This window comes from Catenulispora subtropica, assembly GCF_039531675.1.
Classification (GTDB): Bacteria; Actinomycetota; Actinomycetes; order Streptomycetales; family Catenulisporaceae; genus Catenulispora; species Catenulispora subtropica.
Map to the genome: position 1 here is coordinate 57672 of NZ_BAAAQM010000011.1, position 55642 is coordinate 113313.

The following is a 55642-nucleotide window of genomic DNA, read 5'->3' on the forward strand; positions in this document are numbered from 1 at the left end:
CAGACGGTGGCCTTCCTCGCCAGCGACGCCGCGGCGTTCGTCAGCGGCGCGGTGATCGCCGTGGACGGCGCCGGAACGGCGTGAACGGAAACCGGCGTCGGGGCCGGAAACCGGCGCGCGGTGCGGAACAATGTGGCGGACGGGTGGAGCAGGAGAGGTGACTTCGGGATGGCGATCGAGCGGCGTCCGCTACGTGAGCAGATCAAGGACGTGCTATTGGATCGCCTGGGCCGGGGCGAGTTCGACCCGGACCAGCCGATCAACGAGGTCCACCTGGCCGCCGACCTCGGCGTCAGCCGCACCCCGCTCCGCGAGGCCCTGATCGGCCTGGAGCGCGAGGGCATCATCATCAGCGAACGCGGCAAGGGCTTCCGCTTCGCCCCGATGAGCCCCCAGGAGTTCCGCGACCTGACCACCATCGTGGCCACCCTGGAATCCCTGGCCCTGGAGCTGTCCTCCCCGGAGCACCTCAAGCGGATCGCCCCCCGCCTGCTGGAGGAGGCCCACGCCTTCTCCGCGCCCCAGGCCGAACTCGGCGTCATCGAACGCTACGACGACGAGTGGCACGACCAGCTCCTGTCCGGCTGCCGCAACGACCGCCTCATGGACCTCATCACCACCCTGAAGCTGACGATGCACCGCTACGAGCGCGTCGTCGTCGGCGACCGCCAGGTGATGGAGCGCTCGGCGGCCGAGCACGAGCGGATCGCCGAGTGCCTGCTGGCCGAGGACGTGGCGGGCGCGATCAACGCGCTGAAGGCCAACTGGGAGAGCGGGATGCACCGGATCCTGGAGAAACTGGGGACGTGAGCGACGCTCCCAGCCCCCTGGACCCGGACGCCGGCGCGGACCGGGAGCCGTCCCTCCTGGCCGCCGCCCGCGCCGGCGACCCGGCGGCGTTCGACCAGCTCATGGCCCCGTACCGCCCTGAGCTCACCGCGCACTGCTACCGCATGCTCGGCTCGCCGTTCGACGCCGAGGACGCGGTGCAGGAGTCGTTGCTCAGCGCGTGGCGGGGGCTGGGGGCCTTCGAGGGGCGCAGCTCGGTGCGGACCTGGCTGTACCGGATCACCACCAACGCGTGCATCCGGCTGGGTTCGCAGCGGTCGCGCCGGCTGCTGTCGCCCGACTTCGGCCCCTCCCGCACGGTCGGCGACGACCTCGGCGAGCCGGTCACCGAGCCGGTGTGGCTGGAGCCCTGGCCGGATCCCGCCGAGTCGTACCTCCGGCGTGAGGGGGTGGAGCTGGCCTTCGTCGCGGCGCTCCAGCACCTGCCCGCGACCCAGCGGGCCGTGCTGATCCTGCGCGAGGTGCTCGAGTTCTCCGCCGCCGACGTCGCCGAACTGCTCGACACCACCACCGCCTCCGTCAACAGCGCCCTGCAGCGTGCGCGGCAGACCATGGCCGCACAGCCCGACGCCGCGCCGGCCCGGCAGCGGTCCGAGCTGGCCGAGCTCGGCCCGGACGGTGTCCGCGCCCTGGTCGACGGCTTCGTGAAGGCGTGGGAGGACGCCGACGTCGACGCCCTCGTCGACCTCCTCACCGCCGACGTGCGCTTCACCATGCCGCCGCTGCCGGCCTGGTTCGACGGACGGGACGACGTGGCCGGCTTCTTCGCCGGGGGCGTCTTCGCCACGCCGTGGAAGCTGCGCCCGATCCCGGTCAACGGCCAGCTCGGCTTCGCCTGCTACCAGCAGCGGACGCCGGGCGGGCCGTTCCGCCTCGGCGCGATCAACCTGCTCACCCTGCGGGACGGCCGGATCGCGCAGGTCAGCGCCTTCCTGGACCCGGAGCTGCCGCGCCGGTTCGGGATCCCCGAAATATTCTCGGAGAATCTCGCCCCAGACCGATGAGTCCGCGGGGTCCGGTGTCTCTACCCCGGTGAAGCGTGCGAGAGGCGCACGCCACACCTCACGGGAGGCACCCCATGCGCAAGCTCATCGTCATCGCGATCATGTCCCTCGACGGCTACGTCGCAGGCCCCGGCGAGGACGTCATGGTCCTGCCGATGGACCACGCCTTCGACGAGTACAACCTGGAGCGCATGCGCACCGCCGGCACCACTCTGCTCGGCCGCCGCTCCTACGAGGGCTTCAAGGGCTTCTGGCCCATGGTCGACGGCAACGACGCGTTCGGCCCGGTGCAGCAGGAATTCTCGCGCCTGGACGACGCCGTCGCCAAGGTCGTCGTCTCCGACACCCTCACCATGGACCAGACCGCGCCGTGGACCGACACCACCACCATCGTCCGGCGCGCGGAGGCGCACGCCGTCGTCGCCGGGCTGAAGCGGGGGGACGAGACCGAGGGCGACATCGTGATGTGGGGCAGCCACACGCTGTGGGCCGATCTGCTGGCCGCCGGCCTGGTCGACGAGCTGCACCTGATGGTCGGCCCGGTGGTGCTCGGCGACGGGATCGCGGCGTTCGAGGGCGGCAAGGCCCCGGCGCTGAAGCTGGTCGGCACCCGCACCTGGGAGGGCTCGGACAACGTCCTGCTGCGCTACAGCGTGGAGCGCAGCTGACGCCGCAGCACCTCGGCGGCCTCCTGCAACGACGGCCCGTACCAGGTCAGGTGCCGCCCGGAGACGAGCGCCGACGGCAGGCCCGGGAACGCCTCGGGCCCGTCGGCGGCGGTGAAGGCGTACGGCTCGTCCGGCAGCACGACCAGCTCGGCGCCGCTCGCGCGCAGCTCCTCCACCGGCACCTTCGGATAGCGCTCGGCGTGGCCGGCGTAGACGTTGCGCACGCCGAGCCGGGCCAGGACGTCCCCGGCGAACGTGTCCCGGCCCAGCACCATCCACGGACGGCGCCAGATCGGGACGACCGCCGGGACCGGAGTCCCGGGTGCCGGGAGGGCGGCCCACGCGGCTTCGGCCCGGTCCAGCCAGTCCGGCCGGTCCAGGCCGCACGCCTCGGTCAGCATCCTGTCGAGCGAGACGAAGGCCTCGTCGAGGGTCCTGATCTGCGTGACCCACACGGTGATCCCGGCGCCCCGGAGAGCGTCGAGATCGACAGCGCGGTTCTCCTCCTCGTTGGCCACGACCAGATCAGGCCGCAGCCCGACGATCCGCGGGACGTCAGGGTTCTTCGTCCCGCGGATCCGCTCGACCGCCAGGTCCGCCGGATGCGTGCACCAGTCGGTCGCACCGACCAGCAGCTCCGGCGCCGTCGCCGCGATCGCCTCGGTCAGCGACGGCACCAGCGACACCACGCGCCGTACCGGCATCCCCGGGCCTTCCTTCTAGAAGTCGTCGTCGAACGAGACGCTACCGGCGACCGCGACCTGGTACGCCGAGACCCGCCGCTCGAAGAAGTTCGACAGCTCCTGCACGTCCTGCAGCTCCATGAACGCCAGCGGGTTCGCCGCGCCGTACAGCGGCTCCAGCCCCAGCTGCACCAGCCGCCGGTCGGCGACGTGCTCCAGATACCCGCGCATGTCCGCCACCGGCAGCCCCGGCACTCCGCTCCTGCCCCCGAGCCCACCCCCGAGCAGGTCCTCGGCGAACTGCGTCTCGCACTCCACCGCCTCGGCGAGCATCTGCCGCACTTGCCGCGCCATCTCCTCGTCGAACAGGTCCGGCTCCTCGGCGCGCACCGTCTCCACGACGTCGAACGCGAACGCCATGTGCATCGACTCGTCTCGGAACACCCAGTTGGTCCCGGACGCGAGCCCGTGCAGCAACCCGCGCGAACGCAGGAAGTACACGTAGGCGAAGGCGCCGTAGAAGAACAGCCCTTCGATGCACGCCGCGAAGCAGATCAGGTTCAGCAGGAACGCCCGCCGGTCCTCCCGCGTCTCCAGCCGCTGCAGAGCACCCAGCGAGTCGATCCAGCGGAAGCAGAACTCCGCCTTGCGCCGGATGGACGGGATGTTCTCCACCGCCGCGAACGCCGCCGCCCGCTCGTCCTCGTCGGGCACATAGGTGTCGAGCAGGTTCAGGTAGAACTGCACATGAACGGCCTCCTCGAACAGCTGCCGCGACAGGTACAACCGCCCCTCGGGGCTGTTCACGTGCTGATACAGGTTCAGCACGAGGTTGTTCGCGACGATCGTGTCGCCGGTGGCGAAGAAGGCGACCAGCCGCGACACCAGGTGCCGCTCGGCCGCCGAGAGCCGGTCCAGGTCGGCGAGGTCGCTGTGCAGGTCCACCTCCTCCACGGTCCACGTGTTCTTGATCGCGTCACGGAAGCGGTCGAAGAAACGCGGGTAGCGCATCGGGCGCAAGGTCAGGTCCAGACCGGGGTCGAGCAGCATCAAAGGCTTCCTTTACTGGCAGGCTTCGCAGGCTTCGGGGTTCTCCAGCGAGCAGGCGACGGCCTCTTCCGAGGCGACGGTCACCGTCGCCTGCTGGATCCGCGTCGCCGGCCGCGACCGGAGGTAGTACGTGGACTTCAGCCCGGCCTTCCACGCGTACATGTACATCGACGACAGCTTCCCGATCGTCGGCGCCGCCAGGAACAGGTTCAGCGACTGCGACTGGTCCACGAACGGCCCCCGCGCCGCAGCCAGGTCGATCAGCGCCCGCTGCGGCAGCTCCCACGCCGTCCGGTACAGCGTCCGCAGCTCCGCCGGCAGCGCCTCGATGTCCTGCACGGACCCCTCGGCCCGCTTGATCGCGTCCCGCACCGCCGGCGTCCACAGCCCCAGCGCCTTCAGCTCGCTCACCAGCGCGCTGTTGATCTGCAGGAACTCCCCGGACAGCGTCTCGCGCTTGAACAGGTTCGACACCTGCGGCTCGATGCACTCGTAGCAGCCCGCGATCGAGGCGATCGTGGCGGTCGGCGCGATCGCCACCAGCAGCGAGTTGCGCAGGCCGGTCGCGGCCACGCGGGAACGCAGAGCGCTCCACCGGGCGGCCAGCGCCGGGGACGTCGCCGAGCCCCACAGGTCCGGCTGCAGCGCGCCCCCGGCGGCCCGGGTCCGGTCGAACGCCGGGTGCGCGCCGAACCGCTCGGCCAGCCCGGCCGACGTCTCCAGCGCCGTCAGGTAGATCTCCTCGGCGATCCGCGTCGAAAGCTTGCGCGCCCGCGGGTCGTCGAACGGCAGCCGCAGCGCGAAGAACACGTCCTGCAGCCCCATCAGCCCCAGCCCGACCGGCCGCCACCGCGGGTTCGACGCCGCGGTCTGCTCGCTCGGGTAGTAGTTGATGTCGATGACGCGGTCCAGGAACACCACCGCCGTGCGGACCGTGTCCCGCAGCCGGTCCCAGTCCACGGCCGACCGGTCCGCGGTCAGGTGCGCCGCCAGGTTGACCGACCCCAGGTTGCACACCGCGGTCTCGGCGTCCGAGGACACCTCGATGATCTCCGTGCACAGATTCGACAGGTGCACCGTGTTCCGGCTCTCGCCGGGGCCCGGCTCCGCGGTCTGGTTGCAGAGCCGGTTCGAGGCGTCCTTGAACGTCATCCACCCGTTGCCGGTCTGCGCCAGCGTCCGCATCATCCTGCCGTAGAGCTCGCGCGCCGGGAGCTGCCGGACGTAACGGCCCTCGGCCTCGGCCCGGCGGTACGCGGCGTCGAACGCCTCGCCCCACAGGTCCGGCAGCTCCGGCACCTGGTCCGGGTCCATCAGCGACCACAGCGCGTCCGCCTCGACCCGGCGCATGAACTCGTCCGGGATCCAGTTCGCCAGGTTCAGGTTGTGGGTGCGGCGCGCGTCCTCGCCGGTGTTGTCCCGCAGCTGCAGGAACTCCTCGATGTCCGGGTGCCACGGCTCCAGGTAGACGCACGCCGCGCCCTTGCGGCGTCCGCCCTGGTTGACCGCGGCGACCGAGGAGTCCAGCGTGCGCAGGAACGGCACGATCCCGTTCGAGCGGCCGTTGGTGCTGCGGATCAGCGCGCCGCGCCCCCGCACGCGCGAGAAGGCGATGCCGATCCCGCCGGCGAACTTCGACAGCCGTGCCACCTGGTGGTAGCGCGCGTAGATGGAGTCGAGCTCGTCGCGCGGGGAGTCGACCAGATAGCAGGACGACATCTGGGTGTGCCGCGTGCCCGAGTTGAACAGCGTGGGGGAGCTGGGCAGGTAGGCCAGCGAGGACATCAGCCGGTAGAAGCCGATCGCCTCCTCGGCCTGCTCCGACAGCCCGGCGGCCACCCGCAGCAGGAAGTGCTGCGGCGTCTCGATGACCCGGCGGGTGACCGGGTGCCGCAGCAGGTAGCGGTCGTAGACGGTACGCAGCCCGAAGTACTCGAAGCGGAGATCGCCGTCCCCGTCGATGGCGGCGTCGAACCGCTCGGCCTCCGCGGCGACGAAGGCGGCGGTGAGATCGCCGATCAGGCCCTCCCGATGCCCGACGGCGATCGCCGCGCTGAACGCCACCGCGCCCTGCCCCGCGGCCTCGTCCGCGATCACCGCCGCCAGCAGCCGCGCCGCCAGCTTCGAGTACTGCGGCTCCTCGCCGATCAGCTCGGCCGCGCACTGCACGGCCAGCTCGGCGGCCTGGGCCGGGCCGGCGCCGGCGGGCAGGCCGGCGAAGGTCTTGCGGGCGACGCGGCCCGGGTCGACGTCGGGGAGGCCGGCGGCCCAGCGCGTGACGGCCGCTTCCAGGGACCGCTCGGAGACCGTCGCCGTCCCCGCCGGAGGCGGCGTCGCCGGCTCCGCCCCGCCCGACCCCGTGCCGGCATCGACATCGATCCCGACCTGCGTGACCGTCACAACCCTCTCCTCGCCAGTCGTAGGTCCCGATCCGGACCGTGCGCGAGGAGACGAGAAGGCGCGCGGCAGCGCGGCGCCCTTCGCCGTCAGCCGTCCCGCGCGGCCTCGGACCGGCCGCACCCCATGTCCGGGCGCGGCACCGCTGGCAGGTCTTCGGACTCGCGGGCGTCCGGGGACCGGAGACTCCCGGACCCGGAACCTACTGGCCGTCACTTCCCAGGCCGGCGCCGGCGCCCGAAGGCGCCGCCGGCCCAGTGTGCACGACGGCGGTCGTTCCCACTCACCGCTGCGGGGCAGTCCCGGACTCGCACCGGGTTCCCTCTTGCCTCGGCCGCCGCCCGTGCTGCGAGCGGACGGCCGAACCAGCTGCGTCGGACACCATATCTTGTGGCGGGCTCTAATTCACAATCAACATGCTGTATGTCAGAGGGCTACCGGGGCGTGCTGAGAGCTGCTACTGGAACGTCGCGTGCGTCGGCCGCAGGTAGATCCGCACCCGGTACGGAGCGTCGCCCACGGGGCCGTCCATCGGCAGCGAGTAACGGTCCGCCAGCACCGCGAAGAAGGCACCCTCGGTGTCCGGTTCGATCCGTTCCACGGTGCCGCGCAACTCCAGGTACCGGTACGGCGCGTCCGGGTCGTTGATCGACACCGCGGCGTTCGGGCGCTCGCTGAGCTCCTTGTACTTCGCACGCTTGGTCGAGGTGGTGAACGACAGGAACTCGCCGTCCCACAGGAACCACATCGGGTTCACGTGCGGGTTCCCGTCCGCGCGGATGGTCGCCAGGTGACAGAAGACGGGGCGCTCGAGCAGGTCGGCGTGCGACTCGGGGATCACAGACATGGCTCCACTCCATCCGGCCCGGTGCGACCCCGCAAGTCGCGATCCGACACGCAGCGATCACGATCCCTGATCGTGCGAGGTCCGCCCATCCACGACCCGGTTCCGGTTCTCCCGTGGACGGGCGGGCCTCGGAGCGGCTCAGGAACCCCGGACGGCGACGACGGTCTTGCCCGGGCTGCGGTTCTCGGCCTGCGCGATGTGCGCGTCGATCGCCTCGTCCCACGCGACCACCCGCGGCGCCGGGAGCTCCCATCCCGAGCCCGCCTCGGCGAGCGCGAACACCGCCGCGATGAGCGCCCCGACGGCGCGCGCGTCGGCGCGGGCCCGGTTGATGATGCTGAAGCCGGCGGTGGTCCAGTTGTTGCGCCGCAGGTCCGCCGGCGCCGGGGCGGCCGGGTCGGGCTGACCGGCCGCGGCGCCGTAGCTGACGTAGCGGCCCCCCGGCGCGAGCAGCCCGAGCGAGGCCGACGCCACGTCGCCGCCGATGGACTCCAGCACGACGTCGAAGAGTTCGTCGTCGTTGGCCTTGCGGGCCGCCGCGCCGAACTCCGCGTCCCGCACCGCCGGACGGTAGACCGCCGCCAGCCTGCCCGCGGAGTTCGCGCTCGTGCCGCCGACGACGCAACGCGGAGTGCGCAGGCTCAGCACGGCCGCCAGCGCGTCGCCGACCCCGCCCCCGGCGCCGGTGACCAGGACCCGGTCCTTCGAGGACACATGAGCGGCGTCGGCGAGCCCGACGGCCGTGGCCCACGTGAGCGGCACGATGGTGGCCCGCTCCAGGGCCAGCCCGTCCGGCACCCGCGCGGCCAGGCCGGCCTCGGCCACCACGGTCTCGGCCAGACCACCGCCGTCGACCGTGAACGCCACCACCGCGTCACCGACCGCGAACCCGTCGACGCCCTCGCCGACCGCCGCCACCTCGCCGCCGACTTCCATGCCCGGCACATACGGCCAGCCGGTCGCGTAGCCGGGCACACCGCGGCGGGCGAGGACGTCCACGAAGTTCAGGCCCGCGTAGCGGACCGCGATCGCGATCTGCCCCGGCGCGGGCTCCGGCGTCGGAACATCGACCTCTGCGATGTGCTCGGTACCGCCGGGCTCGCTGAACTGGACGGCCTTCATGACGGGTGCCCCTCCCTTGATCCGATTGCTGCCCGAACGAAAATACCGGCATGATCGGATGCCCATACCCGCAGCACTCCGGAAGGCGGCCCGCGTGTTGTTCAAGGACGGTCAGCACATCCTGCTCATCGGCGACAGCATCACGGACTGCGGGCGCCGGGAGGAGAACGCCCCCTACGGGAACGGCTATGTCAGCCTGCTGCGGGCGTTCACGACGGCCCGGCATCCGGAAGTCCGGCTGACCTGGACCAACCGCGGCAACAGCGGGAACACCGTGCGCCACCTCGCCCAGCGGTGGGACACCGACGCGTTGGCGCCGCGTCCGGACTGGCTGTCGGTGATGATCGGGATCAACGACGTCTGGCGCGCGTTCGACGGCCACCCGCAGAACGCCGTCCCGCTCGACGAGTTCGTCGAGACGCTGCGCGGACTGCTGCGCCGTGCCGTCGAGGAGACCGGCTGCCGCCTGATCCTCGCCGACCCGTACGTGATCGAGCCGGACCGCGAGGAGCCACAGCGCGCGACCAGCGATCGTTACGCGGCCGCAGTCGCGGGTCTGGCTGAGGAGTTCGACGCGGTGCACATAGCGACGCAGCGGGTCTTCGATCACGCGATGCGGTGCACGCGGTCTGAGGACTGGTCGCATGACCGGATCCATCCGAACCTCGCGGGGCACGCGCTGATTGCTGACGTGTTTCTGTCGGCTATCGAACTCTGAAATGTGGGTGCGGGTACCGCCCACACCCACATCAGCGGCTGACCGAGAAACCGCCCCCGCTCCACATCTGGGCTCTACTTCGGCAGCTCGACCCCGGCCGCCTTCGCGATGTCACCCAGCATCTGCTCCGCGGCCTGCACCCCGATCCCGGACATCCACGTCTCGTCCGGCACGGTGAACACCCGGTTCTCCTTCACCGCCGGCAGGTCCTTCCACACCGCGGTCCCCTGCACCTCGGTCTCCTTGGTCTTCGAGGGGTCGTCGGAGGTGGTGACGAACACGATGTCGGCGTCCGCCTTGCCGATCTGCTCGGGGCTGACCTCCAGCATCAGCTGGTCCACGTCCTCGGCCGCCGGCCGCGGCAGGCCCACGTCCCGCAGGACGACACCGCTGAACGAAGACTTCTGATACAGCCGGGTCGGTCCCGCGACGAACCGCACCACCGACACCGTCGGCAGCTTGCCGCCGTTCTTCGCCTTGATCGCTTCGCCGAGCTTCGCGGCCCGGGCCTCGTACCGCGTCACGGCGGCCTTGGCCTCGCTCTCCTTGCCGAGGGCCTGTGCGTAGAGCTCCAGGTTCGCCTTCCATGGGAAGCCGGTGGTCTCGGCCATCACCGTCGGGGCGATGGCGTTGAGCTTGGAGTAGATCTTCTCGTGCCGGACCTTGGAGGTCAGGATCAGATCCGGCTTCAGGGAGGTGATGAGCTCCAGGTTCGGCTCGGTCATCGGGCCGACGTCGACGGTGCCGCCGATCTCGCTCTTCAGGTAGGCCGGGAAGCCGCCTTCGCTCTTCAGGTGCGGGGAGACGGCGCCGACCGGCGTGATGCCGAGCAGGGTGACGTCGTCGAGTTCCCCGCTGTCCAGCACCACGACCCGTTTGGGCTGGGACTTGATCTCGGCGGTGCCCATCGCGTGCTTGACGCTGCGGGGGAACGCGGCGGCCGGGGCGTCGGAGGCGGGGGAGGCGGAAGACGTGTCGGAGCCGGCGTTCTGCGTCGTGCCGGAACTGCTGCTGCCGCACCCGGCGACGAGCGCGGTGCTCAGGGACGCGGCGATCAGAAGGGCGGACAGGCGGTGCTTGATCATGGGTTCCTCGGTCGGTCGGGTGCTGGCAGGGATACAGAGGTCTGACGCGCCAGGGGCACGACCAGCGGTGTGCCGGTCTCCGGATCCGGGACCACACGGCACGGCACGCCGAACACGCGCTCGACGAGGTCCGCGGTGAGCACCTCGGCCGGAGGCCCGGCGGCGGCCAGCGCACCGTCGTGGAGCACCACGAGGTGGTCGGCGTAGCGGGCGGCCTGGCCCAGGTCGTGCACCACCATGACGACGGTGCGGCCGGCGTCGGCGCGCAGGTCGGCCACCAGGTCCAGCACGTCGAGCTGATGCCGCAGGTCCAGGAACGTGGTCGGCTCGTCGAGCAGCAGCAGCTCGGTGTCCTGGGCCAGCGCCAGTGCGATCCAGGCGCGTTGCCGCTGCCCGCCGGACAGCTGGTCGACCGGCCGGTCGCGCAGCGCGCCGACCCCGGTCCGCTCCAGTGCCCGCTCGACAGCCTCCTGATCCGCTCTTGACCACGGACTGAACACCCGTTGGTGCGGATGCCGCCCGAGTCGTACCAGCGCCTCGACGGTGATCGCCTCCGGTGTGACCGGCTGTTGCGGCAGCAGGCCGAGCGACCGGGCCAGCGTTCTGGCGGGAACCCGGTGGATGTCGGCGCCGTCGAGCGTCACGCTCCCGGCGGCCGGAGCCAGCAGACGGGCCAGACCGCGCAGCAGCGTCGACTTGCCGCAGGCGTTGGGCCCCACGATCGCCGTGACGGCGTCGGCCGGGATCTCCAGATCCAGGTCGCGCACGACCAGGCGGTCGGCATAGCGCAGGGCGAGGCCGTGGGCGGCGAGGCGGGCGGTCATGTCAGCTTCCTTCGTTCCGAATGCCCGGGCCCTTACGCGACCTCGGTCCGAAGGCCCGGCGTAGCCGAGCCGGGACCGGGGGCCGGTGGGGCAGGGACAGCCACAGCAGCCAAGGGGCGCCGAGCGTCGCGGTGACCGCTCCGGCCGGCAGACCGTGGATCGGCAGCAGGTTCAGGGCGATGTAGTCCGCGCCGAGCAGCAGCGCCGCTCCGGTCAGCGCGGTGAGGGCGAGGGTGGCGGGCGTCGGCGGCCCGGCGAGGCGGCGCACCAGGTGCGGCACGAGCAGCGCCACGAAGCCGATCGGCCCGCTCAGCGCCGCCGCCAGCGACGCCAGCACCACCGCGAGCAGCAGCAGTCCGAGCCGCGTCCGCCGCGGGTCGAGCCCGAGGCCGCCGGCCGACTCGTCGCCGAGGTCGAGCACCGCCACCCGGCGGTTCATCAGCACGCTGACGGATCCCACCGCGGCGATCGCCCCGCCCGCGACCCATACTTCGGTCCAGGTGCGTCCGTAGAGCGACCCGGACGTCCACTGCAGCGCCTGGCTCGCCAGCTCCTGCGGGAAGCGGACGATCATCAGGTTCACGACGGCGGCCAGGCCCTGCTGGATCGCCACGCCGACCAGCACCAGCCGCGTCACGGCCGCCCGCGAGCGCCAGGCCGACGCGCCGAGCAGCGCCGCCACGGCCAGTCCGCCGGCCGCCGCGGCGGCCGGCGTCAGCGCGGCCGGCACATCGCCGGCCGCCAGCACCAGGACCGCCCCGCAGGAGGCGCCGCCGGTGACGCCGATGACGTCCGGCGAGGCGAGCGGGTTCCGCAGCAGGCGCTGCGTCATCGAGCCCGCGACCGCCAGCGCGGCGCCGGCCAGCAGGGCGGCGAACACCCGCGGCGCGCGGAACTGCTGGACGACCAGCACGGTCCCGGGATCGCCGAAGCCGAACAGGGCACGGAGCGCGTCCAGGAACGGTATGGGCATCCGGCCCGTGCTCAGCGCGATGCCGACGAGCGTCACCAGCAGGGCGGCGCAGCCTCCGCACAGGGCCAGCGTCCGCCGCCGGGCCGCGACCAGAGCGCTCGTCACCGGGCGCTCCTGCGGGCCAGCACCGCCAGCAGCGGGGCGCCGAGGAACGCCGTCACGATCCCCGTCTCCAGTTCCGAGGGCCGGGCTATCAGGCGTCCCAGTACGTCGGCGGCCAGGAGCAGCGTCGCGCCGACGATCAGGCACGCGGGGATGAGCCGTCGGTGATCGGTGCCCACCGCCGGCCGGACCAGGTGCGGTGCGGCGAGCCCGATGAACGGCACGGGCCCGGCCACCGCCACCGACCCCGCGGCCAGCAGTACCACGGACGCCCCGCCGAGCTGCCGGATCCGGGCGACCGGTACACCCAGCGCGTGGGCCGCCTCGTCGCCCAACGCCAACGCGTTCAGCGACGGCGCGACCACCGCGGCCAGCACCATGCCGGTCACGATGAAGGGGAGGACGCGTTCCAGCACGGCGACGTCCCGGCCGCCGATCGATCCGGCGAGCCAGAACCGCGCTTCGTCGAGCGTCCGCTGGCTGGCGAGCATCAGCGCGGTGGTCCACGAGGCCAGCACCGCCGTCAGCACGGTGCCGCCCAGGGCGAGCCTCACCGGGTCGACGTCTCCGGGCCGCTGCGCCAGCACGTGCACCAGGAGCGCGGCCGCGGCCGCGCCGGCCAGGGCGAACCACACGTACTCCGCCGGCCGTGCCAGGTGGAACACGAAGATCGACGTCACCACCGCGAACCCGGCGCCGGCGTTCACGCCCAACGTCGCCGGTGAGGCCAGCGGGTTCCGCGTCACGCCCTGCGCCACGGCCCCGGCCACGCCGAGCGCGCCGCCGACGGACATCCCGATGAGGGTTCGCGGGACCCGCAGGCCGGTCACGACGTCGGCGTCGGGTCCGTGGCCGGCCCCCGACAAAGCGCTGAGAACAGTGGGCAACGGGATCGACCGGGCGCCGAGCGCCAGGCTGAGCGCGGCGCAGACGGCCAGTGCGACCACTCCGCCACTCACCGCGACGGCGAACGGCACAGGGCGGCGCGGTGCCGGAACGGGGGTCGGCGCGGGCATCGCCGGCCGGGCGGGGGAGAGCATGGTTGGAGAGTTTAGGTGAGGCTAGCCTAACTTCGTCAACCCGGGGACTGATCCCGGCTCATCCGGCGGATACGGTATGGCCCTGATTCGTCAGTCTGGGAAGGGCCGGAGGACCAGTGGTCGATCGCATCCGGGCACGCCGCGTGGCGGAGGCTTACGACGCGTTCTTCGCGGCCGATCGGGCGGCGGAGGCGCCGGAGCAAGCGGCCCTGGAACTGTTCCGCCGGACGGCGGCCACCGTCCCGGCGTATCAGCGGTTCCTCGCGACGCACGGCATCGATCCCCACGGCATCGGGTCGATCGAGGACTTCCGGCGCCTGCCGATGATGGACAAAGAGTCCTACCACCGCGCGTATCCGCTTCCCGAGCGCTGCCGCGACGGCCGGCTCGAAGAGTGCGACCTGGTGTCGGTGTCGTCGGGGTCCAGCGGCACGCCGACCATCTGGCCCCGATCGATCGAAGACGAACTCACCGTCGCGCGGCGCTTCGAGCACGTCTTCCGCGACGGCTTCGGGGCCGAGGGTCGCAGGACTCTGGCAGTCGTCTGCTTTCCGCTCGGCACCTGGGTCGGCGGACTCTTCACGACGGCCTGTGTGCGGCACTTGGCTTCCAAGGGCTACCCGGTCACCACCGTGGCGCCGGGCAACAACAAGGCCGAGATCCTTCGCGTTCTGCCAGAGCTCGCCCCGCACTTCCAGCAGGTGGTTCTGCTCGGTTATCCGCCGTTCCTCAAAACGGTGATCGACGCCGGAGCGGCCCAGGGCATCCCGTGGGCCGACTACGACATCAAGCTGGTCTTCGCCGGCGAGGTCTTCAGCGAACGCTGGCGTGACATCGTCGCCGAGCGCGTCGGGATGGCCGACGTCACCCACGGCACGGCTTCGCTTTACGGCACGGCCGACGCCGGTGTGCTCGGCACCGAGACGCCGCTGTCGATCACGATCCGCCGCTTCTTCGCCGGCCGCCCCGAGCTCGCGCGTGAGGTCTTCGGCGACGCGCGCCTTCCGACGCTCGTCCAGTACGACCCCGGCAGCCGGTACTTCGAGACCCACGAAGGCACGCTGCTGTTCACGGCCGACGGCGGCGTCCCGCTGATCCGCTACCACATCGGCGACGAGGGCGGCGTCATCGGCCGTCGCGAGATGCTCGATCTGTGCGCCCGGCACGGATTCGACCCGGCCGCCGCGGACACGGGTCCTGAGTCGCCGTTCGTCTACGTCTTCGGCCGCTCGCTGTTCACCGTCTCCTTCTTCGGTGCGAACATCTTCCCCGAGCACATCGCGGTCGGTTTCGAGCAGCCGGAGGTCAGCGACTGGCTCACCGGCAAGTTCGTCATCGAAGTGCTCGAAGACGCCGCCGGTGAACACCGCTTGCGGATCACGGCCGAACTGGGGCCGGACCGTGACGGTGACGCGGCGGCTCTCGCCGCGGCGGTGCGCACCGGTCTGCTCCGGCTCAACAGCGAATTCGCCCATTACGTCCCGGTCGACCGGCAACTGCCCGAGATCCGGCTGCGGCCGTTCGAGGACCCCGAGTGCTTCCCTCCGGGCGTCAAACACCGCTACACGACGTCCTGAATCAACGCTCTCCCCACGTTCTCCGAAGCCGTGACCAGGCTGTGAACGTTCACAGAAAAAACGTTTCCCGAGAGGCATGGATCCAACTTAGAACCCTTGCTAACGTTACCGAGGTCACCTTCGAACCCGATCAAGAGCCTTGATTTCTCGTGGGAGGGACGGTGCCCATGGCGCGCCGGGTAAGAGTCCGACGAAGGATCGTGCAGGCGGCCGGAGCCGCCGTTCTGACAAGCGCAATGAGTGTGACCGCCGCGATGTCCGCACCCGCCGTCGCGGCAGCCGACACCGCCGCGACCGGAGCGGTCACCGCGGTCGCGAACCCCGCCTCGGCCGTCAACCCCCTGCTGGGGACCGGCGACGGCGGCGCGGGCGGGGCGGTGAACACCTTCCCCGGTCCCGACGTCCCCTTCGGCATGATCCAGTGGGGACCGGACACCTCGCCGAACCGCCAGGCCGGCGGCGGCTACTACTACAACGACTCGGCACTGTCCGGCTTCAGCCTGACCCACCTGAGCGGGCCCGGCTGCGGCGCTTTCGGGGACCTGCCGATCCTGCCGACGGTCGGCACGCTGCCGGCCGACCCGTCGCACGCGACCGTGCCGTTCAGCCACGGTGCCGAGTCCGCTTCCGCCGACTACTACTCGGTCTCCACCGGCACCGGCACCTCGGCGGTCAAGACCGAGCTGACCGAGACGGCGCGCTCGGCGATCGGCCGCTTCACGTTCCCATCCGGCACCCAGTCGAACCTGCTGTTCAAGCTCACCGGATCGCAGGACGGCACCAACGGCGTCACCGCGGAGATCGTCGGCGACCGTGAGCTCAAAGGCTCGGTCACCAGCGGCTACTTCTGCGGTGCGAGCGACGAGTACACGCTGAACTTCGACATCGTCTTCGACCAGCCCTTCACGGCGCACGGGACGTGGACCGGAACGACGGTCACGCCGGGTGCGGCGACGGCGACCAAGGCTCCGGACCAGACCCAGGGCCAGACCCAGGGCCAGACCTCGAACCAGGCCGCGCCGACGCAGGCCCCGACCGGTGCCGCGCCGAGCAGCAAGCCCGGCGCCGCCCCGAGCGCCGCGCCGAGCCCGGCCGCGCCGAGCACGTCTCCGAGTCCGGCGGGCGGGTCGCAGGACTCGTCGACGAAGGCGAAGACCCCGGCGCTCCCCGCGCCGACCCTGCACGGCCAGGCCCCGCGGGAGAGCGCTGCGAAGCACGCCGCCGCGGCCGTGGCCGGAACCGCCGCGGCCACCGGCCCCGACGGCGTCTACCTGACCTTCGACACCTCGGCCGCCCAGACCGTCCAGGCCAAGGTCGGCATCTCCTACGTCTCCACGGCCAACGCACAGGCCAACCTCCAGGCCGAGCAGCCCGGGTGGGACTTCGACGGGGTCCACGCCGCCGGCGTCGCCGCATGGAACAAGGAGCTGTCCCGCATCCAGATCGGCGGCGGCACCGCCGCCCGCCAGCAGGTCTTCTACACGAACCTGTATCACGCCCTGCTGCACCCCAACACGTTCTCCGACGCCGACGGCCAGTACCTCGGCTTCGACAACCAGGTGCACACGGTCCAGCCCGGCCACGTCCAGGTGGCCAACTTCTCCGGCTGGGACATCTACCGCACCCAGGTCCAGCTCGAGGCGATCATCGACCCGGCGATGGCGAGCAACGCCGCGCAGTCCATCGTCAACGACGCGGCGCAGAACAACGGCATGATGCCGAAGTGGTCGCTGAACAACGGCGAGACCTACGTCATGGTCGGTGACCCGGCCGACGAGGAGCTGGCGGCGTACTACGCCTTCGGCGCCCGCGACTTCGACACCGCCTCGGCGTTGAAGTACGCGCTGGCCGAGGCGAACACGCCGAACAACATCCGGCCGGACCTGGCGGCCTTCGAACGGCTCGGCTACGTCCCGACCGACGGCGCCAACACCTGCTGCAACTTCTACGGGCCGGTGTCCACCACCATGGAGTACGGATCCGCGGACGCCGCACTGGCGCTGTTCGCGAACGCCCTCGGCGACAAGGCGGACGCCCAGAAGCTGATGACCCGGGCGCAGGACTGGCAGAACCTGTACAACCCGGCCACCGGCATCCTCCAACCGCGCACCTCCTCCGGCGCCTTCGTCCCGGCCGACCTCACCACCACCGACAACTACGTCGAGGGTGACGCCTCCCAGTACCGGTGGCAGATCGGGTGGAACCTCAAGGGCCTGGTCGCCGCGATGGGTGGCGGCGCCGCGGTCGCCAAGCAGCTCGACACGTTCTTCACCAAGCTGGACGAGGGTCCGCCGTCGCCGTACGCGTTCATGGGCAACGAGTTCGACTACGGCGTGCCGTGGCTTTACGACTACACCGGCACCCCGTGGAAGGCCCAGCAGGTCCTGAACCGGATCCGCACCGAGCTCTACACCGACGACCCCAAGCAGAGCATGGGCGGCAACGACGACCTGGGGACCACCTCGGCTCTCGGCGCCTTCGCGATGCTCGGCATGTACCCGGAGACCCCGGGCAGCGCCGACATGGCCCTGAACAGCCCTGAGTTCCCGCTGGAGATCATCCACCTCGCCAACGGCAAGGCCATCACGATCAACGCCCCCGGTGCCGACTCCGTCAAGAACTACTACGTGCAGAACCTGCGCGTCGACGGCGACGACTGGAACAAGCCGTGGCTGCCGGCGTCGGTCTTCACCCACGGTGCCCGGATCGACGTGCGCATGGGCTCGACCCCGAACAAGTACTGGGGCGCGAGCAAGGGCGACGCCCCGCCGTCCGACGGCACCGGTGCGCAGCCGGCCATCGGGTACCTGTCGGACCAGCAGATCCGTGTCGCCCCCGGCGGCAGCGCGAAGGTCACCGTCTCCGTGCAGGACTCCGCTGACCGGTACCAGCGCGTCTCGGTCGCCGCGACCCCGCCGACCGGCCTGACCACGAGCCTGTCGGGCAGCTCTCTCCAGGTCTCCCCGGCCGGCCACGCCTCGGTGACGTTGACGGTCGACGCCACCGCCTCCACACCCCAGACCTTCTACTCCGTCCCCATCCAGCTCTCCGAGAACGGCAGGGCCCTGGCCCCGCTCCAGCTCCGGGTCCTGGTCGCGCCGCCGGGCAGTCTCCTGGCCTCGTTCGACGACGCCGGCATCGCCGACGATGCGGCCGTCAACGCCGCGGACTTCGACGGCGGCGGCAACTCCTACTCGGCCCAGACCCTCGCCGCGGCCGGCTTCAACCCCGGCCAGCCGGTGACGGTCGGCGGCATCACCTACACCTGGCCGCTCCCGGCTCCGGGCTTCCCGGACAACGTGGTCGCCGCGGGGCAGCAGGTCACGGTGGCGGCTCCGGCCGGAACCCAGCAGCTCGGCCTCCTCGGCTCCGCCGACGGCGGCCCCAGCAAGGGTGTGATGACGCTCCAGTACTCCGACGGCAGCACCGCGCAGTACTGGCTCGGGCTGTCGGACTGGACCCTGGGCGCCGGTCGCGACAAGCCGTCGTTCGGCAACCAGGACGCTGCCACGCTGCCTTACCGCGACTGCGCGTCCTGCAACGGCGGTCAGGACAAGACGGCCACCCACGTCTTCGCCACCACCTTCCCGGTGGACCCGGCCAAGACGCTGACCGGCATCACGCTCCCCGCGGGCACCGACCGCGGCCGCCTGCACGTGTTCGCCGTCGGCACCGCCACCACGGCTGCCACCGGCGCGGTCGCCACGACCCTCAGCCCGTCCCCGGCCGCGGCCGGCCAGCAGGTGACCGTGCACGGCACCGGCTTCGGAGCCACCCAGGGCACCGGCTACCTCGCCTTCAGCGACCTCGGCGTCAACTGGGGTTCGCCGGGCAACTCGGCACCCTTCACCATCGACTCGTGGTCCGACACGGCGGTGACCTTCACCGTCCCGACTCCCGCCGGCCCCAACGGCGTCTGGCACGTCTACCCGGGCACCAACGCCTCGGCCACCGTGGTCAACGCCGCGGGTCAGGTCTCTGACAGCGTGGTGCTCCCGATCACGCCGACGGCGAACCCGGCGGACTATTACGACAACGCCGGCACCTCGCCGGACAGCAACCAGAAGTGCGCCGACTACGACGGCGACGGCTACAGCTACTCCGCCGACGCCCTCGCCAAGGCCGGCATCACGCCCGGCGGCACCGTCACCGGCGCCGGTGTCACCTTCACCTGGCCCACCGCCCAACCGTGCAGCAACGACAACATCCTGGCCGCGGGCCAGACGATGCTGGTCGCCGGCAAGGCCGGGGCCACCAAGCTCGGGCTCCTCGGCTCCTCCACCAACGGCGGGTCCGTGGCCCCGATCACCATCACCTACACCGACGGCACCTCCACCACCCAGCCGGTCACGTTCAACGACTGGGCCGGCGGCCCGGGCGGCGGCGACGAGGCGGTCGCCACCATGCCCTACCGCAACAGCACCTCCGGCAACTCGCAGGCGATCACGATGTACGTCTTCGCCACCACCGTGCCGCTCGACGCGAGCAAGACCGTCGCGTCGATCACCCTCCCGAACGTCGCCGCCCAGGTCGACAGCAACACCACCGCGATGCACGTGATCGCGGTGGGGGAGGGGTAGTGCCCTGACGCAGTGACGGCACGTTCCACGGCGAGGCCCTCGGCTCAGGTTCCTGAGTCGAGGGCCTCGCGGTCGTTCACGCCGTCAGCAGCTGGCGGGCCTTGTCGGGGTTGGTGTAGTCGCGCCAGGCGGTGATGAGGCCGTCGCGGATCTCGTAGACGGCGAGGTTGCGGATCGGGGCGGTGGACCGGCCGGGCAGGCCCAGGCCGTGGACCTGTTCGGCGATGACCAGGTCGCCGCTGACCGCCTGGTTCAAGGTCTCGAACTTCACGGCCTCGAAGGTGCGGAAGACGTTCTCCCACATGCTCACGACCGCGGCGCGCCCGTGGATCTCCGGATCCCCGTAGTTCTCGAAGACGACGTCCTCGGCGAGGAAGGCGCCGAGCAGGCTGGCGTCCTTCTTCTCGAAGACGTCGACGAACTCGCGGACGAGGACGTCGTTGGTCACCTCGCGGGCGCTGGGGAGGTCGGGCATGGTCTGGTTCCTTTCAGGGGTGCGTGGGGTGCTCTCGGCATCGGGCGGCGCCCGATGGAAGATCAGGAACGTGGGAGCTCCAGGGAGGCGTCGCGGTAGGTCTCCAGGAGCCGCAGCCATACCTCGCTGATGGTCGGGAAGGCCGGCACCGCGTGCCACAGGCGGTCCAGCGGCACCTCGCCGGTGATGGCGACGGTCGCCGAATACAGCAGCTCGGCCACGTTCGGGCCGACGAAGGTGGCGCCGACGACCGTGCCGCGGCGCGGGTCGATCAGGATCCTGGCCCGGCCGCGGTAGTCCGGACGGTATTGGAGCGCGCCGGCGACCCGGCCGATCTCGTAGTCGACCACGTCGACCACGCGTCCGGCGCGCTCGGCCTCGGCGGTGGTGAGACCGACCGAGGCGATCTCCGGATCGGAGAACACCACCTGCGGAACCGCCTCGAGGTCGGCGGTGCCCACGTGGCGGCTCCACTTGCGGAGGTCGAGGCGCCGGCCGCGGGCCCGGTCGACGATCACCGTGCCGGCCACCCTGGCCTGGTACTTGCCCTGATGCGTGAGCAGAGCGCGGCCGTTCACGTCGCCGACCGCGTAGAGCCACTCGCCCTCGACGCCCGTGACGGTGAACAGGTCGTCGGTCCGCAGCCAGCCGCCCGGCGTCAGGCCCACCGACTCCAGGCCGAGGTCCTCGGTGCGGGGAGCGCGACCGGTGGCCAGCAGCAACTCGTCGGCGACCAGCCGGGTGCCGTCCGACAGCTCGATCTCGACCTCGCCGGCGGCGTTGCGCACGGCGGCGCTGATGGTCGTCCCGAAGCGCAGATCGATCCCCGTCTCGCGCATGCGGTCGGCGACCGACTCCGCGGCGAACGGCTCGGCCCGGGGCAGCAGCATCGCCTCGCGGGCGATCAGCGTGACCCGGGAGCCCAGCGTCCGCCAGGCGGTGGCCGTCTCGACCGCGACGACGCCGGCGCCCAGGACCGCCAGCCGGCGCGGCACCCGCGGTGCGCTGGTCGCCTCCCGGCTGGTCCACGGCCGCAGCTCCTCCAGACCCGGCAGCGGCGGGAGCGACGCGCGGGTCCCGGTGCAGACCGCGACGGCGTGCCGCGCGGTCAGGTGTACGGTCTGCCCGTCGGGCGTGGCCACGGTCACCGCCCGCGGACCGGCCAGCCGGCCGACCCCGCGGACCAGCTCGATGCCGGCCTGCCGGAGCCACTCCACCTGGCCGGCGTCGTCCCAGTTCCCGGACATGCGGTCGCGGTGGGCGAGCACGGCGTCCACGTCCAGCGGCGCGGAGGCGGCCTTCGCCAGGCCGGGGACCGCGCCGAGCTCGCGGTGCAGGAGCCCGGGGCGCAGCAGGGCCTTGCTGGGCTCGCAGGCCCAGTACGAGCACTCGCCGCCGACCAGTTCGGACTCCACGATCACGGCGCTCAGGCCGCCGGCCACGGCCCGGTCGGCGACGTTCTCGCCGACCGGGCCGGCGCCGATGACGATGACGTCGAAGGTTTGAGAGGTGGTGCTGGACATGGGGGTTCTCCGGGGTCGGGGGCGAGATGCGGCCGGGAGGACGGGAGGGGGACACCGTCCTCCCGGCGTCGAGGGAGCGGCTCAGCCGCTCAGGGGCGGGCGCCGGAGCGCGTCACACCCGGCTGTCAGAGGGCCGCGGTCAGCGGGTCGCGCGGGCGGCCTTCTCGATCACGTCGGCGACCAGGCCGGGGTGCGACACGGCGACCGAGTGCGAGGCGGCGACCTCGGTGACGTGCGCACCGGCGCGCTGGGCCATGAACCTCTGGGCGGCCGCCGGGATGTTCAGGTCCTCCGTGGTGACGACGTCCCAGCTCGGCTTCTGGGCCCAGGCCACCGGGCCGGTCTCCTTCTCCTCCAGCGCGGCCTGCGCGATCGGCCGCTGCGTGACGGCGGCGAGCGCGGCGTCCTTCGGGTTCACGTCGGCGGCGAACTGGTGCGGGAACTTGTCCTGCTGGATGTACAGGTCGGTGCCGGTGCTGCCGTCCGCGTCGGTGTACGGGACCGGGTCGAGGGTGCCCGGCAGCGTGGAGCCCGGGAACTGGTTGGTCAGCTGCAGCGCGGTCTCTCCGGCCTCCGGCAGGAACGCCGCGACGTAGACCAGGCCCTTGACTTGCGGATCATCCGCCCCGGCCTCGGTGATGACCGAGCCGCCGTAGGAGTGGCCGACCAGGATGACCGGGCCCTTGACGTGGCTCACGACGGTGCGCAGCTGGGCGGCGTCGGAGGCCGGGCCACGCAGCGGGTTGGCCGCGGCGATGACCGGATAGCCGTCGTGGCGCAGCTTCTCGATGACGCCGTTCCAGCTGGATCCGTCGGCGAACGCGCCGTGCTCCAGGACGATGGTGGGCTTCGCCCACTTGCCGGACGCGGCGGAGTCGGCGGCGTTGGCGGTACCCGCGACGGCGAACGCGGTGATGGCCGCGGCCGTGCCGACGGCGGCGGTGGCGCCGGCGATGAGGCGGCGCTTGGTGCTCTTGGCGATGGCGGACATGGGTTCCCCTCCAAAGGGTTCGAAGTGTTTGGCCCTGCGGTCATCACTTTCACCCGGCGGTCTGGCGAGCCACATCGGTCATCTGACCCTGAGTCGCGACCCCGCTTGAAGCCCTCCGAACCGTCCTCATGACCTAGTCGCTAATGCGATCGAGCCCGCACCCTTCCGGGTGCGGGCTCGATCGTCGGGCTCGATCGTCGGCCGGGACGAATCGTCACAGACCCCAGTCCGCGGCCAGGCAGGAGAACCTGACGCCCAGGCTGTCGGAGTCGTACGCGTCCACGGCCTGGTTCGCCGGAACAGCCTCCTTCTCCTCGACCGTGTCCGCCAAGGCGATCGGTTTCGGCAGCGCGCCGAACCGGGCTTCGCGCACCGCGGCCGCCTGCTCATGCGTCAGGTGGGCAGAACTGCTCATCGTCGACACCTCCTGGGGATGGAACGCTTTTCGCCGTCGCTGGTGTTTCCGTTCCGATGATCCTTCCCGTGGTGCCCACCGCACATCAGTCACTTGGCGCCCGACCTCGCTGACCAGGAGCGCAAGGATATTGAGTCATCCGACTGTTACGCCGCCCAGGACGCGGGGCCGATGCTGGGACAGTCGCTGCCGGATACCCGGTGGCCGTCGCACGGAAAGCTGGAAGGTCCCGGTCGTGACTCGAACCCCTGTAGTCCTGATCCACGGTGCGTGGCTTCACATGTCGTGCTGGGAGGGTTGGGCGAAGCGGTTCGCCACGCACGGTTACGCGGTGAGCGTCCCCGGCTGGCCGGGGGAGGACGACGACGTGCGGCGGGCCCGCCGCGATCCCGGACCGTTGCGGGACCTCGGCCTGCCCGAGCTGACCGAGCACTACGCGCGCCTCGTCCGGGGCCTGGAGCGGCCGCCGGTGCTCATCGGGCACGCGGTCGGCGGGCTCATCGCCCAGCACCTGCTCGGGGCGGATCTCGCCGAGGCCGCGGTCGCCATCGCGCCGCAGCCGCCGCCCGGCGTTCCGGCGGTCGAGACCCGCCCTTCGCTGGCGTCCCAGATCTGGGGCCCGCCGGTCGGACACGACGGGGTCGTACCCCTGCCGCGGTCCCAGTTCCGGCATGTCGTGGCCAACGCGGTGGGGGAGGAGGAGGCCGCGGAGCTCTTCGCGCGGTACGCGATGCCCGCGCCGCAGCGGCTCCTGGACGATCCGCAGTCAGCTCTGGCCGTCGACACCGACAACCCGGCCCGCGGACCCCTGCTGCTGGTCTCCGGGCAGGAAGACCGGCTGGTTCCGGACGCCGCCACCCGGTCCGTCTACAAGCTCTACGGCGACTCCCCGGCGGCGACCGACCTGAAGCAGTTCGCCGACCGCGGCCACTCCCTGGTGGCGGACAGCGGCTGGCCGCAGGTCGCGGACCACGTCCTGGGCTGGCTCTCCGACAACGGCGTCCGTGCCACAGAAGGTCACAGACGATTCATGTGAGGGCCCTGTCTTCCTGGCCGAGCTGCGGCTAGCCTCCACGGCGGGTGAGCGACCCCACGCTCTCTGTACGCCACCAGGAGGTTCCATGTCCGGTCCCTGGCTCCGCCGCCTCGCATCCGGCGCCGCCGCCCTCGGCGCGACCGTCCTCGCGCTGGCCGCGACCGTCCCCCCGGCCGCCGCCGACGTCGGTTCCGCGCCGGTGTCCCAGACCACCGTGGTCGGGGTGCACAACACCTACAACCAGGCGGCGTTCCCCCGGCTGGCCGACGCTCTGGACAGCGGCACGTCCATGATCGAGCTCGACACCTGGACGGACGTCTTCGGCGACTACTGGAAGGTGAGCCACGACAATCCGTTCGGCAACGGAAACAACTGCGTCAACGCCTCCAAGCCCGCCGACATCTACACCGGCTCCACCAACAAGGATCTGGGCTCCTGCCTGGACGACGTCAAGTACTGGCTGGCCTCCCACACCACCGACGGCCCGCTCACCATCAAGATCGAGCTGAAGCAGGGCTTCGAGGCCGACGCCGGTATGGGCCCGGCACAGCTTGACGCCCTGATCAACAACCACCTCGGCAGCCTCGTCTACCGTCCCTCCGACCTGCTGGGCGGCACCTACCCCACCCTCGACGCCGCCGCGAAGGCCAACGCCTGGCCCTCCCGCTCGGCGTTGGCCGGCAAGGTCATCCTGTACGTCATCCCGGGCACGGTCGAGCTGAACAACCCCTTCGACTCCCTGCACACGGACGTCGAGTACGGGACATACCTGAAGAACCTGGCCGCCTCCGGCAAGACGTCGCAGGCGACCATCTTCCCCGCGGTCCTCGGCGCTGTGGCGGGCGACCCGCGGACGCAGTATTCGGACACGTCGATCCGCCCCTGGTTCGTGGTCTTCGACGGTGACGCCGCGACCTACGTCAGCAGCATCGACACGTCCTGGTACGACGCCAACCACTACCTGCTGACGATGACCGACGCCCAGAACGTCGCCCCGGCGCTGAGCGACACCGCCCCGAGCCAGGCCGACGCGCAGGCGCGGGTGGCGCTGCTGGCGAGCAAGCACGCGAGCATCGTCTCCAACGACTGGACCGGCCTGCCCGCCGTGCTCTCCGAGGCGCTGCCGCGCGGCTGACCGGCTCGACCGGCTCGACCGGCTCGACCGACACCGATCACGCCGGTCGGGCCGGTTCCAGTGGCCTGACCGGCACCTTGTCCGCCCCGTTCCCCCAGCCGCGAATGCTCGTGTCCGCCTCGTCGGTGATCGTGAGTGTCGAGCCGTACTGGTTCTGCCAAGTGCCGACCCACATACGCGCACTCCTCTCATCCGTAACGGCGCGAGGTCCGCTTATACCCGGCTGACTCAGGCCAAACAGCGCAGCGGCTTCCCGCCGTTGTAGGCGACCATGTCGATGAGGGCGGCGAACAGGTCGATCGCCGCGCCCGGCGCGGCGCCGTCCAGCTCGGCGTAGGCCCGGTGCAGGTTGCCCACGAGCCGCTCGGAGTCCAGCAGGCCCTCGAACTCCCCGGGCCCGATCTCGCGTGCCGCCTCCAGCGGCGTCAGCCCGGCCTCCCTGCCCTGCTCGGCGACCGCCTGGACATGCCGCAGGTACGCCAGCACGTCGTCGATCACCTCCGGGCCGCAGATCCCGCCGTGGCCCGGCACGACGGTCCGCGCGCCGAGCGGCTTGATCCGGTTCTCCAGCACGTCGATCGCGCCCGCGACCGATCCCATCAGCAGGAACGGCGTGCCTCCGTTGAACAGCAGGTCGCCGCTGATCAGTACGCTGTGGTCCGGGATCCAGACGTAGGAGTCGCTGACCGTGTGCGCGGCGGTGCCGGCGTTGGCCACCTCGCACCGCATCCCGTCCACGTGCAGCGCGATCCGGTCCTCGAAGGTCACGAACGGGGGCTCCAGCTCCAGCTCGCCCCACGGCACGTCGCCCCACACCGCGTTGTACGCGGGGCCCGGCAGGCCGGTCTCGATCATCGCCTCGCGCATCGCCTCGTGCCCGATCACCGCCGCCGGGGCCAGCAGGTGGTTGCCGTTGGTGTGGTCGCCGTGGTGGTGGGTGTTGACCAGCGCGCGGATCGGGCGGTCGGTGACCGTGCGGATGGCGGCCAGGTACTCGCGGGTGCGGCGCTCGGTGGAGCAGGAGTCGACCGAGATCACGCCCTGGCCGCCGACGAGGAAAGCGGTGTTGTTGATCCACCAGCTGCCGTCGGGCTGGATGAAGGCGAAGACGCCGTCGGCGACCTCGACCGCCTTGCCGGGCGGCATGCTGTCGTCGTGCGGGTGGGAGCTGGACATGCGACATCGACCTCGTCACGGAGTGGGTAACAGGGGAGAAAGGCAAAACCGGGACCAACCTACTGCAGGTCGCAGGTCCCGTACTCGGGCTGATCGGAAACGTCGTGGCACGTGAAGTCGGCGACCGGCCCGTCCGTCGTCGGCGTGGTGGTCGAGACCGCCCAGGCCGAGGTCGTCCCCCCGCATCCGACGTGCAGCGAGAACGGGATGGAGGCCGGAAGGGTGTACCAGTAGCGCGAGGTCGACCCGTTGCCGATGCCCTGCCACGGCGAGAACCCGGAACCCTGCGCGGCCTGCACCCACACGCCCTCGACCGATTTGCCGGACAAGCAGGAGACCGTCCCGCTGATCTTCTTCTCCGTCGGCGCGGTCGTGCTTGGCGCCGGCGGAGGCGCGGAGGTCGGCGGCTTGGCGGTGGAAGCAGGTGGAGCCTGCGTCGAGGCCGGAGCGCTGGCCGGATGGGAGGGCTTCGAGGCCGTGCCGCCCGCCGGAGGATTGTCCGGACCCGCGGCGGGCTGCTGCGCGCCGGGTGGCACCGGCGCCGAACCACCGGGGGCGGGCGCGCTGGACGCGGAGTACGTGCCCGGCGCCGTGCTGGTGACGGCGACGTAGTCGAACCCGGACGACGAGGCGGCGGTGGCCGTGGGCGCGTCGGTGCTCGAACCGGTGGCCGCGACGGCTCCGGTGCCGGCCGCCTTCGGGCCGGTCGACGGCTGACCGCACGCTGTCACCCCGGCGGCGACGGCGACGACGGCCGCGACCGCTGCTATCGCACCCGCGACGCTCCTCCGCCGTTCGACCACCGTTGTCTCCTTCGCCGCCGCATGCCCGCCCTACTCTTCGCGAGCCTACGAGACAAGGACTGATGCCACGAATCAGTACCTCAGCGACACTGAGGTTCTGTTCAGATCAAGCACCCGACATGCGCCAACGCCTGCCGCAGCAGCGTTCCCTGCCCGCCGGTCATGTCCTGCATCACAGCCTCCGACGACGCCTCCTGCGGTGTGAACCACACGAGGTCCAGCGCGTCCTGGCGCGGCGAGCAGTCACCGTTCACCGGCACCACATACGCCAGCGCCACCGCGTGCTGCCGCGGATCGTGATACGGCGTGACCCCCGCCGTCGGGAAGTACTCCGCGACGGTGAACGGCTGGAGCGAGGCCGGGATGTGCGGCAGCGCCACCGGCCCGAGGTCCTTCTCCAGATGCCGCAACAAGGCATCACGCAGGCGCTCATGGTGCAGCACCCGTCCCGACACCAGACTGCGGGTGATGGTGCCGTCGGGGGAGATGCGCAGCAGCAGCCCGACGCTGGTCACCTCACCCGCCGCGTCCACACGCACCGGCACCGCCTGGACGTACACGATCGGCAGATGGGCGCGGACCTGCTCAAGGTCGGCGGGGGCGAACCACCCCGGGGTCGTCTCGATCATTTCGGACACTTGCGCATCGTACAAGCGGTGAGGCCCGGGTGGATCGTCGTCTCGAAGGTTTCGTGAAGCATTAACACTGGCGGCAATACCGGCGAAGTGGCTGATATGCGGGAGACGCATGAGGACGTGCGGCGCCGGCTCGAGGACGCACTGGCCGACACGTCCGGGCCGGCCGTCCCGAGGCCCCGGCCGGAGTCTCCTGTGAGTCTCAGCGACCGGTGGGCATCGTCACCACGGCTCCGGGCGGCGTCAGCCCCTTGAGGTCGAAACACACTGTGGTCCGCGTCGGCAGTGCGGCCGCCGGCGACGGCAGTGACGGCAGCGACGGCAGGTCGACGGGGACACAGGTCTGGTGGGCGCCGCCCGTCGGCGTCGCGGTGCCGATGACGTCGCCCTGGGTGAGGTCCGAGCCGTCGAGCTGGTCCGCGGAGATCTTGAACTCCTGGCCGGAGATGGCGAAGCTGATCTCGTCGTTCTCCGTGAGGACCTGGTCGGCCGGAGGGGCGGTGATCGTCACCGGCGTTCCCCACTGGCTGAAGTGCACCTCGGTGCGCCCCTTGGGCCGGCGGTCCGACGCGGACTGGAAGACGATCTCGACCGGGAGGCCGGAGGCGTCGAGCCAGACGTCGACGTGGGCGGGGTCGTCGCCGGTGATCTCGCCGGTGAAGCGGGTCGCGTCGACGCCGTCGGCGGTGTCCTTCCCGGTCTGGGTGAACTTGCCCTTGGCCAGTACCTCCTTGACGAAGCTTGCCGGGTCGGACTTCAGCAGCGCGACGACCGATGCGGGCATGGAGTCCTTCGAGTCCTTCGAGCCGTTCGAGTCTTTGGCCGCGCCGCCGGGCATGTCGAACGCGAACCACGCGGCGTGCGGCTTGGCCTTCGACGTGGCGTGGTAGCCCTTCGGCAGCGCGATGTAGACCGTCTTGCCGTCGTAGACGGCGCGGTCGGGGATCATGTCCGCGTCTTTGTCGGCCTTCACGGTCACGTCGCCGCTCAGCGTCGGCGCGAGGCGGACCGAGCCGTCGACCGTCGCGCTGACGTCCCCGGACACCACCACGTGGACGTGGACGGTCTTCGCGGCGACGATCCTCGTCGCGGCGAACTGGATCGCCCCGCCCGGGGACTTGTCGGTGCGCGTCTCGAGTCCGCTCCTGCTGGCGCACCCGGCGGCGACCGCTATGCCGATCGTGACGCAGGCCGCCGCCACGATGGCCTGGAGCGCGTGCCTTCTGCCGTGCTGAGCGCTCTGGCCACGCATCTGGCTCTCCCCGCTTCGCTGGTCGTGATCCCTGGTGGCGCTAGTCGCGAGGGTAGCGCGTCGGGATGGCTCGACGTCACATGACTGATGTGGAGGTTCAGTGCCGCGGCGACAGTGGTGATCGCTGGGGCGCACCGCTTTCCCGGCGATGACGGAAGGAGCCGAGATGCCGGAGAACGAACCAGGGACTGGACCCGATCCCGAACCCGGGAACACGCCGTCCGGCGCTCCCGTGGCACGCCGGACGCTGCTGGGCGTGCTCGGCGCCGGCGCGGTCGGGCTGGCCGCGGCCCCGTATCTGCAGTCGGCCTGGGAAAGCGTGCTGGCCAAGGCGTCGCAGGTCGACCCGACCGGCCTCAGCGGCCTGCTCCCGAACCCCGGAGGCTTCCGCTACTACAGCATCGTCGGCTCGGTCCCGCGCAAGGGCGAGGCCGACTACGAACTCAAGATCGACGGCCTCGTCGACCGGGTGCGGACGTACACGCTCGCGGACCTGCGCGCGCTGCCGCAGACCCGGGTGGTCCACGACGTGCGGTGCACGGACGGCTGGCGGGTCGAGAAGGTGCCGTTCGAAGGCGTGAAGCTCTCCGACCTGCTGGCCGACGCCGGGGTGGCGGCCGGCGGCAAGGCCGTGCAGTTCACCAGCTTCGACGGCGCCTACAGCGAGAACCTCACGCTGGAGCAGGCCCGCCGCCCCGACATGCTCGTGGCGCTGCGGATGCAGGACGCGCCGATCACGCACGAGCACGGCGGCCCGGTCCGGCTGTACGCGGCGCCGATGTACTTCTACAAGTCGGCCAAATGGCTGGCCGGCATTTCGGTCACCGACCGGGTCATCCCCGGGTTCTGGGAGGAGCGCGGGTATGACATCGACGGCTGGCTCGACGACGCCGACAAGCACGACGCCTCCGACAACCACGATGCCTCCGCAGCCTGAACCCGAGGCGGGCTGGCGCCCGGAACGGTGGCCGAAACGGCGCGGCGTACAGCGGTTCACCGCCGCCGAACGCATGGTCCACCGCGCCACCGGAACCCTGATGCTGCTCTGCGTGACCTCCGCGGCCTGCCTCTACTTCGGCCCGCTCGCCCAACTCGTGGGCCGCCGTCATCTCATGGTCACCCTCCACGAGTGGTCGGGCGTCCTCCTCCCGGCGCCCCTCCTCCTCGGCCTGTTCTCCCCAGCCTTCCGCTCCGACCTCCGCCGCCTGAACCGCTTCGCTCCGTACGACCGCCAATGGCTCCACGCCGTCCGCCGCCGCCTGACCGACCCCGCGGACCGTCCCGCGGGCAAGTTCAACGCCGGCCAGAAGCTTTACGCGGGCTGGATCGCCGGCGCCGTACTGGTGATGGCCTTCACCGGCCTCCTGATGTGGTTCATGGCCCTGCTCCCGAGCATCTCCCGCACCAGCGCCATCTTCGTGCACGACATCCTCGCCTGGACCATCGCCATCGTGCTGCTGGGCCACATGCGCAAGGCGTTTCAGGACCCGGAGGCCCGCCGCGGCATGCGGACCGGATCCGTCGACCGGGTGTGGGCGCGGCGGGAGCATCCGATGTGGCTGGCGAAGGAGGAGAACCCGCCTCAGGTCGAGCGTGGCTGAGCGAGGTCCTTGGTCAGGAACACGCGGCTCGTTCCGGGCGGCTCGCAGGACACCTCGCCGAGCGTTTCCCAGCCCTGCTTGCGGTAGAAGTCGGGGGCCTGGAAGCTGATGGTGTAGAGGACGGCGCTGCGGCAACCGCGGGCGCGGGCCTCCTCCTCGGCCCGCCGGAGGATCTCCGTGCCCAGGCCGCCGCCACGCAGGTCGGGCGGCAGGAAGAACAGGTCGACGAAGAACAGGCCGAGGGACGTGCGTCCGGTCAGCCCGCCGACCACCTGCTGCGTGCCGGGGTCGCGGACCAGGACCGCGAGAGGCCTCCGATCGTCGACGCCGGTGGCCTCGACGTTGAAGCGGTCCAGCGCGTCGGAGACCACCGCGGTCTGGGCCGGCGTGGGGGAGTCGGTGACGATGAGATCTGCCCTGTTCACACCCCGCAGGCTAGAACCGGGACGCTTCGATGGCGGTCGAAGGATCATCGGCGAGAATCGAAGGATGGACGACGAGCGCGCAGGTCGGAACCCGCGCCGGGACCCGGGCCCGGCCACGGGCCAGGACGTGGGTGTGGACCTGGCAGCCGTGGCCCGCCTCCTGGCCGACGGAACCCGGGCGGCCATCTGCCTCGCCCTCCTCGACGGCCGCGCCTGGACCGCGACGGAGCTGGCCCGCTACACAGCCGTCACCCAGCCCACCGCGACCTCCCACCTGAACCAGCTCGTCAACGGCGGCCTCCTGGTCGAAGAACGCCACGGCCGCCACCGCTACCTCCGCATCGCCGACCACAGGGTGATGGAACTGATCGAAAGCCTCGCCGAACTGGCCCCGCACCACCCGGTCCGACCCCGCTCCCTGACCGTCGCCACCCGTCAACAGGCCCTCCGCGACGCCCGCCTCTGCTACGACCACCTGGCCGGCACCCTCTCCGTGAAGATCACCGACGCCATGGTCACCCGCGGCCTGCTCGACTGGGAGCCCGAGCCGAAGCTGACCGACGCGGGCACGGATCGGCTCGCCGCCGTCGGCATCACCCTGTCGCCTTCACGCCGCCCCCTCGTGCGCTCCTGCCTGGACTGGACCGAACGCCGCCCGCACCTGGCCGGCGTCCTCGGCGCGGCGCTGTGCGCCCATGCGCTGGGCGCCGGCTGGGTCACGCGGATCGGTTCGACGCGCGCTCTCGCTGTGACCCCGGCGGGGCGGCGGGCACTGCATGAGCATCTCGGTCTGCCGGAGTGACCGATCTTTGATCGGCTTCCGGCGCAGCGTCGCTTGTCATGGGCAGTGACGAGAGGGCGAGCGGATCTTGCGGGAATCGCTGCCGCAGCACCTCGTCGAAGCCGACGACCCGCCACCCGCCGTCGGCCACGAGCCGATCATCGGTGTAGTACGGGAAGGGGCGGACCCGCCGATCGGCCGCCGCCTCAGGGGTCGGAACCCGACGACGCCCACCGCGCCTGTCCTTGAGCGTGATATCCGAGTCCCGCAACAAGCGGGCCATCAGCAATACCTACCGTCGCGAAACCACTGATTCAGACCTAGTGGTCCAGACCCTTGACGACACTGTCGCCCGGCAGTTCAATCTGGGCGTAGAAGAGGGTGGAGAAAAGGGCGGCATCGATCCCCACCGATCAGGCCCTGATCAGCTGCGAACACCTACACACCTTTCACCGCAAGGGGTGCCCCGTGTTCGAAAACTCTCCACAGCCGCGTCGGGTGTCCGGCGGGAGGCGACGGCGCTTCAGGGCCCTGATCTCCGGAGTCGGCGCCGTGGTGCTGGCCGGGTCCGGGATGGCGCTCGTCGGTGCGCCGGCTGCGCATGCCGCGAACGAGTCGGTCGGGATCTGGCTGACCACCACCAGTGACTCCGGGGGGCGGAACGTCACGCGGGGGTTGCAGCAGCAGGCTCCGATCTCGTTCAGTGCCGGTACGAGCAGCGCCGGTCAGGCTGTCACGGTCGATGAGAAGACCCGCTATCAGCAGTTCACCGGTGCCGGTGCGTCCTTCACCGACACGGCGGCGTGGCTGATCAACAGCAGTGGTGCGCTGTCCGCCAGTACTCGCAACACCTTGATGAACAACCTGTTCAGTCCGAGCGCGGGCATCGGGTTGGACTTCCTGCGCAATCCCATGGGTGCCTCCGATCTCGCGCGGTACAGCTACACCTACGACGACATGCCCGCCGGGCAGACCGACCCGTCGATGGCGCACTTCTCCATCAGCCACGACCTGGTCGACGTGCTGCCGCTCACCAAGCAGGCGCGGACGCTCAATCCCGATCTGAAGGTCATGGGTACGCCGTGGACGGCGCCGCCGTGGATGAAGGACAGCGGTGCGTACAGCCAGGGTTGGCTGCAGGCGCAGTACTACGCCGCCTATGCGCAGTACTTCGTGAAGTACATCCAGGCCTATCAGGCCGAGGGTGTGCCGATCGACTTCGTCTCGGTGCAGAACGAGCCCACGTGCTGCTCCGGCTATCCCTCGATGCAGTGGAACGGATCAGGGCTCGACTACTTCACCGGCACCGACCTGCTTCCGGCCTTCCATGCCGCGGGCCTGTCGACGAAGGTCCTCGCCCTGGACTGGAACCCGGACACGTACGCCTCCTACGGTGCGCCCACCGTCGACGACTCCGCGGTCCGCGACGACCCGCTGTTCGGCGGCATCGCGTGGCACGGCTACGGCGGCAGCGTCACCACTCAGACGGACGTCCACAACCAGTACCCGTCGACGGACGCCTATGACACCGAGCACTCCGGCGGCACCTGGATCGGCAACCAGCAGCAGGAGGACATGAACAACATCATCGACTACACCCGCAACTGGGGGAAGTCGGTGGTGAAGTGGTCGCTGGCGGTGGACCAGAACATGGGTCCGCACAACGGCGGCTGCGGGACGTGCACCGGGCTGGTGACGGTCCACAACGGTGACGGCGTCAGCGGGCAGGTCGACTACAACATCGAGTACTACGACATGGGCCAGCTGACGAAGTTCGTCCGGGCCGGCGCCTATCGCATCGCCTCGACCGCGAACAGCAGCGTGCCCAACGTCGCGTGGCAGAACCCTGACGGCTCCAAGGCCGTGGTCGCGTACAACGAGTCGGGGAGCACTCAGACCTTCACGGTCAACTGGGGTAACGAGCACTTCAGCTACCAGCTGCCGGCCCAGACCTCCGCGACCTTCGTCTGGAACGGCACCCAGGGCACCGGCGGTGGCGGCGGCCCGACCGGCCAGATCGTCGGCTACGGCGGCAAGTGCGTCGACGTCGCGGGCGCCGGCTCGGCGAACGGCACGGCGGTCCAGCTCTACGACTGCAACGGCACCAGCGCCCAGCAGTGGACCATCGCCTCCGACGGTTCGATCCAGGCCCTCGGCAAATGCATGGACATCACCAGCGCGGGCACCGCCGACGGCACGCAGGTCCAGCTGTACGACTGCAACGGCACCGCCGCGCAGAAGTGGCAGCATCAGGGCAACGGCGAGCTCGTCAACCCGAACTCGGGACGCTGCCTGGACGCCACCGGCCCGAGCTCGGCGAACGGGACCAGGCTGCAGATCTGGGACTGCTTCGACTCGGCGAACCAGCAGTGGACGCTGCCGACGTGACACTGACCTGACCCGACGCACGAAGAACCAGGGCTCGGCGACTTTGCTCGCCGAGCCCCGAGTACGAGGGTCTCGACGGCGCCCGTCACCGGATACGTCATCGACGGCGGCCTCCACGTCGACGGCACTGGTCCAGGGCGACCTCGGCCCTGGTGCGGGCGACGACGTCCACGTCGCCGACATCGGTCTGCGCCACGAGCGCATGACCGAGCGGATCCTGCAAGGGCAGCCGGTGGTGCGCAACCGGGCGCACCGTCGCCGTGCTGGAGGAGTGGCCGCAGAAGCAGGTTCGCTGTCAGCGCCCGTCGTGCTCGACCGAGATGCGGCGGTCGGCTTCGGCGATGGCGACGTCGTTGATCGAGGCGAAGCGGCGGCTCATGAGCCCGTCGGGCGTGAACTCCCACTGCTCGTTGCCGTAGCTGCGCCACCATTGGCCGCCGGCGTCGTGCCACTCGTACTCGAAGCGAACCGAGATGCGGTTCCCGGTGTACGCCCACAACTCTTTGCGCAGGCGGTAGTCGAGCTCGCGCTCCCACTTGCCGCGCAGGAACTCGACGACCTCGGCGCGGCCGCGCAGGAACGTGTCGCGGTTCCGCCACTCGGTGTCCTCGGTGTAGGCCAGCGCGACCTTCTCCGGGTCCCTGGTGTTCCAGGCGTCCTCGGCCATCTGGACCTTCTGGCGTGCGGTCTCTTCGGTGAACGGCGGCAGCGGTGGGCGCTGTGACATGGGACGCTCCTCTCCGGCAGGTTGAGAACGATCGTTCTCGACCTGAGTGGCTAGACTAGGGGAACGATCGTTCTCGGCGCAACCGGCACGCGTCCGCACGACCGATCCGCACGACCGACGGGACCAGAAAAGGGAGGCTCCACCGATGTCCGACCGGGCGGCCGACGTCGAACAGGCCCTGGAGGCCGCCGAGCGGCTCTTCAACGCCCGCGGCGTGCAGTCCGTGGGCATGGACGCCATCCGGGACGCGTCCGGTGTCCCGCTCAAGCGCCTGTACCGCGAGTTCCCGTCGAAGGCGGAGCTGCTGCACGCGGTCCTGGACCGCCGTGACACCGAGGTCCGCAGCGCCGTCACAGGATTCGTCGACTCGCACGCGGGGTCCGGCTCTCCTCGCGACCGCATCCTCGCCGTGTTCGACTATCTCGCGGAGTGGTTCGCCGAACCGGACTTCCGCGGCTGCATGTTCCTCAACACCGCGGGCGAACTCGGTGGAACCTCGGAGACCGTCCTGTCCGTGGGCCGCCGTCACAAACTCGCCCTCCGCGACTACCTCGCCGGCCTCGTCGCCGAGGCGGGCCTGCCCGAGGCCCTCGCCGACCAGCTGATGGTCCTGGCCAACGGGGCGATGGCGACCGCGGCGCTCCAGGGGACACCGGACGCCGCCGTGCACGCGCGCGCGGCGGCGGCGGTGTTGGTGGCCGCGTAACCCCTACGGGCCCTTACGACGCGGATTCGGCCACACCCGGCTTCGGACGCACCCACGTGGCGAACCGCTGAATGTCGACTCCGACGTCCGCGGCGTCCGTGGCATCCGCAGCGCGCTCGGCGAACGCGCGGGGGCCGTGGCCGGCGAGGGTGCCGGTTGGCGTCGGTGCGGTGATCAGCCGGAAGAACCCCTGGCGGCCGACTCCGCTGCCAGGGGTTCACCACACGTGTGCGACGCGCGACGCGCGACTTTCTCAGAGCGCAGCTTCGAGAACAGCCTGAAGAGCCTTCGTCCGCTCCTCGACGTGGTGCGTGTTCGTGTCTGACTTGTGGTCGAACGTCAGCACACCGTCCGCGAGGACGATCCCTGACGGGCTGAAGTACTCACCGCTGTTCCTGATGACGACCTTCGCCAACCCCTCGCGCAGCGCTTCCTTGCCCATGTCGTCGGCCGCGATCGCGCTCACCGCGTCCAGCAGCGGCTGGAAGAACACCTGGGGGAAGTACTCGGCGTAGCTGTCGGCGTAGTCGGGAACGGCCAGCTCGTCCCACGCCACCTCGATCGGCACGTCGAACCCCGCCGCCTCGTCGATGCGCGCCTTCCAGCCGGGGTAGTCCTCGTTCTTGAACCGCTCGGCGCTGCGGCGTTCTGCCAGGCCCATCCAAACCTCCATATGGGTGTTTCGCTGTTGTGTCGTGAGTGCAAAGCGCGGATCTTCCCGGTGCTCGCAGTGCTCGCACGGCAGCCGAGTTTCGCGCTCTCCTCAACGGCCCCACAACGGCGGAACCACGTAGCCGACCACGCAATCGCGCGGACGCCGCGTACCGCGCGTCACTCGGCCCCGAGCGGGCGCGACGCGCGGCGGACGTCGAGCAGCGCGCGGGTCAGCGCGGCGCGGTTCGGCACGTCGAGCTTGCGGTAGATCTGCCGCAGATGCGACTCCACGGTCCGCACGCTCAAGAACAACTGCTCAGCGATGGCGGTGTTGGTCATGCCCGTGCTCACCAGGTCGGCGATCTCGCGTTCGCGCGCGGTCAGCGGTGTCGCCGTCGACTGCTGATGCGCCTGTGCGTCGGCGAGGGCGGCCAGGCGAGACCGGTACCGCGCGACCTCTGTCGCCAGGCGTACCGAGCCGATGTGCTCGGCCAGCAGAGAGACCCGGTCCAGCCAGCCCGCCACGAGATGAGTGTGCCCCGCTTGGAGCGCGAACCCGGCCGCGGCGAGCAGCGTTCGGCAGACCTCGATCCGCTCGCCGCGTGCCGTGAACTCCCGGAGCGCTTCGTGCGCCCGCGTCAGTGCCGCCTCGTGATCGCCGCGTGCGGCGTGCGCCCACATCCCGGCGCGCACCGCGAACGCGCGCAGCGTGGACGGCTGTTGTGGCGAACTCTCGGCGAGGGCGGCCCAGTGGTCGGCATCCGTGCTGTCACCTACCGCCAGGGCGGCCTCGGCCAGGGTGTCGCACCACCGGGGGCGGCGCCACGGGCTGATCCCCGCAAGGTCCTCGCCGGCGGCTTCGAGCAGGAGCGAGCGCGCGCGCCCGGGGTCGCCGGTGAACAGCACCATCTCGGCGTGGAAACAGCGGACGGCCACGGCCCAGCTGGTGGACGAGTCGCCGGCGAGGGCGAGGGTACGGTCCACCTCCAGGCGCATCTGCTCGGCGTCGCCCGGTTCGTCGCGCCAGTACAGCGCGGAGGCGCGCACGTTCGCGGCGATCGCCTCCTCGGACGGGTTGGCGCCGTGCCCCCCGAGTTCCCGGCTCCGCTGGGCGACGCGCTCCAGGGTGATCAGCGCCGGGCCCAGTCTGCCGAGCCGGCATCGGGCGTTGGCCAGGACGGTGAGCAGCCCGGCGTCGAGGTAGGTCTGGCCGGTGCGGCGGCCCAGGGCCTCGGCCCGGGCCAGGTGGCGTTCGCTGTCGGCCAGCCGGCCGAGCAGCCCCTCCGTCATGCCCAGTTGCAGCGACGCGCCGAGATTCGTCAGCAGGGTGGAGTCGGGGGCGGCGTCGACGAGTTCCGCCGCTCGGGCGGCGCGGGCCACGGCGGTGGCCTCGTCGCCGGTGAACAGGTGGCCCAGAGCCGACTGCGCCAGGGCGTGCGCCTCGCCGACGCGGTCGCCGTGCCGGTTGGCGATGGCCGCGGCGGTCTCGGCGTGCAGTCGGCAGTCCTCGTAGTTCTGCACGTCGTACGCGGCGTCGGCCAGTTCGGCGTGCAGGGCGGCGGCGGTCGCCGAGTCGGTCTCGGCGAGGGCCGCCAGACCGGAGCGGGCCAGGGCGCCGGCCTCCACGTGCCGGCCGAGACGGCGCTCGATCCGGCTGGAGTCCAGGGCGGCGCCGCCGGGGCGGTCCGGTCCGGCCGAGCGGAGCGCGTCGAGCAGGGCGCGGCCCTCGGAGAGCTCTCCGGACAGCAGCCGGGCGCGGGCGAGCAGCACGTGCACCTCGTGCGCGTGGTCGTGGCCTTCGCGCAGCAGCGGCAGGGCGGCCTGAAGGTATTCGGCCGCGGTGGCGGGCGAGCTGTAGAGCGCGCCGCGGGCCGCCGAGATCAGGGTTGTCAGATGCTCGGGGTTCCGCGGGTCCGCGGCCCGGGTCACGTGCCGCGCGCGCTGGGCCACCGGCGCGCCGTCCTCGGCGAGCGCGTCCGCCGCTCGGCGGTGCAGCGCGAAGCGGAGGCTGGGCTCCAGACGTTCGTACACGGCCTCGGCGACCGCCCGGTGCCGCAGCGCGAGGTGGGGGCCGCGCTCGGCCGGGCGGATCAGGTCGACGCGGGTGAGCCGGTCGAGCGCGCGGACCGCCGCGGTCTCGTCGAGCGGGGCGACGGCGGCCAGCAGCGCCACCGGGAACGGTTCGCCGAGCACCGCCGCGGCCCGCACCGCGGCCAGCGCCTCGGGGTCCAGACCGGTCAGCTCCCCGAAGATCGAGGCGCCGGCCTCGGCGGTGGCGCCGGTGTCGCGCAGGGCACACAGCACCTTGATGTACTGCGGATTCCCCCCGGCCTCGCGATGGATCTCGTCGGCGTCCGGGCGTTCGCCGAGCAGGCCCGCGGCCTCTTCGCGGGTGAGCGGGTCCAGCGGCGCGAGCCGCAGCAGGCCGGCCGAGGCGTCGGCGAGCGCGGCGGCGGGCCAGGGCGCGAGCTGACGCCGCCGGTAGGCCAGCACGCACAGCACCGGCCCGCTCGCCGCGCAGCGCAGCAGCCGGTCGGCCAGGCCCGCCTCGTCCGCGCCGAGCAGATGCAGGTCGTCCACGGTCACCAGCACCGGCCGCCCGGCGTCGGCGTGCGCGCGGACGGCGTCGACGACGTGCGCGTAGGCGGCCCTGATGTCAGGGCTCTGGGACAAATCCGCGCCCCGGGCGGCGACCACCGCCACGCCCGCCGCGCGGGCCGTGTCCGCGGCCACCCAGAGCAGCGCGCTCTTCCCGATGCCCGGCTCGCCGGCCAGCGCCAGCGCCGCCCCCGAGCCGGCCCGCAGCTCGTCGAAGGCCGATCGCAGCACCCGCAGATGCCGCTCCCGGCCGATCAGAGTGTCGACCACGCGGGTGAGCCTACGGCCTGGGCGGCGGCGGTGCCGCGGCCCGGGCCCTTGACGCGGCCGGGCGGCGGCGTCAGGCTCGGCTATATCAGAGCTCTGTGAAACTGCGGGGGTCGGGCCGCCGGAGGGTCCTCGGGTAGGTCCGCCGGACCTGGCGGCAATGTCAGCCGATCGACGGAGCGAGGTACTCCAGCGCGTAGCCGTCGCCGGAGGGAGTCACGCGGGCGATGCCGGGCGAGTCGAGGTGTGCGCCGGCTACGAAGTGATGTGGCCGGGCCAGGCGCTCCAGGAGCGTCGCCCGGGCGGCGCGGGCCTGCGCCTGGTTGCCGTCGAACTCCCAGGACACGTTCGGCCGCTCGAATTGAAGGGTCGGCACGTGAACGGTGTCGCCCCAGACGAGAAGGCGGCCGGTCCCGCTCGCGACCTCGTAGACGGTGTGACCGGGCGTGTGGCCCGGGGTCGGGATCGCAGTGGTCCAGTCGTTGATCGCGACCTCCTGCGTCACGGGGACGACCCGGTCGCGCAGCGGCTCGAGCCGTCCGGTGAACACCGAGGCGTCGCCCGCGCCGATCCACACGCGCCGGAGTCCGGTGAACGCCTCCGCGCCGTCCGGCGTGATCAGGCCGCTCACGTGGTCTTCGTGGTTGTGGGTGATGGCCACGTCGGTGATGTCGGCGGGGTCGATTCCCGCTTCGTCGAGCGCCTCGTAGATCAACCCCATGGTCGGGTCGTGCCAGACGTCGGACGCGCCGGTGTCGATGAGCACCGACCGCGTGCCGTCGGTGACGAAGAAGGCGTTGACGGACAGCCGCAAGTCGCCGCCGGCCAGCGGGACGGCGGCCGGCAGCTCGGCTAGCGCGCACCCCTCCTCGTCGCGCAGCCGGGTCGGCGGCATGTCGATGTATCCGTCGCGCAACGAGATCACCCGCAGATCGCCGAATTCGAACGTGGCATGGTGCCGGCCGCGTGAGATCAAACGCATGGAACCTCCCGGTGTCGTCGGGCACGCATCGCGTGTCTCCGATAGAAGACTGAATCTTCTTTAGAAGAAACCATACACTGGGGTGAGGGGATAGGCATCGATCGAGGAGCGCGATGGTCGGGCAGGACGGCAACGCGGCCGAACCGGAGCAGGGCGACGACCTGGCCGGCGCCTTCGGCGGCAACGTGCGGCGACGCCGCGAGGAGGCGGGCCTGACGCTGGAACAGCTGTCCACCCGGTCATCGGTCAGCCGGGCGATGCTGTCCAAGGTCGAACGCGGTGAGAAGAGCCCCACGATCGGCGTCGCGTCCCGCATCGCCCACGCCCTCGACGCGTCGCTGTCGGACCTGATCGGTGCGCCGGCCGCCGCGGCCTCCGGTGTGGCCGTCGTCATGCGCAAGAAGGAGCGTCCCGTCTTCCGCGACCCGGAAACCGGCTTCGAACGGCACATGGTGTCAGCGGCCCCCGGCGCGGGAGGAGCCGAGATGGTCGTCCACCACCTCCCCGCGCAGGTCTCCACCGGGCTGCTGCCCGCCTATCCGCCGGGTACGGAGAAGCAACTGGTGGTGCTCGAAGGCACCCTCACCGTCGCGATCGGCGGAATCAGCGAGACCCTGAACACAGGCGATTCCCTGTTTCTCCAGGCCGACGCGGACCACGGCTTCGCCAACCGGACAGACGCCCCCTGCGAATACATCATGGTCATCTCGCGGAGAACCTGACCGGCGCGATTCCGTCGCCAGGCCTCGATTCAGCGGAGACGCGATCAGATGCCTTGCCTTGCCTTGCCTTGCGCCTGCGGTGCCGTCCCGACCGGTCCACGCCCCCGAAAGACAACGACTGCTTCTACTACGACCACAACCATGGGGTGGTCCTGCTCATCAGCGTCAACAGCAACCTGGGGACATTCGGATGCTCGTGGCGCCGGTGCGAGGTCAGGCGGGCATGGGGAGCAGCATGACGGGTGTGGTGGTGGGCTGGGCCGAACCACCGGCCGGTTCGACGGTCAGTCCGATGGTCTGGGCGTCGCCCAAGCCGTGAGCGAGAACCGAGTTGGAGGCCTCGGTACCGGTAGGCAGCAGACCGCCGGAGCGGATCCCGGATGGTCCGATCATCCACAGCTGGTAGGTCCTGCCCGGCGCCGGCTGGCTCAGACCGTTGATGGTGATCGCGGCTTCGTCGCGGGAGCGGGACACGAGCACCATTCCGGTGCCGCCGGTGCGCACGGCGACGCTGTCGGTGCGGGCATCCGGTGCGGACAGCAGCGTGGAGATCCCCGCGTCGCGCTGGCGGGACTGGTCGATCTGGTGCTGCTGGTCCTGGACCCGGACGCCGAGGACCGCAACGACGGCGGCCAGCCCGGTGGCCAGGCCCCAGCCGGCGGCGGTGAACCAGCGCCGCCGTGGCCGGGCGGCGATCCGCGCCGGTACAGGCGCGACCACCGGCGGGATCTGGCGGGTGACGGCGATCCGGGCGTCGACCGCGGTTTTCAGCCGGGCCGGCGGGGCCTGGGCGGTGGCGGCGGCCAGCAGAGCCGTGGTCTCCCGCAGTTCGGCGACCTCGGCGGCGCAGGTGGCGCAGCGTGCCAGGTGGTGTTCGAAGGCGTCACGTTCGGCAGGCTCCAGCGCGTCGCAGACATAGGCGCCGGTCAGCGAGTGGACCTCCGGGTCCATGGTGCTCATCCTGTCACCCCCAGGCAGTCTCGGAGCCGGGCCAGACCGTCGCGCAGACGGGTCTTCACGGTGCCCAGCGGAGTGTCCAAAAGGCGTGCCACCTGCGAATAGGTGTAGCCGCCGTAATAGGCCAACGTCACCGACTGGCGCTGCAACTCCGTCAGGCCCTCCAGGCAGCGGCGCACCCGCTGCCGGTCGAGGCTGGCTTCCACGGCCTCGGCGACCTGGTCGAACGGCATCTCGGCCATCAGTGCCGCGGCCCGGGACTCGCGCCGGACCGCGGCGTCGACCGAGCGGACCCGGTCCACCGCGCGGGCGTGCGCCATGGTCAGGGCCCAGGCGCGGGCCGAGCCGCGGGTCGGGTCGAACCGGCTGGCGGTGCGCCAGATCTCGACCAGGACCTCCTGCGCCACCTCCTCGGCCTGGGCCGGGTCGCGTACCACCCGCAGGGCTACGCCGAGTACCGGCCCGGCGAGCTGTTCATAGACTGCGTCGAAGGCCTCGCGGTCACCGAGGGCGACACGATGCAAGTGCGCCTCCAGCGTCGCAGACTCCTCGGCTGCCGCCTTGGAGCCGGTACGTCCGAGCATCGGCTGTCGTCTCCAGTCATGGAAGCCGTCGGCGGCACGTGGGTGTGCCCGTCCCAATTCCTGCCTCACGGCTGCTATTCGACGCCGAAGTCGTGCCGGATTGGTCCTGGCGTGTCCGGGCTTACCGCCGACATCGTCATCCGACCGAGTGATGAGCTTCCTCCTGTCCAATCCTTGCCGCGGACGGCTCCGAACGGCGTGCATGAAGCGCTTCGGGAGGACGATCGGCACGATGCTGGCGCGAGCTCTGCCCGGTGCGGTGATCGGGCTGATCACCGCCGGTCTGGCGGTCGGTGCGGGGGAGCTGATCGCGGCCTGGTCCGGGCCGCAGACCGCGCCGGCGATCGCGGTCGGTTCGGCGGCGATCGACCTGACGCCGACCCCGCTGAAGGAGTTCGCGGTCCGCAACTTCGGGACCGGCGACAAACTGGTCCTGCTCACGGGCATCTACACCACGCTGGCCGCGATCGCGGTCGCCGCCGGGATCCTGGCCCTGCGCCGCCTGAGCATCGGGGTGGCGCTGGTGGTGCTGTTCGGGGCAGTGGGCGCCTGGGCTGCGCTGTCGCGCCCCACATCCAAGACCGCCGACGTGTGGCCGTCGATCCTGGGCGGCGGGGTGGCCGCAGCGGCGATGGCCTTGCTGGTCCGCAGTTATCAGGCATGGCGCGGGACCGAAAGCGGCGGCGGGGCGGCGGAATCGGCGGCGTCGAGACTGCCGGTCTGGGCGCGGGACCGTCGCGGCTTCCTGATGTTGGCCGCCGGCACCGCCGGCGCGGCCGCGGCGACCGGATTCGTCGGGCACAAGGTGGTGGACCAGCGATACAACGTCGCCCTGAAACGCTCCCGGGTGCGGATCCCGGCTCCGGCGACCCGCGCGCCCGCGATTCCGCCCGGGGTGCATCCGAACGTCGCCGGGTTGTCGGAGTTCATCACGCCGAACTCCGGCTTCTATCGTGTCGACACCGCGCTGGTGCTGCCACAGGTCGACCCGGACGCCTGGACGCTGCGGATCCGCGGGATGGTCGACCATCCGCTGGAGCTGTCGTTCGCCGATCTTCTGGCCCGGCCGCTGATCGAGCACGACCAGACCTTGTCGTGTGTCTCCAACGAGGTCGGTGGACCGTACGTGGGGACCGCGCGCTGGATCGGCGCCTCGCTCGCCGACCTGCTGCGGGAGGCCGGCGTTCAGCGTGGTGCCGACCAGCTGGTGGGCCGCTCCGTCGACGGGATGACCATCGGCACCCCGATCGAGTCGGTCCTCGATGGCCGGACGGGCCTGTTGGCGGTGGCGATGAACGGCGAGCCGCTGCCGATCGCGCACGGCTTCCCCTGCCGCATGCTGGTTCCCGGCTTCTTCGGCTATGTGTCGGCCACCAAGTGGCTGGTCGACTTGGAGCTGACGACGTTCGCCGACTACGACCCCTACTGGGTCGAACGGGGCTGGTCGAAGATCGCGCCGGTGAAGACCGCTTCCCGCATCGACGTCCCCAAGCCGTTCGCCCGCGTCCCGGCCGGACCGGTGACGGTCGCCGGCGTCGCCTGGGCCACCCACCGCGGCGTCGACGCCGTCGAAGTCCGCACCGACGGCGGACCCTGGATGCTCGCCCGTCTGGCCGTCGCCGACACCCCCGACACCTGGCGGCAGTGGACCTGTGATCTGGCTCTGCCGCCCGGCCTGCACAAACTCGAAGTCCGGGCGACCGACGCCACCGGCGCCGTGCAGCCCGAACAGCGCGCCGACACCTTCCCCGACGGCGCCACCGGCTGGCACTCGGTGGTGATCACCACGATCTGACAGCCGGCGTGAACAGGTCGGCCGAAGTCACGAAAAACACCGACCAATCCGAATACCGGACGGCCACGAATAGCAACCGTCAGCAGGACCCGGACAACCTCTCAATCAAGGAGCTGAACATGTTCTCCCCCCGCAGCAAGACCGCCGCCGCTCTGCTGTGCTCGGCGGTCATCGCCGTGAGCGCGAGTGCGTGCAGCAGCAGCACCAGCAAGACGGCCGCCGCCTCGGCCGCATCGTCGTCCTCGAGCATGGCGCCGACCGGCGGGTCCTCCAGCTCCTCCTCGGACATGACCGCGAGCGCGGCCTCGGCGCCGTTCGGCGCCGCCTGCTCGGCGGTGCCCACGTCCGGTCCGGGCAGCTTCAACGGCATGGCCACCGCCCCGGTCGCCACCGCCGCCTCGAACAACCCGGTCCTGTCCACGCTGGTCACCGCCGTCAAGACCGCGGGTCTGGTCGACACCCTGAACACGGCCCAGGGCGTCACCGTGTTCGCCCCGACCAACGACGCCTTCGCCAAGATCCCGGCCGACACCCTCAAGGCCGTCCTGGCCGACAAGGCCAAGCTCACCAAGATCCTGACCTACCACGTCGTGTCCGGCAAGCTGTCCCCGGACCAGCTGGCCGGCACCCACACCACCCTGGAGGGCGGCACGCTGAACGTCACCGGCTCCGGCCAGTCCTTCCAGGTCAACGGCGCCAACGTGGTCTGCGGCAACGTGCAGACCGCGAACGCCACCGTGTACATCGTCGACACGGTCCTGATGCCGCCGGCCAGCTAAGGGTCAGGCGCTCCATCCGCGATCATGCGGTGAACGGCTGGTGATGAGCCGTTCACCGCAATCGCTGTTCCTCCCTCAGACCGACCCCGAATCACCCGTCGCTTCACAACACCAGGGAAGGCCGCTGCGATGCGTCGAACCAGGACCGGCTACGCGTGGATCGCGATCTGCGCCGCAATCGCGGTGTTGATCGCGCTCGTGGTGTTCACCGCCCAGAACTCTCAGCCCGTCCAAGTGAGCTTCCTGGCCTGGCACGGCCGTTTGCCCCTGGCGGTGGCCCTTCTGGCCGCTGCGGCATCGGCGGGCGCCACCGCCGCGGGGGTCGGCAGCGCACGGATCATGCAGTTGCGACGTGTGTCGCGCCGGCTGGCAGGGGTCGAGGAACCGGCTGCGGGTCAGGGCACTGGCAACGTCTGCGACACATTGGAAATCCCCATGGTTGAGACTCAAAGCGACCGCGGACTGCCCGATCAGACTCTGCCCGCTCCCGTCAGCGCCAGGTGACCACAGATCGAGCCCGGAGCCGCCTGCGCCCGAGCAGACACCCCCGATTCAGCACAGCCGCAAGCTGGCTCAGCCGCTCCACCCAGGTATCGACCGCGGCTCGGGTCCTGCTGGTCGGAGCAGGCCTGACCATGCGATCGCTGTCCGGCATCGCATGACCGTCCGCACCGGGCAATCCGAACCGCGGCCCGGCGCCGAATCAAGCGCGAACGGCATTCGGCCCAGCACCGAAGGATCGGGAGACTTCAGGATGACCACACATCCCACGATGCCCACCACCCGGCGACCCGCATCGGCCCCGGACACTGGAAGGCCGCAGGTGGCCTCCATACTGGCGCGCGTCTTCCACGACGTATCCGGTACGCCGCTGCCGGTTCGGCTACGGGCCTGGGATGACAGCGTCACCGGGCCGGCCGACGGTCCCGAGGTCGTGCTGCGTTCCCCGGCGGCGCTGCGCCGGCTGGTGTGGCATCCCAACGAGCTGGGCCTGGCTCAGGCGTACGTCACCGGCGAACTGGACGTCACCGGTGCCGTCGCCGACGGTCTGCGCCAGGTCTGGAACACGCTCGCGGGCGAGCGCGGCCAGAACGGCTCGGCCGGTCTGCACCCGCTGCGGGCCTTACGGCCTTCGAATATCGAAGCCCTCAGGCGGCTCGGAGCACTGGGCCCCCGCCCTGCGCCACCAGCCTCCCAGGCCAAGCTGCGCGGCCGCCTGCACACCAAGACTCGCGACAAGGACGCCATCGCCTTCCACTACGACCTGTCGAACGACTTCTACGCGCTGATCCTGGACGAGTCGATGGCCTACTCATGCGCCTACTGGCCCGACGACCAGCACGATCTCACCCTCGCACAGGCGCAGACCGCGAAACTGGACCTGATCTGCCGCAAACTCCAACTGCGACCCGGACAACGGTTCCTGGACATCGGCTGCGGCTGGGGCGCCCTCGTCCTGCACGCCGCCGAGCACTACGGCGTCACCGCGGTCGGCGTCACCCTGTCCGCAGCCCAGGCCGCCATCGGCCACGACCGGATCCGCGACCGCGGGCTGGCCGACCGTGTGGAGATCCAGACCCGGCACTACCGGGACTTCACCACCGCGCGGCCGTTCGACGCCGTGGCGAGCATCGAAATGGGCGAACACGTCGGCCAGGACGCCTACCCCGGATTCCTGGCCACGCTGCGGGAGCTGACCGCCGTCGGCGGGCACCTCCTGCTCCAGCAGATGTCACGCGGGCACCGGGCCCCTGGCGGCGGCGCGTTCATCGAGTCTTTCATCGCCCCCGACATGCACATGCGCCCGCTGTCGGCGACCATCGGACTGCTGGAAGGCGCCGGCTGGGAGATCCGTAGCGTGCAGGCGCTGCGCGAACAATACGTCCGCACGGTACGCGAATGGCTGGCCACCCTGGAGGCCCGCTGGCCGCAGGCCGTGGCCCTGGTCGGGGCGGAGACCGCCCGAGTCTGGCGACTCTACCCGGCCGGCGGAGCGCTCGCCTTCGAGCAGGGCCGCATGGGCGTCGACCAGGTGCTGGCGACACGGTCGGCAGGAACACACCGTTGAACTTCTCCGGCACCCGCCCAAGCCCGGATCAGGCGGCGATCGGGACCTGACCCTTCATGAACTCGCGCCGGGCCGACAAGCGCCACGCCTTGACGAACGCCGGTACCAATCCGGGCCGTCGTCGGCGACGAATACCGAATGAGGATCGTCGCCGAAAGGAACCCGCGTGGAGCAGTCCTTGCAAGACCCGCCGCAGCGCACCGCCGGCCCGGCCGCAACCGCGTCGCGCAACAGCACACCGCACGGCGGGCCGTTGCGAGCCGCAATCGCCGAGCGCCTATTCCGCTCGGCAACCTCGAAGCTGCCCCTGACCGTGCGCTATCCCGACGGCCACACCGAAGGCGGCGGACACGACCGATCCCCGCTCATGGTGCTGCACGACCCCCGCACGTTCTTCCACCGGCTGGGATCCTCCCGGCTGATCGGGTTCGGCGAGTCCTACCAAGCCGGGGAATGGGACAGCCCGGCGCTCGCCGAGCTGCTGACGGTGTTCGCCGCCGAACTACCGAACCTGATCCCCGCCCCGCTGCAGGCGGTGCGCCGCGCCTTCGAGCCGCGCCGCCCCCGCAGCGAGGCGAACTCCCTGCGCGGCGCCCGCCGCAACATCGAACGGCACTACGACCTGTCCGACGATCTGTTCGAGCTGTTCCTGGATGTGTCGATGACCTACTCCGCGGCGCTGTTCGAGCAGGACGCCGCGGGCGACCCGGTCGGCGGGTTCGAGACGCTCGCCGACGCCCAGTGCCGCAAGATCGACCGGCTGCTCGAGTGGTGCGGAGTCGGCCCGGGAACCCGGCTGCTGGAGGTCGGCGGTGGCTGGGGGAGTCTGGCGCTGCGCGCGGCGGCGCGCGGCGCCCGCGTCACGACCATCACGCTGTCGTCCAACCAGCGGGCCGCCGTTCGCGATCGCGTGGACAGCGCCGGCCTGGGTGGACTGGTCGACGTCCAGCTCACGGACTACCGGGCTGTTCAGGGCCGGTACGACGCGGTCGTCAGCGTGGAGATGATCGAGGCCGTCGGCCGCGAACACTGGCCTGACTACTTCGCGGCGCTCCGCCGACTGACGGCGTCCGGCGGCCGGATCGGGCTTCAGGCGATCACCATGCCCCACGAGCGTATGGTCGCCGCGGCCGCGAGCCAGACCTGGATCACCAAGCACATCTTCCCCGGCGGGCTCATCCCCTCACTGACCGCGATCCGGACGCACGCGCGGTCTGCCGGGTTTCGTGAACTGGACGACTTCCGGTTCGGTCAGCACTACGCCCACACGCTGCGGTTGTGGCGCAACCGGTTCGCCGAACACCTAGAGGCCGTCGCCGCACTCGGTTTCGATGGGACGTTTCAGCGCACCTGGGAGCTGTACCTGGCCTACTCCGAAGCCGGCTTCGCCGCCGGATACCTGGACGTGCACCAGATGGTGTTCGGCATCGACTGAACCACGAACCGCTACCTGCCTGGAAACGGAGGACCCGCGATGAAAGTCACGCGCACGATCACCGTAGACCGCCCCCTGCACACCGTCGTCGCCTACCTGACCGACTTCGGCAACACCGTGCACTGGGACCCGGGCACCATCAGCTGTACCCGCACCGACCGGGGCCCGATCTCCGTGGGATCCAGCTGGCGGAACGTGTCGACGTTCAACGGCCGCACCACCGAACTGGACTACCGTCTGGAGCGTCTGGAACCGGCCAGGCTCACCTTCGTCGGCCACAACGACCACGCCACCACAGTCGATGACCTGCTTTTCGCCAAGGACGGCGACGCGACCACCATCACCTACAACGCCGAGATCACATTCAAAGGCCTGCTCCGGCTCGCGACACCGCTGTTGCACGGAAGGTTCGAAAGGCTCGCCGACGAGGTCCAGACATCCCTGACAGCAGAACTCGAACTGCTGTGACCCCGGCGCTCCGCGAGACGGGCGACCCGGAATGCGCCTTTCTGGCGAGCCGGCGGAGCCGGCCCGAGCCGGTCGAGCGTGTCGGCGGCGAGGGCGTCACCATCGGGGTCCACCACCGCCATGAGCTCCAGTCCGATGAACGACGCCGACAGCGCGTAGGCCAGACCCGCCGCGTCCGCGACCTCGGCCGACACCGACCCGGCCAGAACCCGCTCCAGCACCTGCTCGATTTCGGCGGTCCACAGACGCGGCGCGTCCCGCGTCGCCGCGGCAAGGAGATCGTCCACACTCCCGAAGTGATAGAAGATCAGAGCCTGGTTCACCCCCGCCGCAGCGGCGATGTTCCGGGTGGACACCCCGGCGATCCCCTGAGCGCGCAGGGCGTCGATCGTGCCTGCCATCAGGCGGTCGCGGCCCGGCATCGAGCCCTCCAGTATCGAAAGAGTGCGTTGACGGGCACTGGGTGCGCCGCCGACGCCGGCTGCGTGAGAGCATCGTGCGGGTGACGAGCGCCAGCGACATCGAGAAGGCGGCCGCGCTGCTCCGCGGCGGAGGCCTGGTGGCCTTCCCCACCGAGACCGTCTACGGCCTGGGGGCCGACGCCGAGAACCCCGCCGCCGTCGCCCGCGTCTATCAGGCCAAGGGCCGGCCGCCCACGCACCCGCTGATCGTCCATCTCGCCGGCGCCGACGCGCTGGACGACTGGGCCGCCGGCGTACCCGAGGCGGCACGCCTCCTGGCCGAGACCTTCTGGCCCGGGCCGCTGGCTCTGGTCCTGCGGCGCGGCCCCCGAGTGTCGCTGGCGGCGACCGGCGGCCTGGAGACGGTGGCCCTCCGGGTGCCCGCCCATCCGCTCGCCCTCGACCTGCTGTCCGCCTTCGGCGGCGGTGTCGCGGCCCCGTCGGCCAACCGCTTCGGCTCGGTCAGTCCCACCACCGCCGCCCACGTCCGGACCGAGCTCGGCACCGCCGTCGGCCTCGTTCTGGACGGCGGCCCCTGCCAGGTCGGCGTCGAGTCGACGATCGTCGACGCCACCGGCGACTCGCTGAGCATCCTGCGCCCCGGCGGCGTGACCCGCGAGGACCTCGAGGCGGTGCTGGGCTCGCCGCTGGCGGTGCCCGAGACGAGCGGCGTCCGGGTCCCGGGCCAGCACCCGTCGCACTACGCGCCCCGGGCCCGCGTCGTCCTCGTCGAGCCGGAGCGGGTCGTCGCCGAAGCGGAGCTGGCGCAGGAACAGGGACACCGGGTCGGAGTCTTCGTCCCTCCCGCGTTCGACGCCGCCGAGGTCAAGGTGCACGCGGTGGTGGCGGTGCCCCAGCGAGCCGCCGACTACGCCCGCGGGTTGTACGGATACCTGCGCGAACTCGATCAGCAGGGGTGTGATCTCATCGTCGCGTCGTTGCCGCCCGAGACCGGGATGGGGCTGGCGATCGCCAACCGGCTGCGCCGCGCGGCCGGGCCCCGAGGCGGCTGACGGGACCTCGGGTGGCGCGGCCGCGACACTATCGACACTGAGTCCAATAGCGTCTGGCATCCCGCCGTGCCCCGAAAGCTCACCGCGCACGGCGCGCTCGCCTGCTTCCTCGCGACAGCCGCTGTCACCCATGCCCTGGCCCCGCGTCAGTACGACGCGATCGTGCCCGCTCCCTTCCGGGCGGCCCGCGGGTGTGGACCTCCGCCGGCGGCGTCGCCGAGCCGGCGGTGGCGGCGGCGATCGCGCATGCGAGGGGGCGCCGGACCGGCGCGCTCGGCGCGGCGGGCCTCCTCGCCGTCGTCTTCCCCGCCGACGTCAAGATGGCGCGGGACTGGCGGGACCGCCCGGCTCCGCTCCGGGTCGCGGCGTACGGGCGTCTGCCGCTGCAGGCACCGTTGATCTGGTGGGCGCTGCGCGTCGCCAGCGGGGCGAACCGTGCGGAGAGGTCGGCGCGATCACTGGTGACGGTGTCAGGGTGAGGATCTGCGCGAGCTCCCAGGGTTCACCGACGTCTGCGGCGGCCGCGCGCCCGACGAACAAAGTAGACGGGAGCGCCGACGACGGCGCCGACGATGAGGACCCATTCCGCGTAGAAGCCGGGCCCGGGATGGCTGCCGGTGACTGAGGCGGCCGCCAGGACGGTGGTGAGTGGCTGATGGAGCATCTGCTTGTTCCTTCCGTGTGTCGACGAGGCCGGTCAGATGGCGTGCATCAGCGCCATATAGCCGTCCTCGACGGTGGCGGTGACACGCTCTGCGTCCGAGGCGGGAGTGCGGGAACTGATGACCCGGTACGTGGTCCCGGCCAAGCCGGGGGTGACGGTGACGGTGGGCAGGTCCGGCGGTGGTGCGGTGGCCGGCTGGGCGACGTGCCACACCTTGCCTTCGGCGCGGGCGGCGAGGTCGCCGATGGCACCCTGGAAGGCGACGTTGCCGTGCTCGATCACCACGACGTTCGGGCAGGTCTGCACGATGTCGTCGACGATGTGGGTGGACAGCAGCACCGTGCGATCGCCGGCCAGGGTGGCGAGCAGACCGCGGAACCGCAGCCGCTCCTCGGGGTCCAGGCCCACGGTGGGCTCGTCGACGATCAGCAGCCGGGGGTCGTTCAGGACGGCCTGGGCGATGCCGACGCGGCGCTTCATGCCACCCGAGTAGGTCTTCAACTTCTTGCGGCGCGCGACGTCGCCGAGCGCGACGAGTTCGAGGACCTCCTCGACGCGGTCGCGGCGGGCGCGCCGGTCGGTGACGCCCTTGAGCAGTGCCATGTAGTCGAGGAACTGGCGGGCGGTCAGCTCCGGGTACAGGCCGAGTTCCTGGGGCAGGTAGCCGGTGGCGGCCTTGACCTCCCGGCGTTGAGCGCGGGACGTCAGATCCGTGCCGTCCACGCTGACGGTGCCCGAGGTCGGTCGCAGCACCCCGGTGAGCACCCGCATCAGGGTGGTCTTGCCGGCTCCGTTGGGGCCGAGCAGGCCGACCATGCCGGCCGGCAGGCGGAGGCTGACGTCGTCGAGGGCACGGACCTGCCCACGCTTGAAGGCGACGGTCAGGTTGTCGATGGTCACGTCGGGTGCGGTCATGACGGGCTTCTCCTGGTGAGCACGAACTGGGTGGTCGCGAGGGCGGCGAGCGCCGTGAGGAGCAGGAAGGCGATGCTGATGACGGCGTCGGCGGTGGTCGCGTTCCATCCCCGCTCGCGGGCGTCGAACATGAAGCCGTGGAACCAGGCGCCGGTGGGGTATTCGCCGATGGCTTCGAAGGGGGTGCCGGCGGGGGTGGGGATTCCGTAGTCCGGTCCGACCATGTTTCCCCAGATCCAGTAGCCGAACAGGCCCAGCCGGAACAGCGCGGCACCGGTCAGGAACGGGACGGTGAGCGAGAAGGCCGTCACGAAGACCAGCCCGGGCAGGATGACGGCGGCGAAGACCTCGACGCCGACCGGGATCACTCCGGCCCCGTGCTTGGTGGACAGGTAGCCGAGCAGGGCTGCCCAGCAGAGGGCGAACGGTGTGATGGTCGCCCCTCCGGCGCCGACGGCCTTGCCCCAAAGGCGGGGGCCGATGCCGCTGGGCGTCGCTGCCAGGAGGTCGTCCAGGTCCAGTCGGGCCTCCCGCCGGACGCGGTCGGCGAGGACGGCGCCGACGCCGATCGGGCCCAGCTCCATGAAGTCGCCCGCCCAGTCCGAGACCAGCGTGGCGTGATCCGTGATGCTGCCGATGTTCACCGGCAGGGGTGCGGAGCAGCGCAGGGCGATCAGCGCGACGACGACCAGCCAGACGGCTGGGCGGCGCACCTGCATCAGGTACTCGTAGCGGGCGGTCGAGACGGTCTTCGGCCACCAGCCCTGATCCGTTGTCCGCGGGGTGGTTCGCTGAAGGATGGCGGTCATGCGGCATCGCTCCCCAGAAGCCGGTCCGGACGCCCCAGCAGCAGGCCGGCGGCGACAGCGGCGGCGACGCCGATCGCGGGCAGGGCGATCCGGTTGACGGTCCAGTCGTGCGCCGGGACCCGGTCGGCGACGCCCAGGAACAGGTACTGCGCCCGCAGCACCGCATGCGGCCGGATGTCGCGCGCCATCAGCAGTTGGGCGGTCCACACGCCGCCGATCAGGCCGCTCGCGGCAGCCGAACTGCGCAGGGCGACCGCGATGAGCACCGCCAGTGCGACCAGCCAGACCATCGGCGGGGCCCACACCAGGACGTAACCGCCGGTGCCCTGCCCCGCGGGCCACGCTTTCAGAGCGTGGAACGCGACCGCGTCCAGCAGCGTGACCAGCGCGGTCGCGGCCACCACCAGGCCGACGCGCAGGAACAGTACCCTGCGGTAGGCCGTCGCGGTCATGACCAGTTCGGCGCCGGGGTCACGTCCCACGATCGATGCGGCCGCGACGGCGGCGCCGAGCGGGGCGAGGCCGGCCAGGACCGCGCCCGCGGCCCGGTCGAGGTCGGCCGCGCCGGCGCCGGCGGCGTGCAGGGTGGTCACCAGGACCGCACCGGCCAGCGGCGCCACCAGGGCGGTCGCCGGTGCGGCGATGCCGACGACCCGCAGCTCCAGACGGAGGCGGGCCCAGGTGGAGTGGTTCACGTCCACCTGCCGGTTCGTGCGCGTCCCGGGTCGTCGCCGGGTGATCGGCCGGGTCCGCCTCTGGGTGGTCCGTTGAGTGATCCAAGGTCCTGGTGCATGCCGTCAAGCCTGCTCACCCCGGCCGGGGTCGGTACCGGCCGAAAGTACCGATCAGGCGGAACGGAGCAGTACTTTCGGCCGGTGGGAACGGTCCGGCCGGTTCCGTAATCTGATCACTGTGAGTCTGATGGAACGGCTGGCCGCACTCGCTGCTCGACGAATGAACGTTCTGCTCGGGCTGGCCTTCGCGTCGGTGCTGGCGACGACGGCCTGCTGGCGTTCCGCTCAGGGCGGCCGGAGCTGGTGGCCCGACTGCGGCATCGGTGCGGTGGTGTGCGTCGTGGTGTTGTTCCGGGAACGCGACCGGCTGGTCGCCGCGGCCGTCGGCCTGTCCGTCGCGGCCGGCGCGGTCCTCGCCGCCGGCATGGGGTATCCGACCGGTCAGCCGGGGGCTGCCGCGTCCCTGGCCCTGAGCGTCCTGGCCGGCTCCGCGGTCCGGGTCCTGCCCTTCGGGCGGGCCGCCGCGGTCGGCGCGGCCGGGCTCGTGGTCACGGCACTCGGCCGGGTCGTGACCGCCGACCCGTTCCACCCCGGTGTCCAGGCCTGGTCGGCCGGCATCGGAGTCGGGCTGGTCCTGCGACTCCTGGACCATCGCCACCGGGCCGCCGTCGAGGCGGTACGGCGAGACGAACGTCTGGCCCTGGCCCGGGAGCTGCACGATGTCGTCGCCCACCACGTCTCCGGCATCGTGATGCACACCCATGCCGCCCAGATCATGCTCCGCAAGCAGCCCGACCTCCTCGGCCCCGCCCTGGCGGACATCGAGCGGTCCGGCGGCGACGCGATGGACGCGATGCGCCGGGTGGTCGCCCTGCTCCGCGACACGGACGACGGCGCCGCCGTCACGGCGGGACCGGAACAACTCATCGACCTGGTCCGCCGCTTCGAGGAGCACGGCACGGCCGTCGACCTCCGGCTGCCCGTCAGGGCGCCGGAGTGGCCGCCCGTCGTCACCGCCACCGTGTACCGGATCGTCCAGGAATCCCTGACCAACATCGCCCGCCACGCCCGCGGTGCCCGGGCGGCCGCCGTCACCGTCTCCCAGGACAGCGCGAACATCACCGTCGAGGTCGACAACGATGCTCCCCCGTACTCCCTGATCCGCGCCTCCCCGCGCGGCGGCTACGGCCTGATCGGCATGCGCGAGCGCACCGAGGCCCTGGGCGGTGCGCTCGACGCCGGCCCGAAGCCCGGCACCGGCTGGTCGGTCCGGGCCACCCTGCCCCTGCCGGCCGGAGACCGCCGATGAGCATCAGGGTGCTGGTCGCCGACGACCAGGCCATGATCCGTACCAGCCTGCGCCTCATCCTGGAGGACGAGCCCGATATCACCGTCGTCGCCGAGGCGGGCGACGGCGCCGAGGCCGTCGCCCTGGCCCGCCGGCTACGACCCGATGTCTGCCTCGTCGACATCCGCATGCCCCGCCTCGACGGCATCGACGTCACCCGCGCCCTCGCCGGCCCGGGCGTCGCCGACCCGCTGCGGGTCGTCATCGTCACCACCTTCGGACTCGACGAGTACGTCGACGGCGCCCTCCAGGCCGGAGCTCTCGGATTCGTCCTCAAAGACGGCGATCCCACTCTGTTCACCGCCGCGGTACGGGCCGCCTTCGTCGGGGACGCCCTGATCTCCCCCTCTGTCACCCGACGCCTGCTCCGCGCCCTCGCCCCCGCGAAGCCCTCCCTCCAGCCCAGCTCCCCGCTCACCGACCGGGAGACCGACGTCATCCGCGCCGTCGCCCGGGGCCGCACCAACCAGGAGATCGCCGCCGCCCTCTTCATCTCCGTCAGCACCGTGAAGGGCCACCTCACCGCGATCCAGAACAAACTCGGGGCCCGCAACCGCAGCGAGATCACCGCCTGGGCCTGGGAATCCCGCCTCGTGCAGGGCAGCACAGACCAACCGAACAGCAACCGATAGCGGTGACATCAGCTCCCTGTGCCGGTAGCGCGTCCGGGATCCCCGGACGGCCGTCCAGAGAGTTCTCGCTGAGGGAGTCACGGGGGTCGATCTCGGCTTGTCGTGGGCGGTGTCGGGCACCGGGTCCGTGGTGTCCGGAGCCGGGCATGCCGTGCTGGGCCGACTTAGC

General features: G+C 71.2%; 54 protein-coding genes, 1 pseudogene and 1 riboswitch (1 of these 56 running past the window's edge). Of the genes and pseudogenes, 25 read left to right on the plus strand and 30 right to left on the minus strand.

Features of this window, described 5'->3' with window-relative positions; translation table 11 throughout:
* The 4 genes from ABD466_RS12060 to ABD466_RS12075 form a co-directional block, all read left to right on the plus strand.
* Positions 1-84, plus strand: the end of a protein-coding gene (locus tag ABD466_RS12060) for an SDR family NAD(P)-dependent oxidoreductase (RefSeq protein ID WP_344657070.1). Its footprint begins 663 nt before the window's first position; the window shows 84 of its 747 coding nt (coding positions 664-747); its start codon lies beyond the left edge, outside the window; it ends in the stop codon at positions 82-84.
* An 84-nt stretch (positions 85-168) separates the two neighbouring features.
* Positions 169-810 (plus strand): GntR family transcriptional regulator, encoded by a 642-nt coding sequence (locus ABD466_RS12065; protein WP_344657071.1) that lies wholly within the window; start codon positions 169-171, stop codon positions 808-810.
* Positions 807-1853 carry a sigma-70 family RNA polymerase sigma factor gene (locus tag ABD466_RS12070; protein WP_344657072.1) on the plus strand — a complete coding sequence of 349 codons (1047 nt, stop codon included), beginning with the start codon at positions 807-809 and terminating at the stop codon, positions 1851-1853. Before ABD466_RS12065 ends, ABD466_RS12070 begins: the two co-directional genes overlap by 4 nt.
* A 74-nt stretch (positions 1854-1927) precedes the next feature.
* Positions 1928-2521 (plus strand): dihydrofolate reductase family protein, encoded by a 594-nt coding sequence (locus ABD466_RS12075; RefSeq protein WP_344657073.1) that lies wholly within the window; start codon positions 1928-1930, stop codon positions 2519-2521.
* Here the strand turns inward: ABD466_RS12075 and ABD466_RS12080 are convergent.
* From ABD466_RS12080 to ABD466_RS12100, 5 genes are all read right to left on the minus strand, one after another.
* Positions 2500-3225 carry a helical backbone metal receptor gene (locus tag ABD466_RS12080; protein WP_344657074.1) on the minus strand — a complete coding sequence of 242 codons (726 nt, stop codon included), beginning with the start codon at positions 3223-3225 and terminating at the stop codon, positions 2500-2502. The two genes, ABD466_RS12075 and ABD466_RS12080, sit on opposite strands and share 22 nt — an antisense overlap.
* Positions 3226-3240: 15 nt before the next feature.
* Complete coding sequence (locus ABD466_RS12085) at positions 3241-4254, minus strand: ribonucleotide-diphosphate reductase subunit beta (RefSeq protein WP_344657075.1); 1014 nt, start codon at positions 4252-4254, stop codon at positions 3241-3243.
* A 12-nt stretch (positions 4255-4266) separates the two neighbouring features.
* Entirely contained in the window at positions 4267-6654 is a 2388-nt protein-coding gene (locus ABD466_RS12090) for a ribonucleoside-diphosphate reductase subunit alpha (RefSeq protein ID WP_425558632.1), read from the minus strand.
* Positions 6655-6781: 127 nt separating this feature from the next.
* Positions 6782-7036, minus strand: a riboswitch (cobalamin riboswitch).
* 72 nt (positions 7037-7108) lie between these two features.
* Positions 7109-7498 carry a PPOX class F420-dependent oxidoreductase gene (locus tag ABD466_RS12095; protein ID WP_344657076.1) on the minus strand — a complete coding sequence of 130 codons (390 nt, stop codon included), beginning with the start codon at positions 7496-7498 and terminating at the stop codon, positions 7109-7111.
* Positions 7499-7636: 138 nt separating this feature from the next.
* Positions 7637-8620 (minus strand): quinone oxidoreductase family protein, encoded by a 984-nt coding sequence (locus tag ABD466_RS12100; RefSeq protein WP_344657077.1) that lies wholly within the window; start codon positions 8618-8620, stop codon positions 7637-7639.
* Between the two features lie 58 nt (positions 8621-8678).
* Here ABD466_RS12100 and ABD466_RS12105 point away from each other — a divergent pair, with 58 nt between their 5' ends.
* Positions 8679-9338, plus strand: coding sequence for an SGNH/GDSL hydrolase family protein (locus ABD466_RS12105; RefSeq protein WP_344657078.1), 660 nt, complete (start codon positions 8679-8681; stop codon positions 9336-9338).
* Between the two features lie 74 nt (positions 9339-9412).
* Here the strand turns inward: ABD466_RS12105 and ABD466_RS12110 are convergent, their stop codons facing one another.
* The 4 genes from ABD466_RS12110 to ABD466_RS12125 are packed head-to-tail and all read right to left on the minus strand — an operon-like array spanning position 9413 to position 13362.
* A complete protein-coding gene (locus ABD466_RS12110; protein ID WP_344657079.1) occupies positions 9413-10423 on the minus strand; it encodes an ABC transporter substrate-binding protein in 1011 nt (336 codons plus the stop codon).
* Complete coding sequence (locus ABD466_RS12115) at positions 10420-11247, minus strand: ABC transporter ATP-binding protein (RefSeq protein ID WP_344657080.1); 828 nt, start codon at positions 11245-11247, stop codon at positions 10420-10422. The genes ABD466_RS12110 and ABD466_RS12115 overlap by 4 nt, the downstream gene beginning before the upstream one ends.
* Before the next feature lies 1 nt (position 11248).
* The gene (locus ABD466_RS12120) at positions 11249-12325 is read right to left on the minus strand and encodes a FecCD family ABC transporter permease (RefSeq protein WP_344657081.1); all 1077 of its coding nucleotides are present in this window, start codon (positions 12323-12325) and stop codon (positions 11249-11251) included.
* Positions 12322-13362: a FecCD family ABC transporter permease gene (locus ABD466_RS12125; protein ID WP_344657082.1), complete on the minus strand. Its 1041-nt coding sequence runs from the start codon at positions 13360-13362 to the stop codon at positions 12322-12324. Before ABD466_RS12125 ends, ABD466_RS12120 begins: the two co-directional genes overlap by 4 nt.
* 116 nt (positions 13363-13478) lie before the next feature.
* Between ABD466_RS12125 and ABD466_RS12130 the strand changes: the two genes are divergently transcribed.
* Together ABD466_RS12130 and ABD466_RS12135 are read left to right on the plus strand one after the other, a co-directional pair.
* Entirely contained in the window at positions 13479-14939 is a 1461-nt protein-coding gene (locus ABD466_RS12130) for a phenylacetate--CoA ligase family protein (RefSeq protein ID WP_344657083.1), read from the plus strand.
* A 254-nt stretch (positions 14940-15193) separates the two neighbouring features.
* Positions 15194-19519 (plus strand): GH92 family glycosyl hydrolase, encoded by a 4326-nt coding sequence (locus ABD466_RS12135; protein WP_344657084.1) that lies wholly within the window; start codon positions 15194-15196, stop codon positions 19517-19519.
* A gap of 76 nt (positions 19520-19595) precedes the next feature.
* Here the strand turns inward: ABD466_RS12135 and ABD466_RS12140 are convergent, their stop codons facing one another.
* The 4 genes from ABD466_RS12140 to ABD466_RS12155 all read right to left on the minus strand — a co-directional run bounded on the left by ABD466_RS12140 (position 19596) and on the right by ABD466_RS12155 (position 22923).
* Positions 19596-19994, minus strand: a complete 399-nt coding sequence (locus ABD466_RS12140) for a nuclear transport factor 2 family protein (RefSeq protein ID WP_344657085.1) — start codon at positions 19992-19994, stop codon at positions 19596-19598.
* Between the two features lie 62 nt (positions 19995-20056).
* Positions 20057-21517 (minus strand): dihydrolipoyl dehydrogenase family protein, encoded by a 1461-nt coding sequence (locus ABD466_RS12145; protein ID WP_344657086.1) that lies wholly within the window; start codon positions 21515-21517, stop codon positions 20057-20059.
* A gap of 139 nt (positions 21518-21656) precedes the next feature.
* Positions 21657-22508, minus strand: coding sequence for an alpha/beta fold hydrolase (locus ABD466_RS12150; RefSeq protein WP_344657087.1), 852 nt, complete (start codon positions 22506-22508; stop codon positions 21657-21659).
* Positions 22509-22722: 214 nt separating this feature from the next.
* Positions 22723-22923: a hypothetical protein gene (locus ABD466_RS12155; RefSeq protein WP_344657088.1), complete on the minus strand. Its 201-nt coding sequence runs from the start codon at positions 22921-22923 to the stop codon at positions 22723-22725.
* 235 nt (positions 22924-23158) lie between these two features.
* Between ABD466_RS12155 and ABD466_RS12160 the strand changes: the two genes are divergently transcribed.
* Positions 23159-23959 carry an alpha/beta hydrolase gene (locus ABD466_RS12160; protein ID WP_344657089.1) on the plus strand — a complete coding sequence of 267 codons (801 nt, stop codon included), beginning with the start codon at positions 23159-23161 and terminating at the stop codon, positions 23957-23959.
* 85 nt (positions 23960-24044) lie between these two features.
* Positions 24045-25094, plus strand: a complete 1050-nt coding sequence (locus tag ABD466_RS12165) for a phosphatidylinositol-specific phospholipase C domain-containing protein (RefSeq protein WP_344657090.1) — start codon at positions 24045-24047, stop codon at positions 25092-25094.
* A 37-nt stretch (positions 25095-25131) separates the two neighbouring features.
* Here ABD466_RS12165 and ABD466_RS12170 read toward each other — a convergent pair whose 3' ends face one another.
* The 5 genes from ABD466_RS12170 to ABD466_RS12190 all read right to left on the minus strand — a co-directional run bounded on the left by ABD466_RS12170 (position 25132) and on the right by ABD466_RS12190 (position 28960).
* Entirely contained in the window at positions 25132-25269 is a 138-nt protein-coding gene (locus ABD466_RS12170; protein ID WP_344657091.1) for a hypothetical protein, read from the minus strand.
* 53 nt (positions 25270-25322) lie between these two features.
* Entirely contained in the window at positions 25323-26270 is a 948-nt protein-coding gene (locus ABD466_RS12175; protein WP_344657092.1) for an MBL fold metallo-hydrolase, read from the minus strand.
* A 59-nt stretch (positions 26271-26329) separates the two neighbouring features.
* Positions 26330-27073, minus strand: coding sequence for a hypothetical protein (locus ABD466_RS12180; protein ID WP_344657093.1), 744 nt, complete (start codon positions 27071-27073; stop codon positions 26330-26332).
* Positions 27074-27174: 101 nt separating this feature from the next.
* Positions 27175-27702 carry an NUDIX hydrolase family protein gene (locus ABD466_RS12185; RefSeq protein ID WP_344657176.1) on the minus strand — a complete coding sequence of 176 codons (528 nt, stop codon included), beginning with the start codon at positions 27700-27702 and terminating at the stop codon, positions 27175-27177.
* 208 nt (positions 27703-27910) lie between these two features.
* Entirely contained in the window at positions 27911-28960 is a 1050-nt protein-coding gene (locus tag ABD466_RS12190) for a hypothetical protein (RefSeq protein WP_344657094.1), read from the minus strand.
* A 166-nt stretch (positions 28961-29126) separates the two neighbouring features.
* Here ABD466_RS12190 and ABD466_RS12195 point away from each other — a divergent pair, with 166 nt between their 5' ends.
* Both ABD466_RS12195 and ABD466_RS12200 read left to right on the plus strand, forming a co-directional pair.
* Positions 29127-29897: a molybdopterin-dependent oxidoreductase gene (locus ABD466_RS12195; protein WP_344657095.1), complete on the plus strand. Its 771-nt coding sequence runs from the start codon at positions 29127-29129 to the stop codon at positions 29895-29897.
* Positions 29824-30561: a cytochrome b/b6 domain-containing protein gene (locus ABD466_RS12200; protein ID WP_344657096.1), complete on the plus strand. Its 738-nt coding sequence runs from the start codon at positions 29824-29826 to the stop codon at positions 30559-30561. Before ABD466_RS12195 ends, ABD466_RS12200 begins: the two co-directional genes overlap by 74 nt.
* Here the strand turns inward: ABD466_RS12200 and ABD466_RS12205 are convergent.
* Complete coding sequence (locus tag ABD466_RS12205; protein ID WP_344657097.1) at positions 30543-30986, minus strand: GNAT family N-acetyltransferase; 444 nt, start codon at positions 30984-30986, stop codon at positions 30543-30545. The genes ABD466_RS12200 and ABD466_RS12205 overlap by 19 nt on opposite strands.
* A 64-nt stretch (positions 30987-31050) precedes the next feature.
* Between ABD466_RS12205 and ABD466_RS12210 the strand changes: the two genes are divergently transcribed.
* Together ABD466_RS12210 and ABD466_RS12215 are read left to right on the plus strand one after the other, a co-directional pair.
* On the plus strand, positions 31051-31788 hold the full coding sequence (locus ABD466_RS12210; protein ID WP_344657098.1) for an ArsR/SmtB family transcription factor: 738 nt from the start codon (positions 31051-31053) through the stop codon (positions 31786-31788).
* A 552-nt stretch (positions 31789-32340) separates the two neighbouring features.
* A complete protein-coding gene (locus tag ABD466_RS12215) occupies positions 32341-34155 on the plus strand; it encodes a ricin-type beta-trefoil lectin domain protein (protein WP_344657177.1) in 1815 nt (604 codons plus the stop codon).
* Positions 34156-34450: 295 nt separating this feature from the next.
* Here ABD466_RS12215 and ABD466_RS12220 read toward each other — a convergent pair whose 3' ends face one another.
* Positions 34451-34882, minus strand: coding sequence for a nuclear transport factor 2 family protein (locus tag ABD466_RS12220; protein WP_344657099.1), 432 nt, complete (start codon positions 34880-34882; stop codon positions 34451-34453).
* Positions 34883-35027: 145 nt separating this feature from the next.
* Here ABD466_RS12220 and ABD466_RS12225 point away from each other — a divergent pair, with 145 nt between their 5' ends.
* Positions 35028-35588: a TetR/AcrR family transcriptional regulator gene (locus ABD466_RS12225; RefSeq protein ID WP_344657100.1), complete on the plus strand. Its 561-nt coding sequence runs from the start codon at positions 35028-35030 to the stop codon at positions 35586-35588.
* A gap of 253 nt (positions 35589-35841) precedes the next feature.
* Here ABD466_RS12225 and ABD466_RS12230 read toward each other — a convergent pair whose 3' ends face one another.
* The 3 genes from ABD466_RS12230 to ABD466_RS12240 form a co-directional block, all read right to left on the minus strand.
* Positions 35842-36249, minus strand: coding sequence for a hypothetical protein (locus ABD466_RS12230; protein WP_344657101.1), 408 nt, complete (start codon positions 36247-36249; stop codon positions 35842-35844).
* A gap of 170 nt (positions 36250-36419) precedes the next feature.
* Positions 36420-39110: a LuxR C-terminal-related transcriptional regulator gene (locus ABD466_RS12235; protein WP_344657102.1), complete on the minus strand. Its 2691-nt coding sequence runs from the start codon at positions 39108-39110 to the stop codon at positions 36420-36422.
* 160 nt (positions 39111-39270) lie between these two features.
* Positions 39271-40089, minus strand: a complete 819-nt coding sequence (locus tag ABD466_RS12240; protein ID WP_344657103.1) for an MBL fold metallo-hydrolase — start codon at positions 40087-40089, stop codon at positions 39271-39273.
* 113 nt (positions 40090-40202) lie between these two features.
* Between ABD466_RS12240 and ABD466_RS12245 the strand changes: the two genes are divergently transcribed.
* Positions 40203-40811 (plus strand): helix-turn-helix domain-containing protein, encoded by a 609-nt coding sequence (locus ABD466_RS12245; RefSeq protein WP_344657104.1) that lies wholly within the window; start codon positions 40203-40205, stop codon positions 40809-40811.
* A 213-nt stretch (positions 40812-41024) separates the two neighbouring features.
* Here ABD466_RS12245 and ABD466_RS12250 read toward each other — a convergent pair whose 3' ends face one another.
* Complete coding sequence (locus tag ABD466_RS12250; protein ID WP_344657105.1) at positions 41025-41771, minus strand: anti-sigma factor; 747 nt, start codon at positions 41769-41771, stop codon at positions 41025-41027.
* Positions 41768-42352 carry an ECF RNA polymerase sigma factor SigK gene (gene sigK / locus ABD466_RS12255; RefSeq protein ID WP_344657106.1) on the minus strand — a complete coding sequence of 195 codons (585 nt, stop codon included), beginning with the start codon at positions 42350-42352 and terminating at the stop codon, positions 41768-41770. The genes ABD466_RS12250 and sigK overlap by 4 nt, the downstream gene beginning before the upstream one ends.
* Before the next feature lie 232 nt (positions 42353-42584).
* On the opposite strand from sigK, the gene ABD466_RS12260 reads away from it, so the two are divergent.
* From ABD466_RS12260 to ABD466_RS12285, 6 genes are all read left to right on the plus strand, one after another.
* A complete protein-coding gene (locus tag ABD466_RS12260) occupies positions 42585-44147 on the plus strand; it encodes a molybdopterin-dependent oxidoreductase (RefSeq protein ID WP_344657107.1) in 1563 nt (520 codons plus the stop codon).
* A 119-nt stretch (positions 44148-44266) separates the two neighbouring features.
* Positions 44267-44926: a fasciclin domain-containing protein gene (locus ABD466_RS12265; RefSeq protein WP_344657108.1), complete on the plus strand. Its 660-nt coding sequence runs from the start codon at positions 44267-44269 to the stop codon at positions 44924-44926.
* Positions 44927-45055: 129 nt separating this feature from the next.
* On the plus strand, positions 45056-45430 hold the full coding sequence (locus tag ABD466_RS12270) for a lipopolysaccharide assembly protein LapA domain-containing protein (RefSeq protein ID WP_344657109.1): 375 nt from the start codon (positions 45056-45058) through the stop codon (positions 45428-45430).
* A 319-nt stretch (positions 45431-45749) separates the two neighbouring features.
* Positions 45750-46994, plus strand: coding sequence for a class I SAM-dependent methyltransferase (locus ABD466_RS12275; protein WP_344657110.1), 1245 nt, complete (start codon positions 45750-45752; stop codon positions 46992-46994).
* A 166-nt stretch (positions 46995-47160) separates the two neighbouring features.
* On the plus strand, positions 47161-48429 hold the full coding sequence (locus tag ABD466_RS12280) for a class I SAM-dependent methyltransferase (RefSeq protein WP_344657111.1): 1269 nt from the start codon (positions 47161-47163) through the stop codon (positions 48427-48429).
* A 39-nt stretch (positions 48430-48468) separates the two neighbouring features.
* Positions 48469-48897, plus strand: a complete 429-nt coding sequence (locus tag ABD466_RS12285) for an SRPBCC family protein (protein WP_425558633.1) — start codon at positions 48469-48471, stop codon at positions 48895-48897.
* A gap of 65 nt (positions 48898-48962) precedes the next feature.
* Here ABD466_RS12285 and ABD466_RS12290 read toward each other — a convergent pair.
* Positions 48963-49319: pseudogene (locus ABD466_RS12290) on the minus strand (TetR family transcriptional regulator); the annotation flags it as partial.
* An 80-nt stretch (positions 49320-49399) separates the two neighbouring features.
* On the opposite strand from ABD466_RS12290, the gene ABD466_RS12295 reads away from it, so the two are divergent.
* Together ABD466_RS12295 and ABD466_RS12300 are read left to right on the plus strand one after the other, a co-directional pair.
* The gene (locus ABD466_RS12295; protein ID WP_425558634.1) at positions 49400-50371 is read left to right on the plus strand and encodes an L-threonylcarbamoyladenylate synthase; all 972 of its coding nucleotides are present in this window, start codon (positions 49400-49402) and stop codon (positions 50369-50371) included.
* A gap of 191 nt (positions 50372-50562) precedes the next feature.
* Positions 50563-50850, plus strand: a complete 288-nt coding sequence (locus ABD466_RS12300; protein WP_344657113.1) for a DoxX family protein — start codon at positions 50563-50565, stop codon at positions 50848-50850.
* Between the two features lie 23 nt (positions 50851-50873).
* On the opposite strand, the gene ABD466_RS12305 is transcribed toward ABD466_RS12300, so the two are convergent.
* Genes ABD466_RS12305 through ABD466_RS12320 form a run of 4 tightly spaced genes read right to left on the minus strand, consistent with a single transcriptional unit; the run spans position 50874 to position 53454 of the window.
* Positions 50874-51035: a hypothetical protein gene (locus ABD466_RS12305; RefSeq protein ID WP_344657114.1), complete on the minus strand. Its 162-nt coding sequence runs from the start codon at positions 51033-51035 to the stop codon at positions 50874-50876.
* A 33-nt stretch (positions 51036-51068) separates the two neighbouring features.
* On the minus strand, positions 51069-51950 hold the full coding sequence (locus ABD466_RS12310) for an ABC transporter ATP-binding protein (protein WP_344657115.1): 882 nt from the start codon (positions 51948-51950) through the stop codon (positions 51069-51071).
* A complete protein-coding gene (locus ABD466_RS12315) occupies positions 51947-52759 on the minus strand; it encodes a hypothetical protein (RefSeq protein ID WP_344657116.1) in 813 nt (270 codons plus the stop codon). Before ABD466_RS12315 ends, ABD466_RS12310 begins: the two co-directional genes overlap by 4 nt.
* The gene (locus ABD466_RS12320; protein WP_344657117.1) at positions 52756-53454 is read right to left on the minus strand and encodes a hypothetical protein; all 699 of its coding nucleotides are present in this window, start codon (positions 53452-53454) and stop codon (positions 52756-52758) included. The genes ABD466_RS12315 and ABD466_RS12320 overlap by 4 nt, the downstream gene beginning before the upstream one ends.
* 259 nt (positions 53455-53713) lie before the next feature.
* Between ABD466_RS12320 and ABD466_RS12325 the strand changes: the two genes are divergently transcribed.
* Both ABD466_RS12325 and ABD466_RS12330 read left to right on the plus strand, forming a co-directional pair.
* Positions 53714-54802 carry a sensor histidine kinase gene (locus tag ABD466_RS12325; protein ID WP_344657118.1) on the plus strand — a complete coding sequence of 363 codons (1089 nt, stop codon included), beginning with the start codon at positions 53714-53716 and terminating at the stop codon, positions 54800-54802.
* Positions 54799-55473 carry a response regulator gene (locus tag ABD466_RS12330; RefSeq protein WP_344657119.1) on the plus strand — a complete coding sequence of 225 codons (675 nt, stop codon included), beginning with the start codon at positions 54799-54801 and terminating at the stop codon, positions 55471-55473. Before ABD466_RS12325 ends, ABD466_RS12330 begins: the two co-directional genes overlap by 4 nt.
* Positions 55474-55642 lie beyond the last annotated feature (169 nt).

Bases quoted from the DNA above. Each gene is read 5' to 3' on its own strand.
- ABD466_RS12065 (WP_344657071.1), top strand. From the start codon at position 169: ATGGCGATCGAGCGGCGTCCGCTACGTGAGCAGATCAAGGACGTGCTA.
- ABD466_RS12075 (WP_344657073.1), top strand. From the start codon at position 1,928: ATGCGCAAGCTCATCGTCATCGCGATCATGTCCCTCGACGGCTACGTC.
- ABD466_RS12080 (WP_344657074.1), bottom strand. From the start codon at position 3,225: ATGCCGGTACGGCGCGTGGTGTCGCTGGTGCCGTCGCTGACCGAGGCG.
- ABD466_RS12085 (WP_344657075.1), bottom strand. From the start codon at position 4,254: ATGCTGCTCGACCCCGGTCTGGACCTGACCTTGCGCCCGATGCGCTAC.
- ABD466_RS12095 (WP_344657076.1), bottom strand. From the start codon at position 7,498: ATGTCTGTGATCCCCGAGTCGCACGCCGACCTGCTCGAGCGCCCCGTC.
- ABD466_RS12100 (WP_344657077.1), bottom strand. From the start codon at position 8,620: ATGAAGGCCGTCCAGTTCAGCGAGCCCGGCGGTACCGAGCACATCGCA.
- ABD466_RS12105 (WP_344657078.1), top strand. From the start codon at position 8,679: ATGCCCATACCCGCAGCACTCCGGAAGGCGGCCCGCGTGTTGTTCAAG.
- ABD466_RS12110 (WP_344657079.1), bottom strand. From the start codon at position 10,423: ATGATCAAGCACCGCCTGTCCGCCCTTCTGATCGCCGCGTCCCTGAGC.
- ABD466_RS12115 (WP_344657080.1), bottom strand. From the start codon at position 11,247: ATGACCGCCCGCCTCGCCGCCCACGGCCTCGCCCTGCGCTATGCCGAC.
- ABD466_RS12125 (WP_344657082.1), bottom strand. From the start codon at position 13,362: ATGCTCTCCCCCGCCCGGCCGGCGATGCCCGCGCCGACCCCCGTTCCG.
- ABD466_RS12135 (WP_344657084.1), top strand. From the start codon at position 15,194: ATGTCCGCACCCGCCGTCGCGGCAGCCGACACCGCCGCGACCGGAGCG.
- ABD466_RS12140 (WP_344657085.1), bottom strand. From the start codon at position 19,994: ATGCCCGACCTCCCCAGCGCCCGCGAGGTGACCAACGACGTCCTCGTC.
- ABD466_RS12145 (WP_344657086.1), bottom strand. From the start codon at position 21,517: ATGTCCAGCACCACCTCTCAAACCTTCGACGTCATCGTCATCGGCGCC.
- ABD466_RS12150 (WP_344657087.1), bottom strand. From the start codon at position 22,508: ATGTCCGCCATCGCCAAGAGCACCAAGCGCCGCCTCATCGCCGGCGCC.
- ABD466_RS12155 (WP_344657088.1), bottom strand. From the start codon at position 22,923: ATGAGCAGTTCTGCCCACCTGACGCATGAGCAGGCGGCCGCGGTGCGC.
- ABD466_RS12165 (WP_344657090.1), top strand. From the start codon at position 24,045: ATGTCCGGTCCCTGGCTCCGCCGCCTCGCATCCGGCGCCGCCGCCCTC.
- ABD466_RS12170 (WP_344657091.1), bottom strand. From the start codon at position 25,269: ATGTGGGTCGGCACTTGGCAGAACCAGTACGGCTCGACACTCACGATC.
- ABD466_RS12175 (WP_344657092.1), bottom strand. From the start codon at position 26,270: ATGTCCAGCTCCCACCCGCACGACGACAGCATGCCGCCCGGCAAGGCG.
- ABD466_RS12185 (WP_344657176.1), bottom strand. From the start codon at position 27,702: ATGATCGAGACGACCCCGGGGTGGTTCGCCCCCGCCGACCTTGAGCAG.
- ABD466_RS12190 (WP_344657094.1), bottom strand. From the start codon at position 28,960: ATGCGTGGCCAGAGCGCTCAGCACGGCAGAAGGCACGCGCTCCAGGCC.
- ABD466_RS12195 (WP_344657095.1), top strand. From the start codon at position 29,127: ATGCCGGAGAACGAACCAGGGACTGGACCCGATCCCGAACCCGGGAAC.
- ABD466_RS12200 (WP_344657096.1), top strand. From the start codon at position 29,824: ATGACATCGACGGCTGGCTCGACGACGCCGACAAGCACGACGCCTCCG.
- ABD466_RS12210 (WP_344657098.1), top strand. From the start codon at position 31,051: ATGGACGACGAGCGCGCAGGTCGGAACCCGCGCCGGGACCCGGGCCCG.
- ABD466_RS12215 (WP_344657177.1), top strand. From the start codon at position 32,341: ATGGCGCTCGTCGGTGCGCCGGCTGCGCATGCCGCGAACGAGTCGGTC.
- ABD466_RS12220 (WP_344657099.1), bottom strand. From the start codon at position 34,882: ATGTCACAGCGCCCACCGCTGCCGCCGTTCACCGAAGAGACCGCACGC.
- ABD466_RS12225 (WP_344657100.1), top strand. From the start codon at position 35,028: ATGTCCGACCGGGCGGCCGACGTCGAACAGGCCCTGGAGGCCGCCGAG.
- ABD466_RS12230 (WP_344657101.1), bottom strand. From the start codon at position 36,249: ATGGGCCTGGCAGAACGCCGCAGCGCCGAGCGGTTCAAGAACGAGGAC.
- ABD466_RS12240 (WP_344657103.1), bottom strand. From the start codon at position 40,089: ATGCGTTTGATCTCACGCGGCCGGCACCATGCCACGTTCGAATTCGGC.
- ABD466_RS12245 (WP_344657104.1), top strand. From the start codon at position 40,203: ATGGTCGGGCAGGACGGCAACGCGGCCGAACCGGAGCAGGGCGACGAC.
- ABD466_RS12250 (WP_344657105.1), bottom strand. From the start codon at position 41,771: ATGAGCACCATGGACCCGGAGGTCCACTCGCTGACCGGCGCCTATGTC.
- sigK (WP_344657106.1), bottom strand. From the start codon at position 42,352: ATGCTCGGACGTACCGGCTCCAAGGCGGCAGCCGAGGAGTCTGCGACG.
- ABD466_RS12260 (WP_344657107.1), top strand. From the start codon at position 42,585: ATGCTGGCGCGAGCTCTGCCCGGTGCGGTGATCGGGCTGATCACCGCC.
- ABD466_RS12265 (WP_344657108.1), top strand. From the start codon at position 44,267: ATGTTCTCCCCCCGCAGCAAGACCGCCGCCGCTCTGCTGTGCTCGGCG.
- ABD466_RS12270 (WP_344657109.1), top strand. From the start codon at position 45,056: ATGCGTCGAACCAGGACCGGCTACGCGTGGATCGCGATCTGCGCCGCA.
- ABD466_RS12285 (WP_425558633.1), top strand. From the start codon at position 48,469: ATGAAAGTCACGCGCACGATCACCGTAGACCGCCCCCTGCACACCGTC.
- ABD466_RS12305 (WP_344657114.1), bottom strand. From the start codon at position 51,035: ATGCTCCATCAGCCACTCACCACCGTCCTGGCGGCCGCCTCAGTCACC.
- ABD466_RS12310 (WP_344657115.1), bottom strand. From the start codon at position 51,950: ATGACCGCACCCGACGTGACCATCGACAACCTGACCGTCGCCTTCAAG.
- ABD466_RS12315 (WP_344657116.1), bottom strand. From the start codon at position 52,759: ATGACCGCCATCCTTCAGCGAACCACCCCGCGGACAACGGATCAGGGC.
- ABD466_RS12325 (WP_344657118.1), top strand. From the start codon at position 53,714: ATGAACGTTCTGCTCGGGCTGGCCTTCGCGTCGGTGCTGGCGACGACG.
- ABD466_RS12330 (WP_344657119.1), top strand. From the start codon at position 54,799: ATGAGCATCAGGGTGCTGGTCGCCGACGACCAGGCCATGATCCGTACC.